This window comes from Coriobacteriia bacterium, from assembly GCA_041658765.1.
In the GTDB taxonomy this organism is placed as follows: Bacteria; Actinomycetota; Coriobacteriia; order Anaerosomatales; family JBAZZO01; genus JBAZZO01.
The window spans coordinates 1-57,143 of sequence record JBAZZO010000009.1 but is presented as its reverse complement, the minus strand read 5'-3'; the positions used below and the strand labels follow the sequence as shown (position 1 = coordinate 57,143).

The following is a 57,143-nucleotide window of genomic DNA, read 5'->3' as shown; positions in this document are numbered from 1 at the left end:
CGGTCAGCGGGGAGAGGGGGATCGTGTACCAGGACAACGAGATCGTCAACCTGTTGCTCGTGTGGATCCTGGCCCCGGTGATAGGGCTGTTCGCCCATCGGGCGAGGATGCCCGGCAGGCACTTGTTCTTCTGGGCCTACGCCGCGATGGCCTGCGCGTACACGACGACGGTCATCGAAGGTCCCGTTCTGCCCGATCTCTTCGATCTGCTCGAGCACGTGTCTCTGGCCGTGGCTGGAGTGTTGTTCGCCATCGGCTGCCACCGCCTCATGTCGGCGGCCCGTCACCCCGAGGAGTCGAGATGAACGCGGTCGTCCTCGCGAACGTCGTCTCCACGGTGGCGTTCGGGGTCGCTCTCGGCGTGGTGCTCGTCGCTCCTTCGCGCAAGACCGGGCTCGTGAGCCCGACGTCGAAGACCTTCCTCGCCTTGGCGATGGGTCTCTACCTGTTCGTAGGCATCTCGAACCTGCTCGAGCACACCGGGGTCATCGCGTTCTTCGACCGGTTCGAGGACTATGCCGAGCTGCTCTTCCTCCCGCTGTTCGCGTACTTCGTCCATTCGATGGCCGAGACCCGCCGCTTCGAGGGCATCGCGCGAGACCAGCGCGCGCTTCGGCAGAGCCACGAACTGACGATGAGCATCGTCGAGACGAGTCCCGCCGGGATCATGGTCGTCGACCCGGCCGGTCGCGTGACTTTCGCCAACGACCGCGCTCGCTCTGTCCTCCGGCTCGCCGACGACCCGGACTCCGTGTGGCTTCGCACGCCGGGGTGGACGGTCCGTCCGGCGGGCATCCCCGATGTGGAGGAGCACCCGGACCTGCGGATCGTCGCATCGGGAGTCGCTGTGTCCGATGTGCCGATCGAGGTGATATGGCCCGACGGGCGTCTGACGCGGCTCGCGGTGAGCGTCGCGCCGTTGGCGGACGACGCGGAGGTGCTGGGGGGTAGCGTGGTGGCCTTCCTGGAGACCGGGAGCGGATTCAGGGAGTGACGCGCGTTCCCGAGCGTCCGGTCCGTGCGAGGAAGGCGTCGAGGACGGATCCGAGCGTCGGATCGCCATGGTCCTCGACGAGGTAGCCGACCCTCACGTGCGGAGTGTCGATGCGGATGAGGTGCGAGAGGTCGATCGGGGTGGCGACGACGACGATGTCGCACGGTGTCGCTGCGACGGTGCGCTCGAGGTCCGTCAACTGTGCGGCGGAGTAGCCCATCGCGGGCAGTACGTCGGTGAGGTGCGGGTACGCTTCGAAGACGCCTCGCAGGGAGCCGACCGCGTACGGACGGGGGTCGACCAGCGTCGCCCCACTCTCGCGCGCGGCGAGCGCGCCGGCCCCGTACGCCATCCCCCCGTGGGTGAGCGTCGGACCGTCCTCTATGACCAGCACGCGCTTCCCGTTCAGGTCCGGTCCGTCCTCGACGGTGATGCGGGAGTCGGTCAGGACGACCGTGGCAGTCGGGTTGAAGAGAGCGGCGGTGTCACGAAGCGCCTCGACGTCGGCGGGACGTGCAGAATCGACCTTGTTGATGACGAGGACGTCGGCGCGCAGGAAGTTCGCCTCGCCGGGGTGGTAGAGGCGCTCGTGTCCGGGCCGGTGCGGGTCGATCGCGACGATCTCGAGGTCGGGCCGCACGAACGGAAGATCGTTGTTGCCGCCGTCCCAGACGATCACGTCGGCCTCGGCCTGCGCCGCCTTCACGATCGCCTCGTAATCGACCCCGGCAAAGACCGTGATGCCCGCCTCGATGAGGTGTTCGTACTCCTCCCGCTCCTCGATGGTGCAGCCGTAGGCGTCGAGGTCGGCGAGGCTGCCGTAGCGCTCGACGCGCATGAGGGAGAGCTCGCGGTACGGCATCGGATGGCGGATGTCGACAGCGGTCAGTCCACGCTCGCGCAACAGGTCGCATACGCGGCGGCTGATGCCGCTCTTGCCCACACCCGTGCGCACGGCGCAGACGGAGATGACGGGTACGTCCGCGGCGATCATGGTCCGATCCGCGCCTAGGAGCACGAAGTCCGCGCCTTCCGCGAGCACGAGCGAGGCGCGATGCATCACCTCGATGTGGCTCATGTCGGAGTACGCGAAGACCACGCGCGAGACATGCTCGTCGCGGATGAGGCGCACGAGGTCGTCCTCTGGGAGCACAGGGATGCCCTCGGGGTAGAGCGGTCCGGCGAGATCGGCGGGGAAGCGCCGGCCGTCGATACCCGGGATCTGCGTCGCCGTGAAGGCCACCACCTCGGTGGAGGGGTCGTCGCGATAGACGGTCTGGAAGTCGTGGAAGTCGCGTCCGGCCGCTCCCATTATCACGGTCCTGATACGCTGCACTTGGGCTCCTAGGTAGCCGCTTTAAATCGATGTATGCATTCTATCCTCTACAACTTGCAGTCAGCGAACGCCGGGCCGGGCGCGCGCTAGAATGGCCGCAGCCGACGAGAGGAGTCCGGATGAAGGTCGTCGCTTTCAGCGGGAGCGCACGCAAGGACGGGAACACAGCGCTTCTCGTGCGAGCCGTCTTCGAGCCGCTGGAGGAACGGGGCATCGCCTGCGAACTCGTCCAGTTGGCCGGCAAGAAGTGCGGAGGCTGCACCGCCTGCCTCAAGTGCCGGGAGATGAAGGACCGGCGCTGCCACGGCCGCGATGACGCGATCAACGAGTGCGTCGTGAAGATGGACGAGGCCGACGGCGTCATCATCGCCACCCCCACGTATTTCGCCGACGTCAGCTCCGAGACCAAGGCGCTCATCGACCGCTGCGGCTACGTCGCGATGTCGAACGGGGCGATGCTGCGCCGCAAGGTCGGTGCGGCCGTGGTGGCCGTTCGCCGCGGCGGCGCGATCCACGCGTTCGACACGATCAACCACTTCTTCCTCATCAACCAGATGGTCGTCCCGGGCTCTTCGTACTGGAACGTCGGCATCGGCCGCGACAAGGGAGAGGTCTCCGGCGACGAGGAGGGGCTGCGGACGATGCGCGTCCTGGGCGAGAACATGGCCTGGGCCCTCGAGCGACTCCACGGCTGAGGCGCACGCGGGCTAGAGCGCGAAATCGGCTCCGCTGATGCCTTGGATGTTCGCGAGGACCGCGACGATGTTCCAGATGGTGAAGAACGACGTCCCCAAGAGGATGGCGACCGTCAGCAGCGACCAGCGGCGCAGGTTGTGCACGGCGTGGAGCGTGCGCTGGTGGAGCATCCGGTGTTCGGGGTTCTGTTCGAAGAGCAGCTTGAGCGCCCGAGCGTTCCTCGATGCGAAGATGGCGAGGAGGAGGCTCGCGATCCCCATGCCCCCCGTGAGTAACGCCCACGCCATGTTCAACACCGAGGCGGTCAGGACACGGCCCCCGGCGACGAGCGTGCCCAGCGCGAAAGTCACGGCGAGGTAGGCGAACGGGATGAGGATCGCGTATCCGCCCAGGTCGAGGAGACGACTGCCGAAGTGCAGGTATCCACGCATGACCACGAGGTCCTCGGCGCTCAGCGGGTCGGTGTCCGACGCGGGCGTCAGCTCCCGGAAGATGGAGCGCATCCGCAGCAGCGCGATGGAGAACGCCAGGGCGGAGGCGACATACACGACAGCGAAGGCGATATAGGAGTAGACATAGGTGGTCGCGCCGATACCACCCACTTCTTGTCTGCTCCTTTCCGGCGCACAAAAATGCGCCCCTGGTCCCCTCGGCACGGTCGGCCTTGTCGCCGACCTGCCGCCGCCAGATGCGTGTCCACACATGTTAGCGGGAGGTCCCCTTCGCGGACTACCCCATTGTGCGCCCCGTCACGGTCGAGTGCGGACCGGTACTCGCTTCGTCGGGGGGTCCCGGTCTCGCGAAGTGGATCGAAGCGCTCGCGGGGCGTTCTGAAGGCCCCCTACGGGCGTCCGGCCGTGACGACCTCGTGGTAGGGCAGGACGTCGTGGTGCTCGACTCCGGCGAATCCGGCCGCGACCACGTCCGTCTCGATGTCGGAGAGCGCGACACGCGCCTCCACGGGAGGGCCGTGGGGCGTCTTCTCCTTCTTCCAGTCGACGGCGAGAAGCCGTCCACCCGGCTGCAGGAGCCGGAAGGCCTCGCGCAGCACCGCAACGGGGTGGTCGAGCTCGTGGTGGAGGTTCACGAGGAAGACGCCGTCCGCGATGCCGTCGGGCAGCGGGACCGACGTCTCGCCGCAGAGCACGGGGACGACCCGCTCGAGAGTGGTCCGGGAGAGGCGCTCGCGCATGCGCGAGACCATCTCGGGCGCGATGTCGGCGGCGTAGACGGTCGCGCCGGGCGCGAAGGCGGAGATGGCGGCGGAGATGAGGCCGGTGCCGGCGCCGATCTCCACTAGGACGCGAGCGTCGAGAAGGGCGAACGCCGCCCACATGACGTCGGGGCGAAGGTCGTCGAGGCGCTCGGGGTCGTCGAGTCTGTCCATCATCGCTAGATCGAACCGATGCGCGCTCACGTCGCTCCTGCCTGAAAGCCGGTCGTCGGGCGTGTCGGTACGGGCTATGCTAGCAGGGTCCGTGCCGCATCGGACGGATGTCCCTGGAAGGAGCTACAAGGTGGTGTCGGTACGTTCGCGTATGTTAATGGTCGCCGTGCTCGTCGCGATGGCGTTGTTCTGGTCCGGCAGCCTCGCGGCGGCCGTGCCGGGACCGGACGACGCGCTGCCCGGCGTGCCTCTGCCCGCCGGGTCGACGGTCGTCGTGACGGGCACGCTGGATGCGCGCGTCGATCGTCACGACGTCCACTCCGTACCGCTGCTCACCGGGCAGCAGATCATCGTCTCCCTCACCGGGGCCGCGCGCACCGACTTCGACATCTACCTGCATTCGCCCGACACGACGAACCTCGCTTCCAGCTACGGTGTGGCCCTCTCGAACGGGACCTCCACCTCGGCCGAGGCGCTCTACTTCTACGTGGAGAACCCCGCGAAGGCGGGCGTGTACTCGATCGACGTCTACGCGTTCTCGGGCCGGGGCGCCTACACGCTCACCGTCAGCGTCGGCCCGTACAGGTCGGCTTCGGCGCTGCACCTTGTCTCCCCCTCGACGGCAGCCACCAATGTCGTGACCGGGGGGAACGCCACCGTCTTCGCGGGCACGCTGGACGACGAGTTCGGCCCGGCGCAGGGGTTGCCGGTGCGCCTCTTCCGCTCGACGGACTCCGGCAGGCACTGGTACGTGATCGAGGGGCGTCTCTCCGATGACGAAGGAGCGTTCTCCTTCAGGACCGTGCCCGACCGCGCCGCGATCTACAACCTCATCGCGCCCGGCGTGATCTCCTCGCCGACGGTCGCGGTGACGGTGAGGCCCTACATCGCGGGGCCGTACGCCCCGTCGGTCGTCGTCGCCGGGCGCCGCTTCCGCGTGAACGGCTATCTGAAGCCGCTGCACCCGATCGGCAGCCGGATCGTGAGTCTGCGTTTCTACCGATGGACCGGACGCTGGACCTACTCGCGCACGGTGCCGACGATGATCGCCCCCTACGCGGACGCGACGCGGAGCCTGTTCCAGATCGATGTCACGCTCGCCTCGCGGGGATTGTGGCGCATCGTCGCGTCGAGTCCGGCCGACGGCCTGCACCTCGCCACGACGAGCGGGGCTCTCGACATCAACTGCAGGTAAGGCGGGCGGTCAAGCGTCTAGGATCCGGACGCGTTCGAACCGTCCGTGGGCCTTCGCGTCGGCCGAGTACAAGGTTGCGTTCAGCAACGACGCCAGTCCCGCCGAGAACGCGTCATACAGCGAGCATTCGAGCCGATAGCGCTGCTGTGCGGCGGCGCCGACCAGGCGCTCGCCGAGCGGGACCACCGCCAGGCTGAAGTGTTCCAGGTCGGTCCAGACCCGCATGACGTCCTCTGGCGCCCGGTCGCGCGCGCAGACCGCCATCACCTCGTACATGAAGAGGGTGTCGACCGCGATGATCGCCTCGCCGTCGATGTGGCGACGGAGAAGTCTGCGCGCCTCGCTCGAGCCGGGCTCGTCCCGGAACCACTTCACGCCCGCGGACGCGTCGAGCACGCAGACCTCGGGGTCCGCGGTCATCGCGCGTGCGACGTGCCGCGCAGGGACCGGAGGATCTCCAGGCTCGAAGGCTCGTCCGCGCAGGCCGGGTCTTTCGCACGCTCGTCGGCGAAACGCAGCATGTCTTCGAACGCGGCGTTCGCGCCGGCGAGGTAGTGCTCGCGCTCCGCGCGGCTCTTATGACGGGTCAGGTAGTCGGCGGCGGCCTCTTGGATGACGGAACTCCGGCTCACGCCGGCCAGGGCGGCGTATTCGTCGACCCCTTCGAGGATCAGGTCCGAGATCGCGACGGCGACCTTCTTCTTGACCATCGCCCACACCTTTCTGTTCATACCGTTCGGTATGACCGATGATATCGACGCGGCGGAGGCGGTGTCAACTCGCGTCGCCTGTGTCATAGTCGGATGGGGAGATACCACTATCGGGAGGCATCGACATGGCTGACGAAGCACACAGCCTTGCTGTGTTCATAGACTTCGAGAACCTCGCGCTCGGCTTCGAGCGCGACGGCAACGGCGGCGGCAGGACGCCGCGGCGCAAGAAGGGCGATCCGGGGATGCTCGACGTGGCCGCGATCCTCGAGCGGCTCGTGGAGAAGGGCAAGGTCATCATCAAGCGCGCCTACGCCGACTGGGGCCGCTTCGAGAAGTACCGCGTGATCATGCACGACTCCGGCATCCAGATGATGGAGATCCCCGAGCGCGGCAAGACCGGCAAGAACCACGCCGACATCCAGCTCGTCGTCGACGCGATGGACCTGTGCTGGAGCAAGGAGCACGTCGACACGTTCGTGATCGTCTCCGGCGACTCCGACTTCACGCCTCTCGTGGCGAAGCTCAAAGAGAACGGCAAGTCCGTCATCGGCCTCGGTATGAAGGAGTCGACGAGCGACCTGCTGGCCGCGAGTTGCGACGAGTTCATCTTCTACGAGGACCTCGGGAAGGGCCCGGCCGCGCCGTCCGTCACCGCCGAGGCGATACCGAAGACGCAGCGTCCCGCGATGCGGCTTCTGGTCGATTCGATCCAGGCGCTGCAGCGCGAGAACAAGGACGTCATGTACTCCTCGCTGATCAAGGACACCATGAAGCGCAAGCAGCCGGCCTTCTCCGAGTCGAGCTACGGTTACCGCACGTTCTCGGCGCTGCTCGAGGACGCCGAGAAGCTCGGCCTCGTGAGCCTGCGCGTCGACCAGCGCTCCGGCACCTACGTCGTCGCCGGGTTCACGGACAAGAAGTAGGCGGCGCGGTGGGGGTCGTCGACGAGTTCCAGGCGCTGCCGCGCGCCCGCAAGGTCTGGGCGATAGCCGGGTTCGCGCTGCTTGCCGTCGCATTCGCCGTCGTCGTCTACTTCGGGTCGAGTCCGCCGCCTAAGCTCACGTCGGCTCACAAGGGTTGGGACGCCATGACGTGCACCGGGCGCGGTTGCCACGACGCGAAGGCGAAGTCCCACTACGGTCGCGACCCGAAGAAGTGTCCGTCCTGCCACGGGCCGAACAGCTGAGTCCCCCGGGGAGCGGCATGGGAGCCCGGACACACCCCTTCTTCGCGACGGCGCCCAAGGGGCTCGAGCACGTCCTCGCCGAAGAGCTCTCCGCGCTCGGCGCCGATGACGTCCGCGAGGCGCGCGCTGGAGCGTCGTTCGCCGGGACGCTGGACATCGCGTACCGCGCCTGCCTGTGGTCCCGAGTCGCGAGCCGCGTCCTTCTCCCGCTGGTGACCTTCCCGGCGCCGACGCCCGAGGCGGTCTACGAGGGTGTGCGGGAGCTGTCGTGGGAGGACCACCTTCACGTCGACGGCACGCTCGCCGTCGACGCCACGAGTCTGCGTTCGGCTCTCACGCACACGCGCTACGCCGCGCAGGTGGTCAAGGACGCCGTCGTCGACCGGTTCCGCGACAGCTGCGGGACGCGTCCGAGCGTCGACCTCGCGCGACCGGACGTGCGGATCTCTCTCCACCTCCAGGACGACATGGCGACGGTCTCGATCGACCTCGCGGGGGAGGCGCTGCACAGGCGCGGCTACCGCGAGCCGGGGGTCCAGATAGGCGCTCCTCTGAAGGAGACGCTCGCCGCCGGGATCCTCGTGCGCGCGGGCTGGCCGGAGGTCGCCGCGCGCGGCGGGGCGCTCGTCGACCCCGTGTGCGGGTCGGGGACTCTGCTGATCGAGGGCGCGTGGATGGCGGGGGACGTCGCGCCGGGACTGCTCCGCGACCGGTGGGGCTTCTCCGGCTGGCTCGGGCACGACGTCGCGGCCTGGGAGGCGATCGTCGACGAAGCGCGCGAGCGCAGGGAAGCCGGGTCGCGGTCGATCCCGGTCGTCGCGGGCTCCGACGCTGATGCCCGCGCGGTGGACATCGCCCGCGCCTGTGTGAGACGCGCGGGACTCGAGGGCGTGGTCGCCGTCGCGGTCGGCGACGCCGCCGCGCTCGAGCCTCCCGAGGGCGCGCTCCCGGGACTCGTCGTCGCCAACCCGCCGTATGGCGAGAGGCTCGGCGACGAGCGCGACGCCGAGGCGCTCTACGCCACGCTCGGCGAGAGGTTCAAGCGCCACTTCCCGGGCTGGCGCGCCGCCGTGCTGCTGGGCGACCCCACGCTCGGCGGCCGATTCGGCATGCGGCCCGAGCGCACCGGCACCCTCTACAACGGCGCGCTCCGTTGCACGCTGCTGACCTTCGAGATACACATGGCGGAGGCGGAGGCCAGGAGCGGCTCCCCCTCCCCAGCCCTCTCCGACGGCGCGGAGATGTTCGCGAACCGCATCCGCAAGAACGTGAAGCGCCTGGGCAAGTGGGCGCGCAAGGAGGGCGTGACCTGCTGGCGCGTGTACGACGCCGACATGCCCGAGTACGCGCTCGCGATCGACCGCTACGAGACGGTGGCGCCCGAGGGCGGCGAGGAGACCGAGGTCTGGCTCCTCGTGGCGGAGTACGAAGCTCCGGCCACGATCGATCCCGTCTCCGCGGCGCGCCGCCTCGACGAAGCGCTCTCGGCGCTGCCCGGCGTCCTCGATGTGCCTCGCGAGCGAGTGGTCCTCAAGCGGAGGCGCCGCCAGCGCGGCGCGTCGCAGTACGAGGTTCGTGGCGTCCACACCGTGCGCGAAGTGAGCGAAGGCGGACTGCGCTTCCTCGTCGACATGACCGGCTACCTCGACGTAGGGCTCTTCCTCGACCATCGCCCGGTGCGCGCTCTCGTTCGCGACATGGCGCGCGGGAAGCGCTTCCTCAACCTCTTCGCGTACACGGGCGCGGCGAGTGTCTGCGCGGCGGCCGGTGGAGCCGTGTCGACGCTCTCGGTCGACCTCTCGAAGACGTACCTCGAACGAGCCCGGCGCAACCTCGCGCGCAACGGCTTCGGCGAGCCCGGGCATCGCACCCTCGCCGCGGACTGCGTGACCTGGCTGGAGACTGCCTCGCGCGACGCGGCGGCCGCTGGAGGCCGGTTCGGGCTCATCCTCCTCGACCCGCCGACGTTCTCGAACAGCAAGCGCATGCCGGGCGGTTCGCTCGACATCCAACGTGACCATGCGGGACTCGTCATCGCGGCGGCGTCCCTGCTCGAGAACGACGGCGTGCTCGTCTTCTCGACGAATGGTCGTCGCTTCCGCCTCGACACGGACGCTCTCGCGAGCGCGGGCCTGAGCTTGGAGGACGTCTCCGCGGCGATGCTGCCGCCGGACTTCGCGCGCGATCCGAAGGCGCACGCGTGCTTCCTGATCCGGAGACCGGTGCTCTAGGGCATGCGTCTTGCTGTTACGATGGGACCGAAGCCACACCATGCCTGGAGGAAGCCCGTGCGTTCCCGCGCGCCCATCGTCTTCGCGCTCGTGCTGGCGCTCGTCGCGCTGATGGTGCCGTTCTCGTCGGCGGCAGCCGGCGCTGTGCCGCAGGCGTCGCTCGCAGGCTCGACCGTCGTGGTGGTACCCGACCGCTCGACGCCGACCGCGACGGTCGCGGCCGCTGTTCGTGCCGCCGGTGCGACCGTCGTCGAGACGGGAACGGCCGCGAGGTTGCTCGTCGCGAAGCCGCCGGCGGGTACGAGTGCCTCCGAACTCGCGGCCCAGCTGGGCGACGCCGCAGGCGTGGCACTCGCGCAGGTCAACCGTCGCTACGTCGCCGCCTTCTTCCCGAACGACCCCGCTTTCCCGCAGCAGTGGGGACTGACGAAGGTCGGCGCGACGCGGGCGTGGGACACCACGACCGGGGATCCGGCCGTCGTCGTCGCGGTGCTCGACTCGGGCGTCGACCTGACCCATCCCGACCTCGTGGACCGGCTCGTCCCCGGATACGACTTCATGGATCACGACACGGTGCCGCAGGACGACTTCGGCCACGGGACGCACGTCGCGGGGATCATCGCCGCGACGACGGACAACGGGGTCGGTGTCGCCGGCGTCGCGCCCACCGTCAAGATCATGCCGCTGCGCGTGCTGCGCTACGACCGGCTCACCGATCAGGCGGTCGGTGATACCTTCGCGCTGGCTCAGGCGATCCGCTACGCGGCGGATCACGGCGCAGACGTCATCAACATGAGCCTCGGCGGAGACCACAGCGTGGACGATCCCGTGCGGGGTGCTGTCCAGTACGCGCTCAGCCGACAGGTCGTGCTCGTCGCGGCTGCCGGCAACGAGGGAGCACAGTCGGTGCTCTATCCCGCCAGCGAGTACGGCGTCCTCGGCATCGGCTCGAGCAGCTCGGCTGACGTGGTCTCCTCGTATTCGAACCATGGCTCCGGGGTGGATCTGGTCGCCCCAGGCGAGAGTATCTACTCGACCAACTGGACCTTGGCGTCGGGAAGCACGTACGGGATCAAGTTCGGGACGTCGATGGCGACGCCGTTCGTCTCGGGCGCCGCTGCCCTCGTGCGGTCCGTGCGACCGGACTCGTCCTCGGCGGAGGTCCGGGACGAACTGTGCCGCTCGGCTCTCGATCTCGGCGATCCAGGTTGGGACCCCGCCTATGGATGGGGCAGGCTGCAGGTCCCCGAGTCGCTCACCGCCACGGTGCCACGTGACGCCTACGAGTCCGACGACTCCCTCGCGGAGGCGAAGCCTCAGGTAGCGGGTACCGTCGCGCAGCACACGAGCGCACCCATCGGGGAGACCGATGCGGTCTCGTTCGAGGCTTCCGCAGGGCATCGCTATCACGTGTGGACCGAGGTGTTCGGCGGCGCCGACACCGTCCTCACACTTCTGGCCGGCGACCGCACGACCGTCCTCTCCGGTTCGGACGACGTGGACGTCGGCGTCGACCGTTCTTCCTCGATCACGTGGACCGCACCCGCCGACGGCGTCTACTACCTGCTGAACGTCGACGACTTCGAGGCGGGCGGGTCTTATGCCGTACACGTCGACGACCTAGGGCTGGTCGTGTCCGTCGGCACCACGCTGACACTCTCGGTCTCGAGCGCGGCGCCGTCGTACGCCGCGTACGTCACGCTCTCGGGGACGCTCCACGACACGTCCGGGACGGCCCTCGCGGCGATGCCCGTGCGGGTGGAGTCGTCGGCCGACCGCGTCAGGTGGTCGACGGTGACGACGCTGCAGACGTCCTCGATCGGCGGCTACTTCTCGACGCGGGTCAGGCCGTCGTCCCGCACCTGGTATCGCGCCGTGTTCGCTGGGAGCGACGTCTTCCTCACCGGTACCAGCGTGGCGGTCGCCGTCACGCCGAAGGTCTCACTCACGACCCCGGTCGCTCCGTCGACGCCCAGGCACGGCGTCCTGTTCCGCGCCTACACCGACCTGCGCCCGGCCGTTCCCGCCAGGGCGAGGAGCGCGGTCCGGCTCTACTGGTACCGCTACCAGAGCGGTCATTGGGTCTTGCGCAAGACCGTGTGGGCGTACGGCACGAACTCGAGCGGTGTCGCGCGTTGCGCCGTCTACGTCTCGCTCCCGTACACGGGGACGTGGCGCGTGAGGGCCTACTTCACCGGCGCGGCGTACACGTCCACGTGGTCGTCGTACCGGTACGTCTCCGCACGCTGACGTGACGCTTCCCGAGCACACGGTCCGCGTCAGCCTCAGGGCGCGACGCGTGCGACTCAAGGTGACCTCCCGCGAGGGGCTCGTGGTCGTCGTGCCGCCGCGCTTCCCGCTCTCCCGCGTGCCCGCCGTCCTCGCCGAGCAAGGCCCGTGGATCGAGCGCGCTCTGGCGCGAGTGGCGGAGCGGCGCACCGTGTTCACGGCTCAGGTCGCGGACGTGCTCCCCGTCGAGGTGGAGTTCGCCGCGACTGGCGAGCGTTGGGAGGTCGCGTACGCGCCCTCGGCCGCCCGCGACGTACGTGTCCGCGAGCGCGACGGGAGGATCGTCGTCTCGGGTGCCGTCGACGATGCCCAGGCGTGCCTCGACGCTCTCGCGAGGTGGCTGCAGCGGGCGGCCGGGCCCCGACTGCGGGATGCGGTGGGGACGGCGTCGGCGGACAGCGGGATGTCGTGCGCGGCCGTGCGCGTGCGCGGTCAGCGCGGGCGGTGGGGGAGTTGTTCCGCCGCCGGGACGGTCACCCTCAACCGCGCGCTGCTCTTCCTTCCCGCGCCGCTCGTGCGCCACGTCGTCCTCCACGAACTCGCGCACACCGCGCGGCTCGACCACTCGCCCGCGTTCCACGCACTGCTGTGCGCGCACGACCTGCACGCGCGTCGACACGCGCGCGAGTTGCGGCGCGGCTGGGAGCACGTGCCCGCCTGGGCGCAGCGCGGCCGCGCGGGGTGAGCCGCTCCTAGAGCGCCCAGCGCCCCGAGAGGGCCTCGCGCGTGCGGGTGATGCCGCGCCGGGTCTCGGCTAGCGCCGCCTCCGCGCGCTGACCGGACCCTTCGTGCGCGTCCTCGGTGAGGCGGGTCGCGCCCGGTACCCTCCCGTGGACGGCGGCTTCGGCGAGCCAGACCCCGGGCAGCTCCTGCGGCAGGCCGACATCGGCGATACGGGCCATCGCCGCGGCCCAAGCGCGCGGCACGATGTCGAGGACGCCGTATCCGCCGCCGCCGAGCGCGGCGAGCCGGCCGGCGCAGGCGGAATCGGCGAGCGCGACGATGCGACCGACGAGCGAGAGGTATCCCGGCAGCGTCATCGAGAGGTGCGTGAGCGGGTCGGCGTGGTGCGCGTCGCATCCCAGTTGCGCGACGATGACGTCGGGCGAGAAGGCGCCGACGACCGGCTCGACGATCTCGTCGAAGACGGCGGCGTAGCACGCGTCGTCCGCGAAGGGGGGCAGCCCCACGTTGACGGCGCTGCCGCGGGCCTTCTCGCCGCCGGTCTCGCTGGCGTCGCCTGTCCCCGGGAAGAGGTAGGCTCCCGACTCGTGGATCGAGACGGTGATGACGCGCGGGTCGTCCCAGAACGCCTCCTGCACGCCGTCGCCGTGGTGGGCGTCGATGTCGAGATACGCGACGCGGAGCGCTGGATCGCGCCGGAGCGCGGCCGCGATCGCGACGGCGGGGTCGTTGTAGACGCAGAAGCCCGCCGCCCTCCCGGCGTGCGCATGGTGGAGGCCTCCCGCGACGGCGAAGGATCTCGTCGCGCCGCCGCCGAGCACGGTCTCGAGCGCGACGATCGAGCCGCCCGCGACGAGCGCCGCCGCTTCGTCCATGCCGCGGAAGGCGGGGTCGTCCGCGTCTCCGACGCCGCGGCGCGGCTCGAAACCGGCGGGGTCGGCGGCGGCCTCGCGCACCGCTTCCAGGTACGCGTCCTCGTGGACCGCGGCGAGCTCGTCACGGCTCGCGGGACGGGGCGCCACGACCGCGACCGGCCCCTCGGGTCCGAGCAGCGAGTACGCGCGCATGAGCGCAACCGCGAGCGTCACGCGGACCGGAGCGAGGGGGTGTCCGGCCCCGAAGTCGTAGCGTGCCGTCTCCGGCGACCACACGAGGGTCGCGGTGGTCCGCGTCTCTTCCATGGACCGATTGTCGCGTCTCGGCTCCGTGCCGTACACTATGGCTTCGAACTTTCCGCACCCCGGTCACCGGGTAGGCCTGACGCCGTCCGCGATGCGGGTAGTGCAAGGTCCGATAGGAGGAACGCTTCCGTGGAATCGACCATCGCGTACAACATGCCGGTAGAGAGCAAGCTCGGTCACGCGACCGTCCGCATCGACGACACGACGTTGCGTGACGGCGAGCAGACCGCCGGCGTCGTCTTCGCCAACAAGGAGAAGATCCGCATCGCGCGACTTCTCGACGAGATCGGCGTCGACCAGATCGAGGCGGGCATCCCGACGATGGGCGGCGACGAGCGCGCGGTCATCGAGGAGATCGCCCACCTCGGTTTGCGCGCGTCCGTCCTCGGATGGAACCCCGCGAACAAGGACGCCATCTCCACGTCCCTCGATTGCGGCGTGGATGCCATCGCGATCTCGCTCGCGACATCCGACATACACATCGAGACGAAGCTCCAGAAGGACCGCCCGTGGGTCATCAAGACCATCCGCGACTGCGTGGCCCACGCGAAGTCGATCAAGCCCGACGTCTACATCTCGGTAAACGCCGAGGATGCGTCCCGCACGGAGATCGGCTTCCTTTGTGACTACGCGAGAGCCGCGAAGGAGGAGGGCGCCGACCGCCTGCGCTTCTGCGACACCATCGGGGTGATGGAGCCGTTCCGCACGTACTCGCTCATCAAGCACGTGCGCGAGGAGACCGGCATCGAGATCGAGATGCACACGCACAACGACTTCGGCATGGCCGTCGCGAACGCTCTCGCAGGCATCCACGGCGGCGCGACGTGGGTCAACACGACGGTCGGAGGCCTCGGCGAGCGGGCGGGCAACGCCGCGCTCGAGGAGGTCATCATGTCGCTCAAGTACATCGAGGACCTCGAGCTGCCGTTCGACACGAAGCGCTTCCGCGAGCTCGGCGAGTACGTCGCGGCCGCCGCCGGGCGCACGGTCCCCGTCTGGAAGTCGATCATCGGGACGGGCATGTTCGCCCACGAGAGCGGCATCCACGCGGACGGCGTCATCAAGAACCCGAAGACGTACGAGGTCTTCAGCCCCGACGAGGTCGGGCTCGTGCGGCAGATCGTCGTCGGCAAGCACTCCGGTTCGAAGGCGATCCTGCTCAAGTTCTCCGAGTACGGTCTCGAGCTGACACCCGAGGAGGCGGCCGATATGCTGACCCGGGTGCGCCAGATGGCCGTCGAGCTCAAGCGGTCGCTCTTCGACAAGGAGCTCATCTACATCTACAAGGACATGCAGGCGGAGAAGGCGAAGGCCGCGAAGGCGGCGAAGGCCTGAGCTCCTTTCGAGAGGGCGTGGTCGTCATCCCCGGTAAGACCATCGCCGAGAAGATATTCTCGGCACACTCCGGCACGGACGTTCGCGCGGGCGACATAGTCGTCGCGGACGTCGACTTCGTCATGGGGCAGGACGGCACGTCCCCGCTCGCCATCCGAGCGCTCGAGCGGATGGGCGTCGAGCGCGTCTTCGACCCAGAGAAGGTCGCCCTCGTCATCGACCACAGCTCGCCGAGCCCGCTCGAAGGCGTGAGCGCGCTCCACACGATCATGCGCGACTTCGGCAAGAGGACCGGCGCGAAGGTCTACGACATCGGGTGCGGCGTCTGCCACCAGCTGATCCCGGAGCAGGGGCACGTCGTGCCGGGCGACCTCATGGTCGGCTGCGACAGCCACACCTGCACCTACGGCGCGCTCAACGTCTTCTCCACGGGCGTCGGCTCGACCGACGGCGCCGCGGCGATGGCCGCGGGCAAGCTGTGGTTCAAGGTGCCGGAGACGATGCGCTTCACGGTCACGGGCGCTCTTCCGGATGGCGTGTTCAGCAAGGACCTCATCCTGCACATCGCCGGTCTCATCGGCGCCGACGGCGCGACGTACAAGGCTCTGGAGTTCGACGGCCCGGTCATCGACGCGCTCTCCGTCGAGGCCCGCATGACCATCTCCAACATGGCGATCGAGGTCGGCGCGAAGGCGGGCCTCATGCGCGCCGACGCGAAGACGCTCGCCTGGTACGAGGGCCGCTCTCCGCGCTCCCTGCGTCCGGTCGACCCGGACGCGGACGCCGTCTACGTCTCCACGATCGCGATCGACGCGTCGGCGCTCACGCCGATGATCGCGAAGCCGCACAGCGTCGACGATGCCGTCGCGATCGGCGAGGTCGAGGGTACTGAGATCCAGCAGGGATTCCTCGGCACGTGCACGAACGGGCGTCTCGAGGACCTCGCCATCGCCGCGCGGATCCTCGCCGGGAAGCGGGTCCATCCCGACGTGCGCTTCATCGTCGCCCCGGCGAGCCGGCAGGTCTACCTCGACGCGATGGAGGCGGGGCACATCCGCACACTCGTGGAGGCGGGCGCCGCGGTCGTCACGCCCGGGTGCGGGCCGTGCGTCGGCACTCACAACGGCGTGCCGTCCGACGGCGAGAACGTCATCTCGACGGCGAACCGCAACTTCAAGGGCCGCATGGGCAACAGCAACGCCTTCGTCTACCTGGGCAGCCCGGCCACCGTGGCCGCTTCCGTCATCGAGGGCCGTATCACCGACCCGCGCAAGCACTTCGCTGGAGGGGACGCCCGATGACGCTTTCCGCCCGCGCGTTCAAGTTCGGCGACGACGTCAACACCGACTACATCATCTCGGGCAAGTACAAGTTCAAGTCCGCCGACATGGAGGCCATGGCGGTCCATGCCATGGAGGAGCTCGACCCCGAGTACCACGCCAAGGTCAAGCCGGACGGTGGCTTCCTCGTGGCGGGCTCGAACTTCGGGATGGGCTCGAGCCGGGAGCAGGCGCCGCTCGTGCTCATCCACTCCAACACGAAGGCGGTGCTCGCCAAGAGCTTCGCTCGCATCTTCTATCGCAACGCCATCAACACCGGCCTGCCGGTCGTGGAGTGCGACACCGACCTCATCGACCACGGGGACGAGCTCGAGCTCGACCTGGCGTCGGGGGTGGTGCGCGACGTGACGAAGGGGATCGACATCCCGTTCCCGCCGCTGCCGCCGGTCATGGCGCAGCTGCTCGCCGACGGCGGGCTCGTCGAGCACTTCAAGAAGCACGGCGGTTTCGGGTTGTAGTCGTCCGGATCCGGCGGCGACCGACGCCGCTCACTCGGTGTTGTCGGCGTTATCGACGTACCAGATGACGGCTGCGAGCCCGACCGCGAAGGTCGCGAACGCTATCGCCCACGATGCGGGCACGAGGGGGCGCACCTCGATCGGCGGCCCGAGCACGATGCCGGCGGCGCCGACGGGCATCGCCCACGGGAACCATCGCTCCCATCCTGCGAAGGCGAGCGACATCCCCGCGGTCGCCATCACGCCCGAGAAGATCATCGGCTGCAGGTAGCCCTCGCCGAGCATTGCTAACAGCGCGACGATGGGGAGCGTGAGGAAGATCAGCAGTGCGACCGTCAGACTGTCGGTGAGGCAGGTGCCCACGTGCGCCCACGCGAACCCCTTCAGGCCGAGGATCGCCGCGTAAGCCACTTGGACGGCCACGGCCAGCAGCGTCAGCAGGAGTACCCACACGGCGAGCAGCGTCACCTTCGCGACCACGAAGTACTCCCGCCGGATAGGGAGCGTGAGCATGTGCTTCGCGGTCCCTTCGGAATACTCCCGTCCGAACAGGTACGCGGCCACGAGGCCGAAGAGCATGACGCCTTCGTAGTTGGCGAGCAGTCCGGGGCCGACCTGTAGGAAGTACGCGGACGTCGTGCGCTCGAAGCCGCCCTCGACCGACACGAGAGAGAGCACGATCGACGAGGGAGCCAAGACCACGGTCAACGCCGTCCACAGCGGCATGGTCGACCGCTTGAGCTTCAGCGCTTCGGCTTTGAGCGCACGAAGCATCGTCTATCCCTACCGTGCCGCATCCACGCGGTCCGCCCGCCACATCACCAGGGCGAGCCCTGCGGCGAAGCACACCGCGGCGACCGCCCATGAGCCGGCGACGAGTGGGGACGGTGGCACCGGCATCCACGACGCTCCGATGAAGTTCACCGGCATGCTCCACGGGAAGTAGCTCGACAGGTCGCTGGTCTGCACGAGCGCCATGCCCGTCATGTTCATCGCGACGCAGAACAGCATCGGGGGCAGGTAGCCCCTCCCGAGCAGGGCGAACCATGCGACCAACGGCATCGTGAGGTAGACGAGGAGCGCTACCGTGAGGGTGTCGGCGAGGCTCTTCGCCACGTGCGCCCACGCGAACCCATCCGCACCGATCAGTGCTACGACGCCGACGTGAAGCACAGAGGAGAGCAGCGTGAGACCGAGAGCCCACACGGCGAGCACCGTCATCTTCGCCACCACGAAGTACTCCCGCCGCACCGGCAGTGTGAGCATGGTGCCCGCGGTGCCCTCCCGGGACTCCCGCCCGAACAGATAGGCGGCGGCGAGCCCGAACAGGTACAGCCCCCAGGCCCCGGAGATCCCCTGCGCGCCGAAGCGCAGGAAGTTCTCCCACGTCGGCGCGTACATGCCCGTCGCGAGCGCCTTGCCGAAGCCTCCGCCGGCTGAGGCCATCTTAGCGACGGTGGCCGGGTCCTTCATCACCGGCATCAGGGCCAGGTTGATCGCCTCGTAGCCGAGCACCGCCAGAGCGGTCCACAGGGGCATGCGCGAGTGCTTGAGCTTCCCGAACTCGGCCGCCAGCGCGCGCATCATCGCCGCCACCCCCGCTTCCCCCTGTGTGCCGGCTGCGGCGGTTCCTCGGTGTCGGAACCGCCCGTGAGCTTAACGAAGTGGTCCTCGAGGTTCTCCTCGGACATGCGCATGGCGGAGATCCCGACGCCTGCCTCAACGAGCGCGCGATTGAACTCGTCGGAGCGCTCGAACTCCCGGTAGACTCGCACCGCGCCCTCCTCGCGCACGGCGAAGTCCGTCACGCCGCACCTCTCCTCGAGCACCCAGGCGGCGCGCTTCGCGTCGGTGACCGTGAACTCGAGGAACTCGCGGTTGCGCTGCCGCAGCTCGTCGTAGCCGATCTCCTCGATCAGGCGCCCCCCGTGGATGATGCCGATGCGGGTGGCGAGTTGCTGGACCTCGGAGAGGATGTGGCTCGAAAGGAACACGGTGATGCCCCGCTCGGAAGCGAGCTGCTTGAGGATGTTGCGGATGTCGGCGATGCCGACCGGGTCGAGCCCGTTGGTCGGCTCGTCGAGGATGAGGATCTCGGGCTTGTGAAGGAGCGCGCGGCCGAGTCCCAGGCGCTGCTTGTTGCCGAGAGAGAGTGTGCCCGCCCGTCTGTCGAGGTACTGGCCGAGGTCGCACATCTCGATGACCTCGTCGACCCAGTGCGTGCGCCGAAGACCGAGCAGGTCGCGCTGCATGTCGAGGTTCTCGCGCACGGTCAGGTTCCCGTAGGCTCCGGGTGTCTCCACCATCGACCCGATCCGCTCGAAGGCGCGCACGGTGTTGGGCCGCATCCGGATGCCGAGGATCTCGACGAAGCCCGCGTCGGGCTTCGCGAGCGCGAGCATCATGCGGATCGTGGTCGTCTTGCCCGCACCGTTCCGGCCGAGGAACGCGTAGACCTCTCCTCGGTGGACCGTGAGCGCGAGGCCGTCGACCGCCAGGACATCCCTGTAGCGCTTGGTCAGTCCCTCGGTGCGGATGACGATTTCGCCGCTGCCGCCGTTCCCGTTCATCGGCGTTCACCTTCCTCCCGCTCTCATGATGCAGCAGGCGCCTGAAGGAGGTCTTGCGTGAACCTTACGATCCGCTGAACTCGCTCCTCGGCGCCTTCGGGAACGTGAGCGTGAAGGCGACACCTCCCTCGGAGGTGTTCTCCGCGACGACGGTCGCTCCCATGCGTTCGGCGAGCTCGCGCGCGATCGACAGGCCGAGGCCGGCACCGCCCCCGGTGCCGGTAGCGCCGCGCTCGAACAGGTGGCTCGCGTCTTCGGGGAGCCGCGGGCCGTCGTTGCCGACGCGCACGACGTGGTCGGCGTCGAGGCTCAGCATCGCGACCGAGAACGCGGTCATGCCTTCGCCGTGCCGGACGCCGTTCGCGACGAGGTTCGACAGGATCCGGGTCACGGCTGAGGGGTCCGCCTCGACGAAGCAGGGATCCTCGGGTATGTCGACGTCCACGCGCACGCCCATGCCGACGAGCTGCGGCTCGAACCCGAGCACGGAGCGGCGCACGGCCTCGGCGAGGTCGAGTCGCGAGCGCTTCAGCGTGAGGTCGCCCGCATCGAGACGCGCCTCGTAGAAGAGGTCGTCGGTGAGCTGCGCGAGTTCGTCGGCTTTCGCGCCGATGACGGCGAGGTAGCGGTCGGGCTCGTCGCCGAGGCCGCGCTGCAGCGCGTCCACGTAGCCGGCGATCGACGTGATCGGCGTGCGCAGGTCGTGCGAGACGTTGGCGAGCAGCAGCCGCCGCGACGCGTCGCAGGAGGATGCGGCCTCGCGCTCGACCTGGATCGCGTCGGCCAGCCGGTTGACGTCCTCGGCCATACACGCGGCCTCGTCGCCTCCGGGCAGGATGATCCGATGAGCGAGGTTGCCGGCGGCCAGCTCAGCGATGCCTTCGGAGACACGCCGCATGCGCGCGCGTGTCCGCAGTAGCCCGACCGCCAGTCCGGCCGAGAAGGCCGCGACGAGCGCCGCAGCGATCGCCAGCAAGAGCGGCCACGTCATCTCGCAGTGCCCTCCTCTAACCGGTACCCGATGCCCCAGACGGTCGTGATGAGGGCGGGGTCCTCGGGATGCTCCTCGATCTTCGTGCGCAGGCGCCGCACATGCACCTGCACGGTGGCGAGGTCACCGAACGCGTCCTCGCCCCATACGCCCTCGTAGATCTGCGCTTTCGTGTACACGCGCCCAGGGTTCTCGGCGAGAAGGCGCAGGATGTCGAACTCCTTCGCGGTCAGCTCGACCTCGACACCGCAGACCGTCGCGCGATGACGGGCGAGGTCCATCCGGACCGGTCCGACCTCGATCGTCTCGCCCGAGGAGCCGTTCGGAGTGCTCGCCGCCTCGTAGCGGCGGAGGTGCGCCTTGACGCGGGCGACGAGCTCGATCGGGCTGAACGGTTTCGTGACGTAATCGTCGGCGCCGACTCCGAGACCGACCGCCTTGTCGATGTCGGAGTCTCGAGCGGAGAGCATCACGATCGGGATGTCGGAGCGGTCCCGCAGGCGACGGGCGAGTTCGATGCCGTCCATGTCGGGAAGCATGACGTCGAGCACGGCGAGGACACATGGGTGCTCGTCCAATGCCCGGAGGGCGCTCGCGGCATCGGCGGCCGCGACCACCTCGTACCCCTCGGCCTCGAGGTTGAGCCTCACCACCTCGAGAATGGCCGGTTCGTCGTCGACCACGATGATGCGGCCCCTCACGGAAGTCCCCCTCCATCGCCCGCCTGCTCCATGGTCGCACAGAAGGAGCATGCTCTGGCGGACCCCCGTTCCGCTTTTCGCGCGAGACGTGCTATACTGCCCTCAGGCGGGCCGTAGGGGCTCGTATGGATTGCGACGTGACACACCGCATTCTGGCGGCAGTCACGTCGTTTTGTTTTGCCCCGTTGGGGCGAGAGGATGGGTTTGAATGGCAGAAGGCAAGGTCAAGTGGTTCAACGCTGACAAGGGTTACGGCTTCATCGAGCGGGATGGTGGCGACGACCTGTTCGTCCACTTCTCCGAGATCCAGAGCGAGGGCTTCAAGAGCCTCGACGAGGGTCAGGCCGTCTCCTTCACGGAGGCCACAGGCCAGAACGGCAAGCAGCAGGCCACGGCAGTGCGCGCGATCTAGTCGCAGGCCAGGACTTCCGAGAGCCGGGCGATCCTTCGGGATCGTCCGGCTCTTCCTTTCGGGGGCGCGGTATACTCGGCGGGAGGGGTGAGGCGGATGGCCCAGGCGAGGCGGCGCGTCCCGGTGTCGGCGGGTGTGCCAGGAAGACCCAGGTATCCGATGCCGGGATACGTGCAGGAGGCGCTCGATCGGGAAGGTCTCGCCGGAGCTTATCTGGAAAGGCCGCCCTATCAGCGCAACGACTACATCGGCTGGATCACGCGCGCGAGACGCGAAGAGACGCGGCAGGGCCGTCTCCGGCAGATGCTGGCCGAGCTCGAACGAGGTGACCTGTACATGAACATGCCGTATCGCCCCCGCAGGGCGAAGCGCGAGAAGTGAGTGAGGACTTGTACACCCGTCCCAGGTTTGTGGAACACTTCTAGAGAGCATGGGGATCCGCTTCCCCGGACACATCGGACGGTCGCTCGCGCGACCGGAGGGAGGGTACACGTCGTGGCCAAGGCTGTGACCAAGTCCGCGAAACAGGCCCCCGAGGTGGACAAGGCCGAGGTCGCGCGTCTTGCCGTCGAGGATCCCGCGTCGCTCGCTTCGCTGATCGCCCTCCTCGCTCAGGAGGAGCGTCACGAACGCATCCGCGCCGCAGGGGCGGTACACGAGGTCGCACTGATCGCTCCCGCCGTCCTCAAGCCCCACGTCGCCGAGCTCATCGACGCCCTGGAACGTCCCGAGCCGCAGACTCGCTGGGAGGTCCTGGGCGCGCTCGAGGCGCTCGTGCCCTTCGACCCGCGCGGGGTGGAGAAGGCGGTCGCGTCGGCGAGTCTCGCGCTCCACGACGCTTCGTCCGGCGTCGTGCGCGCCGCCGGTTTCCGCATGCTCGCCGCCCTGGGAGCGACGACCGCGAACCGCGCCGGCAAGGTGTGGCCCTTGCTCGACGAGGCGCTCCGCTGCTACCACGGCGATCCGGAGTACCCCGCGATGCTCGGCGGCCTCGTCCTGCTGTGCGAAGGGGCGGCATCACCCGAGATAAAGCGTGCCGCCGCCTCGGTGGTCGAAGCGGACGCCAACCATCCGCGATCGCTCGTCCGCCGGCGGGCTCAGCGCGTGGTGCTGCTCGCCCATCGCGCCTCGGGGTAGGTCCCTACCGTCTGGCGAGGCGCCGCCGCGTCGTCGTACACTCGCATGACGCGACGGCACACGACGGAGGCAGGCAGCGTTGGCGAAGCACACCATCACACTCATCCCCGGCGACGGCATCGGACCGGAGATCACGCACGCCATGCGGCGTGTGGTCGAGGCTACCGGCGTGGATATCACGTGGGAGCCGGTCGAAGCCGGTGCCGATGTCATGGAGAAGTACGGCACGCCTCTTCCCGAGCACGTGCTCGAGTCGATCCGGCGCAACAAGGTAGCCATCAAGGGGCCGATAACGACGCCCGTCGGCAGCGGCTTCCGCAGCGTGAACGTCGCACTGCGCAAGGAGCTGGACCTGTACGTCTGCCTGCGTCCCTCCTTCTCGATACCGGGCACCGGGGCGCGCTACGACGATATCGACATCGTGATCGTTCGCGAGAACACCGAGGACCTCTACGCGGGCATCGAGTTCGAGCAGGGGAGTGCCGCCGCCGCCGAGCTCATCGCGTGGGTCGCCGAGCAGGGCGCCGGAACGATCCGCCCGGACTCCGGCATCTCGCTCAAGCCCATCTCGGTGACCGCCTCGCGCCGGATCGTGGAGTACGCCTTCGAGTACGCCATCTCCAACGGGCGCAAGAAGGTCTCGGCCATCCATAAGGCGAACATCCTGAAGCACTCCGACGGGCTGTTCCTGAAGGTCGCGCGGGAGGTCGCCGCGGGATACGCGGACAGCGGCATCGAGTTCGAGGACTACATCGTCGACGCGACGTGCATGCAGCTCGTGCTCCAGCCGAAGCGCTGGGACGTCCTGGTGCTGCCCAACCTCTACGGCGACATCGTCTCCGATCTCGCCGCGGGCCTCATCGGCGGGCTCGGCATCGCCCCGGGCGCGAACATCGGCTCCGAGTGCGCGGTGTTCGAGCCGGTCCACGGTTCGGCGCCCAAGTACACAGGCCAGGACGTCGCCAACCCGACGGCCGAGATCCTCTCCGCCGTCCTCATGCTGAGGCATCTCGGCGAGAAGGACGCCGCGGACCGTGTGCTCTGTGCCGTGAGGACCGTGCTCGCGGCTGGGACGTCGGTCACGTACGACATCAAGCGCACCAACACGGGGAGCACCGCAGGAAGCATCGGCACTTCCGCGTACGCCGATGCCGTGATCGCGGCACTTTAGAGGTAACGCGCGGACGAGAGGACGAAGTGGAAGAGGACGAGAGCCGAGGGGCGCTCGACGGGGCACCCGAACTGCGGCCCGTGCCGCAGCGGCGGCTCGGCGCTCTCGCCATCGCCGGCCTGAGTCTGGCCGTGGTGAGCGTCCTCGGGATCGTCGTAGCGTCGGTGCTCTTCGCCGCGGACGCCCGCCGTGGAGGTCCGCGGCCGTCGGCCGAACCGACTCCCGGAGCGTACATCCCGGCCACCGCGACCACGAGCACGCCCGCCTCCGGCTCGTCTGCATCGAGTCCGTCCGCGCTCCCGACCGTTCCCGGGGCGGCCGCTTCGACGGTGGCGGCGGTGCCGCGAGTCGCGTTCCGCCGGTCCGGCGCGCTGTGGGTCGCCGACGAGGACGGCAGGCATATCCGTGTCGTGCGGCGCTCCTCGGACGGGCCCTTCGCGATATCCCCGGACGGCGCCGCCATCGCGTTCGTCGACGGACAGGGCGGCCCGCTCGTCATCGTCGACGTGATGACCGGGCTGTCCCGGACACTCGGCCGGGCCCGGCCGGACCGCCCCGTCTGGGCGCCGGACGGCGCGAGCGTCGTCTTCAGCTCCCCGGACGGACCCACGATCACGCGCGTGCGCAGGGACGGCACGGGCTCGACCGTCTTGGGTGTCGGCTCGGCGCCGGCGCTCTCGCCCGACGGGAACGTTCTCGTCGCGCTCGCGACGGATGACGCGGTCCTCGTCTCGATCGGTGGTTCCGTCTCCCGTATCCTGCACGCGCCCGGCGCCGCTATGGACGTCGCGGTCTCGAACACGCGGATCTTCGTCGCCAACGAGCCTTCGGCCGAAGGCTCGACGCCCGCCGGCGTCTGGTCGCTCGCGCTCGACGGCACGGACGCGCGCAGGCTCGTCGGTCCTCCCGCGGACCCTGCCGCTTACGCCTACGCCAGCCTCTGCCGTTCGCCCGACGGCGCCAGGATCTCGTTCGCCGCGGTCGGAGACGATGGGTACTCGCGTGTGATGGTCGTGCGCGCCGACGGGACCGGGCTGCGTACCGTCTCGCTGCGCCGCGACGGCTACCCGCTGTGCTGGTCGTCGGACGGCTCGCGGCTCTACTTCATCGAGGGCAACGCGTTCCAAGGACAGCGGACGGACCTCTTGAGCTGCGCTCCCGACGGCACGGGCGTGCGGCTCGTCGTTCCGCAAGCGGGACTCTGACGCGCGTTTGCCTCGTCCATCCAGCAGGGGTATACTCCGCTCTCAACATCCATAGAGTGAGTGGCGTCGACGGGGAGTAGTAGAGGCCAATCCCTTCCACAGAGAGCCGGGGACGGTGGGAACCCGGCATGGGATGCTTCGAATCTGGCCCCCGAGCCACCCGGAAGAACGTACCGGCAAGCCCCATCGCGGACGACCTCCGCGGGGAGCCGGGACCAGTAGGCCGGGTCGGTGGCATCCGTTACCTGCCGTACGAGTGGACGCGCTTTTTCGGGCGCGTCAAGCGGGGTGGTACCGCGGGAGCAGTCGTTCTCGTCCCTGGGAGGGGCGAAGCGCGCACCGCGGTCCTTTCGTCTCTCCCCGCCACCAAAGATCGACACCGCATCCGCTCGTGCGGCGCGAAGCGGCGGCCCCGGCCCGTGAGGAGGGCATATGGAGCTGCGCAGCGACCGCATGAAGACGGGCCTGGCCAAGGCACCACACCGTAGCCTGCTCAAGGCCGACGGTCTTATCGACGAGGAGATAGCCCGGCCGCTCGTCGCCGTCGTCTCCTCGGCCAACGAGGTCATCCCGGGCCACCTGCAACTCGACGCCATCGCCGACGCCGTGAAGACCGGCGTGCGCATCGCGGGCGGAACGCCGCTCGAGCTGTCCACGATCGGCATCTGCGACGGCATCGCGATGAACCACGAGGGCATGCGCTACTCGCTGCCGAGCCGCGAGGTGATCGCGGATTCGGTCGAGCTCGCCGTCGCGGCTCACGCGTTCGATGCGGTGGTCCTCATCCCGAACTGCGACAAGGTGGTTCCCGGGATGCTGATGGCCGCCGCTCGCCTCGACCTGCCGACGGTCGTCGTCTCCGGCGGCCCGATGCTCGCCGGGCGCTTCCGCGGGAGGGACGTCGATCTCGACACGGTCTTCACCGCTGTCGGCAAGGTGCGCGCGGGCGAGATGAGCGAACTGGACATGGCGGAACTCGAGGACGCGGCCTGCCCGACGTGCGGGAGCTGCGCCGGTCTCTTCACCGCGAACTCGATGAACTGCCTGACCGAGGCGATCGGCATGGGGCTGCCGGGCAACGGCACGGTCCCCGCGGTCTACTCCGAGAGGATCCGGCTCGCGAAGCGGGCCGGCATGGCCGTGATGCGGCTGCTCGAGAGGGGTGTCACGGCCCGCTCGATCATGACCGCCGACGCGGTGCGCAACGCGATGACGCTCGACATGGCGTTCGGCGGGTCGAGCAACACGGTGCTCCACCTCACGGCGATAGCTAGCGAGGCGGGCTGTCCGGTCACGCTCGACGACTGGTCCGCCGTGAGCGCCGCGACGCCGAACCTCGTGCGCGTCTCCCCTGCGAGCGAGTACCACATGCAGGACCTGTACGCGGTCGGCGGCGTTCCCGCCATCCTGCGCGAGCTCGACCGTGCCGGGCTCGTGCGCCGGGGCGCGATGACGGTCACCGGAGACGACATCGGCAGGACCGCGGCCGCGGCCCCCGCTGCGGACGGGGCGGTCATCCGCACGCTGGAAGACCCGTATTATCCCGAGGGTGGTCTGCGCGTGCTGCGCGGCAACCTTGCGCCCGCCGGCGCCGTCATCAAGCAGTCGGCCGTCGGTCCCGAGATGCGACGGCACACCGGTCCGGCGCGCGTATTCGATTCCGAGGACGCGGCTGTCGAGGCGATCCTCGGCAAGCGCATCGTCGAGGGTGACGTCGTCGTCATCCGATACGAAGGTCCGAAGGGCGGCCCCGGTATGCGCGAGATGCTCACGCCGACGGCGGCCATCTCCGGCATGGGGCTCTCGTCGTCGGTCGCGCTCGTGACGGACGGACGGTTCTCCGGCGCCACGAAGGGGCCGGCCGTCGGTCACGTCTGCCCGGAAGCGGCCGATGGCGGCCCGATCGCGCTGGTCGAGGAGGGTGACGACATCACCATCGACATCGACGCGGGTACGATCACCCTCGAGGTCACGGAGGAGCGTCTGGCGATGCGCCGGCGCGATTGGACGGCGCCGGAGCCCAGCGTCACGTCGGGCTATCTGGCGCGCTACGCGCGTACGGTCGGAAGCGCCGATGAAGGGGCGGTGGTGTCATGAGGATGACGGGCGCGCAGGCCCTGGTCCGCTCGCTGGAGCAGGAGGGGGTCGAGGTCCTCTTCGGGTACCCGGGAGGCGTTGCGCTGCCGATCTTCGACGCGCTCTACGACTCGAAGGCTATCCGCAGTGTCCTGCCGCGGCACGAGCAGGGCGCGATACACGCCGCCGACGGCTACGCGCGCGTCACCGGGTCGCCGGGTGTGGGCATCGTGACGAGCGGTCCCGGCGCGACGAACACGGTCACCGGCATCGCGAACGCGTACATGGACTCCATCCCGCTCGTGGTCATCACCGCGCAGGTGGCGACGCACGTCATCGGCACGGACGCCTTCCAGGAGTCCGACATCACGGGGATCACGATCCCCGTCACCAAGCACAACTACCTCGTCAAGGATCCCGCGGACCTGCCCGACGTGATCGCGGAGGCGTTCCACATCGCCACGACGGGACGTCCGGGCCCCGTGTTGGTCGACCTCCCGGTCGACGTGAGCAAGGGCGAGCTGTCGTACCACCATCCCGAGTCCGTGAACCTGCCGGGCTTCAAGCCGACGTACAAGGGCCACGCGAAGCAGATCAAGCAGGCCGCCCAGCTCATCGCGAGAGCGCGCAAGCCGCTTCTCTACGCCGGCGGGGGCGTGCTCTCCTCCGAGGGATGGAAGGAGCTCAAGGAGCTCGCCGAGCTCATGCAGCTCCCCGTCGTCACCACGCTCATGGGCAAGGGCGTCTTCCCTGAGGATCATCACCTCTTCGTAGGGATGCCCGGCATGCACGGGGGCAAGTACACGAACTACGCCATCACGGAGACCGACCTGCTCATCGCAGTCGGCGTGCGCTTCGACGACCGCGTGACCGGCAAGCTCGCGACGTTCGCGACGAAGGCCAAGGTCATCCACGTCGACATCGACCCGGCCGAGATCGGCAAGAACCGTCCCGTCGACGTGCCGATCGTCGGCGACGCGCGCAACGTGCTCGCCGCGATAGTCGCGGAGTTGCGCAAGATGGGCGCCGAGCCGAGGACCGAGGCGTGGATGCGCCTCATCGACGACTGGCGCGCGCGCTACCCGTTCCACTACCACCCGTCCGACGAGCTCGTCATGCCCGAGCTCGTGGTCGAGCGCGTGCGCGAGCTGACGAAGGACCGGCCGACCGTGGTGTGCACGGAGGTCGGGCAGAACCAGATGTGGGCATGTCAGTACATGCGGATCCGCGAACCGCGGACCTGGGTCTCCTCTGGAGGCCTCGGCACGATGGGCTTCGGCTTGCCGGCGGCGATCGGTGCGCAGTTGGGGCGGCCCGGCTACCTCGTCGTCGACATCGCGGGCGACGGCTCGATCCAGATGAACAGCCAGGAGATGGCGACAGCGTCCATCGAGAAGTTGCCGGTGAAGGTTGTGCTGCTCAACAACGGGTTCCTCGGGATGGTCCGCCAGTGGCAGGAACTCTTCTACGACCGCCGCTACGCCTCCTCGGTCCTGCCGGACTGCCCGGACTTCGTGAAGCTCGCCGAGGCGTACGGGTGGCACGGGAGCCGGGTCACGGACCCCGGCGGGATCGACGCCGCGCTCGTCGCGGCGTTCGACCATGACGGTCCGGCGCTGGTGGACTTCCGCGTCACGCCGGAGGAGTGCGTCTACCCGATGGTCGCTCCAGGGGGCTCCATCGACGAGATGCTGGGCGGGATACCCGGCGGTCCCGTCTCGGAGATGCTCGACGGCGAGCTGCTAGAGGAGGTGTGGGAGTAGATGAAGCACACACTCTCCGTGCTGGTGGAGAACAAGCCCGGCGTGCTCACACGGGTCACGTCGCTGTTCTCCCGGCGCGGGTTCAACATCGACTCGCTCGCGGTCGGCGTCACGGAGGACCCGTCGCTCTCGCGCATCACGCTCGTGGTGAGCGCGGAGGACACTCCGCTCGAGCAGATCACGAAGCAGCTGCACAAGCTGATCAACGTCATCAAGATCCAGGACCTCGATCCGAAGGACATGATCGATCGGGAACTCGTTCTCTACAAGGTGAACGCGCCTCCCGATCGCCGTCACGAGGTCATCGAGATAGCCAACGTCTTCAGGGCGAAGATCGTCGATGTAGGGCGCAACACCCTGACCATCGAGGCCACGGGCGCGGGAGACAAGCTCTTCGCGATGGAGGACCTCTTGCGGGCATACGGCATCAAGGAGCTCGCGCGCACGGGGCGGATCGCCCTGTCGCGCGGAGCCAGGGACGCGTGAGGGCCGGCACTGCCGGTCACGGGATACGAGGAGGGTCAAGAGCATGGCGAACGTCTACTACGAGAAGGACTGCGACCTGTCGCTCATCAAGGGCCGCAAGATAGCGGTCATCGGGTTCGGGAGTCAGGGGCACGCGCACGCTCTGAACCTGCACGACTCCGGTTGCGACGTCCGGGTCGGCCTCCGTGCCGGGTCGGCTTCGTGGGAGAAGGTCAAGGAGGGCGGGCTCAAGGTCATGACGCCGCGAGAGGCCGCGGCCGAGGCCGACATAGTGATGATGCTCGTGCCGGACGAACTCGCGAGCCACGTTTACTACTCGGAGATCCACGAGTCGATGACGCCCGGCAAGGTGCTTGCGTGGGCGCACGGCTTCAACGTGCACTTCGGCCAGGTCGAGGCGCCGGAGGGTGTCGACGTGGTCATGATCGCGCCGAAGGGTCCGGGACACATGGTCCGTCGCGTCTTCACCGAGGGCAGCGGCGTGCCGTGCCTCATCGCGGTGCACCAGGACGCCTCCGGGAAGGCGAAGGACATCGCGCTCGCGTGGGCGCTCGGCATCGGCGGCGCTCGTGCGGCCGTCATCGAGACCACCTTCGCGGAGGAGACCGAGACCGACCTCTTCGGCGAGCAAGCGGTGCTCTGCGGCGGCGCGACGCATCTGGTCGAGGCCGGTTTCGAGACGCTCGTCGAGGCGGGCTACCAGCCCGAGATCGCCTACTTCGAGTGTCTCCACGAGCTGAAGCTCATCGTCGACCTCATGTACGAGGGCGGCATGGCCAAGATGCGCCACTCCATCAGCAACACAGCCGAGTACGGCGACTACGCCACCGGACCCCGCATCGTGACCGAGGAGACGCGCGAGGAGATGCGCCGCGTGCTCGCCGAGATCCAGAGCGGCGAGTTCGCGCGCGACTGGATCCTCGAGAACAAGGCCGGCCAGCCGCACTTCAAGGCGATGCGCCGCATCCACGCCCAGACGTACATCGAAGAGGTCGGCGGGCAGTTGCGTGGCATGTTCAGCTGGATACCGAAGGACTAGGAGAGACACCGTGCAGAAGAAGTACCTGATGACGCCGGGTCCGACCCCGGTACCGGCCGAGGTCCTGCTCGCGCAGGCCCGGCCGATGATCCACCATCGCACGCCGGACTTCTCGGCTGCGCTCATGGAGGCCGTCGAAGGGCTCAAGTACGTCTTCGAGACCGAGAACGACGTGCTCGTCATGGCGTGCTCGGGAACGGGTGCTATGGAGTCCGCCTTCGCGAACTGCTTCTGCGCCGGCGACACCGTCGTGGTCGCCCGCAACGGCAAGTTCGGAGACCGCATGGCGCAGCTCGCCAAGGTCTACGGGCTCAACGTCGTCGACCTGCGCTACGAGTGGACGACGGCCGTCGATCCGACGGACATCGCGACCGCGCTCGTGGAGAATCCTGCCGTTCGCGGCGTCGTCGTCGTACAGTCCGAGACGTCGTCGGGCGTGCTCAACGACGTCGAGGCGATCGGCGCGATCGTCGCCGAGTACCCCGACTGCGTCTTCATCGTCGACTCGATCACCGGCATCGGCGCCGTGCCGTGCCGCACCGACGCGTGGAAGCTCGATGTCGTGATGACCGGCTCGCAGAAGGGCCTCATGCTCCCGCCCGGGCTGGCCGCGTTGTCGGTCTCCGAGAAGGCCTGGCGCGCCTACGAGCGTTCCACCCTGCCGAAGTTCTACTTCGACTGGATGCGCTACAAGAAGAACCTCGAGAAGGAGACGACGCCGTTCACGCCGCCGGTCTCGCTCGTCATCGGACTCGTCGAGGCCGTGCGCATGATGCGCGAGGAGACACTGGAAGGCGTGATCGCCCGCCATGCCCGTCTCGCAGAGGCGACCCGCCGCGGCTGCGAGGCGCTGGGGCTCGCCCTGTTCGCGCCCGAGGGAGGCCGCGGCTCCGCCGTCACGCCGGTCTGGGTGCCCGACGGCGTCGACGGCAAGAAGATCGTCTCGATCATGAAGAACAAGTACGGTGTCACGATCGCCGGCGGTCAGGACGACTATGCCGGGCGCATCTTCCGGGTGGGGCATCTGGGCTACTTCGGGGAGTTCGACATCATCACCACGCTCGCGGCACTCGAGATGACCCTCTCCGAGATGGGGTATGCGTTCGAGCGCGGTGCGGGCATCAAGGCCGCCGAATCCGTATTCATGGGGGAGTAGAAGATGCTCAAGGTCCTGGTATCCGAGACGCTCGCGGACGCGGGCATCGAGAAGCTCAAGGCCCACTTCGAGGTCGACGTCAAGACGGGCCTGACGCCCGAGGAACTCATCGCGACGATCCCGGCCTACGACGCGCTCATCGTGCGCTCGGCGACCAAGGTGACGCGTGATGTCATCGAGGCGGGCGCGAAGCTGAAGATCGTCGGTCGCGCCGGAGTGGGCGTCGACAACGTCGACGTCGAAGCCGCGACCGAGCGAGGTGTCGTCGTCTGCAACGCCCCGACGAGCAACATCGTCTCGGCGGCGGAGCACACCATCGCGCTCATGCTCGCGAGCGCCCGCAAGATCCCGCAGGCCAACGCATCGATGCACGCCGGCAAGTGGGAGCGCAGCAAGTTCACGGGCGCGGAGGTGTACGAGAAGACGCTCGGCATCGTCGGCCTCGGCCGCATCGGCGCTCTCGTCGCCGAGCGCGCGAAGGGTCTCGGGATGCACGTGGTCGCCTTCGACCCGTACGTCTCCGAGGAGCGTGGCGCTCAGATGGGCATCGAGATGGTCGTCACACTCGACGCGTTGCTCGCGCGCGCCGACTTCATCACGGTCCACCTGCCGAAGACGAAAGAGACCATCGGCATGTTCGGTGCGAAGCAGTTCGCGAAGATGAAGGACGGCGTGCGGCTGGTGAACACGGCGCGCGGCGGCATCTACCAGAACGAGGCGCTCGTCGAGGCGCTCGCCTCCGGCAAGGTCGCGTCGGCGGGCATCGACGTCTACGAGGTCGAGCCCTGTACGGAGTCGGCCCTGCACGGAGTCGCGAACGTCATCCTCACGCCGCACCTCGGCGCGTCGACGGACGAGGCGCAGGACCGCGCGGGCGTCCAGATCGCGGAGCTGGTCGCGGCGGGGCTCATGGGAGAGTTCGTCTCGACCGCCGTGAACATCGTGCCGGTCGCTCCGGAACTCATGGACGCGCTGAAGCCGTGGTTCGGCATCGCCGAGTCGCTCGGCCGCATGGTCGAGCAGGTCGTGCGCGGGCACGTGTCCGAGCTAGAGGTCCGCTTCCTCGGCGGGATCGCCGCGCTCGATACGCGCATCCTGAAGACCGCCGTGCTCAAGGGTCTGCTCTCGATGGTGACGCCGGAAGCGGTGAACTTCGTCAACGCGAACCACTACGCGGAGCAGCGCGGCATCAAGGTCACCGAGACGAAGCAGGGCGAGAGCAAGGACTACGTCAACCTGATCGAGGTGCGCGCGATAACCGAGGACGGCCCGGTCGCGATCGGGGCGACGCTCATCGGGAAGCGCAACGAGCCGCGTCTCGTGAGCCTCTACGACTTCGACCTCGACATGGCGCCGAGCAAGTTCATGGCGTTCTTCCGCTACGCCGACCGGCCGGGGATGATCGGCAAGGTCGGGACGATCCTTGGAGCGAACAAGATCAACATCGCGTCGATGCAGGTAGGTCGAACCAAGCGTGGCGGTGTCGCCCTCATGGGCATCAACGTCGACACCCCCGTCGGTCCCGGCCTGCTCGAGGAGATCGTGGGCGAGGCCGGTATCGAGGGCGTCTGGAGCGTGGAACTGTAGGAGAGCGGTCCCTGAGAAGGGCACGCCGGTATCTCGGAGGGAGGCGCGCGACGTGGAAGACAGGGTAAGGATCTTCGACACGACCCTGCGCGACGGCGAGCAATCGCCGGGCGCGAGCATGAACACGGCCGAGAAGCTGGAGATCGCAAGGCAGCTCGTGCGCCTAGGCGTCGACATCATCGAGGCCGGGTTCCCGATCTCGAGCCCCGGCGACTTCGAGAGCGTCGTTCGGATCGGGTCCGAGGTGGGGGACGCGTGCGTCGTGTGCGCGCTCTCCCGCGCCGTAGGGCAGGACATCGAGACGGCGGCACAGGCGCTCGCGAACGCGAAGCGGCCGCGCATCCACACCGGCATCGGCGTCTCCGGCAGCCACCTGCGAGACAAGCTCCGCATCGGCGAGGACGAGGCCCTCGAGCGCGCGGTCGCGGCCGTCAAGCTCGCCCGCTCCTTCGTCGGCGACGTCGAGTTCTACGCGGAGGACGCCGGGCGCGCCGAGCCCGCCTTCCTCTACCGCATGATCGAGGCGGTGATCGCTGCGGGTGCGACGACGGTGAACATCCCGGACACGACCGGCTACACGTACCCGGAGGAGTTCGGGTCCCTCGTGGGCGGCCTCTTCGAGCACGTCGCGGGTATCGAAGACGTCGTCGTGTCGGTGCATTGCCACAACGACCTCGGCATGGCCACCGCCAACGCGCTCGCGGGCGTGCGCAACGGCGCCCGGCAGATCGAATGCACGGTCAACGGCATCGGCGAACGCGCCGGGAACACCTCGCTCGAGGAGGTGGTGATGGCGCTGCGTCAGCGCGCGCAGTACTTCGGCGTCGACACCTCCATCCGGACCCGCGAGATCATGCGGGCCTCCCGGCTCGTCACCACCATCACGGGCATCCGCGTGCAGCCGAACAAGGCGATCGTCGGAGCGAACGCGTTCGCGCACAGCAGCGGCATCCATCAGGACGGAGTGCTCAAGGAGCGTTCCACCTACGAGATCATCGATCCGGCGGATGTCGGCGCCGGCGGCTCTTCGATCGTGCTCACCGCCAGGAGTGGCCGTCACGCTCTCAAGCATCGTCTCGAGGAGTTGGGCTTCGAACTCCACGACGACGAGTTCGAGCGCGTCTACGCGTCCTTCCTCGAGCTGGCGGACAAGAAGAAGGAGATCTACGACGAGGACCTCGAGGCGCTGGTCGGCGAGAGCGAGCGCACGCTCGACGAGGTCTTCCACCTCGAGCAGGTGCACTTCATGGGCGGCGACCCGGGCATCCCGACGGCGACGGTCGAGCTCGTCACGCGCGACGGCGAGCATGTCATCGATTCGAGCCAGGGTACGGGTCCGGTCGACGCCGTGTACAAGGCGATCAACCGTGTCGTCAAGGTGCCCAACGACCTGTCGGAGTTCAGCGTCCAGGCGGTGACTCGCGGCATCGACGCGCTCGGCGAGGTCACGATCCGTATCACGAGCGAGGACGGTCGCGTCTTCACCGGCCGCGGCGCGCACTCCGACATCATCGTCGCGTCGGCCAAGGCGTACATGAACGCCCTCAACCGGCTGCTCGTCTCCGTCCGCCCGACGGTCTCCGAGGAGGTGTGACGCCATGTCTCGCCCGATGACCATCACGGAGAAGCTGCTCGCGTCGCACGCGGGACTGCCGGAGGTCGTGCCCGGGCAGCTCGTGGAGTGCCGGCTCGACCTCGTGCTCGCGAACGACGTGACGGCTCCGATAGCGATACGGGAGTTCCGGCGCATCGGCGTCGAGAGCGTCTGGGATCCGACGCGGGTCGCGCTCGTGCCCGACCACTACGTGCCGAACAAGGACATCAAGTCGGCCGAGCAGGCGAAGATCGTCCGCGATTTCGCGCGCGAGCAGGGCATCACGCACTACTGGGAGGTCGGGTGCATGGGGGTGGAGCACGCGCTCCTGCCCGAGCAGGGCGTGGTCGTCCCCGGCGACGTCGTCATAGGGGCGGACAGCCATACGTGCACGTACGGTGCGCTCGGGGCGTTCGCGACCGGCGTGGGGAGCACCGACGCGGCCGCGGGCATGGCGACCGGCGAGGCGTGGTTCAAGGTGCCGGCCTCGATCCTCTTCCGCGTGACAGGACATCTCGCAGAGTGGGTGTCCGGTAAGGACCTCGTGCTCCACGTCATCGGCACGATCGGCGTCGACGGAGCGCTCTATCAGTCGATGGAGTTCACCGGGGACACGATCGCGCGCATGGGGATGGACGACCGCTTCACCATCTGCAACATGGCGATCGAGGCCGGCGGCAAGAACGGTGTGATCGCCTTCGACGAGCACACGCGGGCGTACGTCGACTGCCGCGCCGAGCGCGCGTACGAGATAGCCCACTCCGATCCCGACGCGGCGTACGCCGCAGTGATCGACATCGACGCCGCGGCCATCGAGCCGACCGTGGCCTTCCCGCATCTTCCGAGCAACACGCGTCCCGTGCGGGAGGCTCGCGAAGTGACCGTCGACCAGGTCGTCATCGGCTCGTGCACCAACGGCCGCATCGAGGACATGCGCATCGCGGCGAGCGTCCTGAAGGGCCGCAAGGTCCATCGCGACGTGCGGCTCATCGTCATCCCCGCGACCCAGCAGGTGTATCGCGACTGCATGACGGAAGGCCTGCTCGACGTCTTCATCGACTCCGGCGCGGCTGTCTCGACGCCGACGTGCGGGCCGTGCCTCGGCGGGCACATGGGCGTCCTCGCCGCCGGCGAGCGTGCGCTGTCCACCACGAACCGCAACTTCGTCGGACGCATGGGAGACCCGCGCAGCGAGGTCTACCTCGCGTCCCCGGCCGTGGCGGCAGCGACCGCCGTCGCCGGTCACATCGCCCTGCCGACGGACCTGGAGTAGGGAGGCGCCATGCGATTCGAGGGCACCGCGCACCGTTACGGCCGCGACGTCGACACCGACGTGATCATCCCCGCGCGCTACCTGAACACGTCCGATCCCGCCGAGCTGGCGAAGCACTGCATGGAGGACCTCGACCCCGGGTTCACCGCGAAGGTCGCTCCCGGCGATCTCCTCGTCGCGGACGAGAACTTCGGGTGCGGGTCGAGCCGGGAGCACGCTCCGATCGCCATCAAGGCCGCGGGTGTGAGCGTCGTGGTCGCGAAGAGCTTCGCTCGCATCTTCTACCGCAACGCCATCAACACGGGCCTTCCCATCCTCGAGTGCCCGGAGGCCGTAGACGGCATCCGCGACGGGGACCGGGTCGCGGTCGACGCCGACACCGGCACGGTCACGGACCTCACGACGGGCGAGTCGTGGCAGGCGCGACCGTTCCCGCCCTTCGTGAAGGCGATCATCGAGCGAGGCGGGCTCATCGAGGCGACGCGGGAGAAGATCGCGGGGCGGTAGGGCGGAAGCGGGGCGCCGCCGGCCGGCGTTGTGCCCATGCTAGACTGGCCGTTCACGACAAGGGGCCCTCTTGGGGCGAAGAAGACGGAGGTCGATGTGGCGCGGTATCGGATAGCGGTCCTGCCGGGTGACGGCATCGGGCCGGACATAGTCGCTCAGGCGGTCAAGGTCCTGGACGCGGTCGGCTCGAAGTGCGGTCACACCTTCGAGTACGAAGAGGCGCTCATCGGTGGCGCCGCGATAGACGCGACCGGCGATCCGCTGCCCGAAGCGACCCTGGAGGTCTGCCGCGATCGCGACGCCGTGCTCCTCGGCGCCATCGGCGGGCCGAAGTGGGACACCACCGATCCCGGCGGAGTCCGGCCGGAGCAGGGGCTCCTGGGCATCCGGAAGGCGATGGGGCTGTACGCGAACCTGCGGCCGGTGAAGATATTCGATGCGCTCATCGACAGTTCCACCGTCAAGCCCGACGTCATCCGCGGCGTGGACATCATGATCGTGCGCGAGCTCACGGGCGGGATCTACTTCGGCAAGCGCGAGCGGGTCGGCGACATGGCGTACGACACCGAGCAGTATCACGCCTACGAGATCGAGCGCATCGTGCGCAAGGCCTGCGAGCTGGCGCGGGTGCGGAAGACGTCCAACGTGTGCTCCGTCGACAAGGCGAACGTCCTCGAGGCGTCGCGCCTGTGGCGCGAGGTCGCGCACAGGACGGCCGCGGACTACCCCGATGTCGAGCTGTGGGACCTGCTGGTCGACAACTGCGCCATGCAGCTGGTGAAGAACCCGCGGCAGTTCGACGTGGTCGTGACCTCGAACATGTTCGGCGACATCCTCTCCGACGAGGCGTCCATGCTCTCCGGGTCGCTCGGCATGCTGGCATCGGCCTCGCTCGGCGACGGGCCGGGTCTCTATGAGCCGAGCCACGGCAGCGCACCGAAGTACACCGGCATGGACGTCGTGAACCCCACCGCCACGGTGCTCTCGGGAGCCCTGATGCTGCGCTACTCCTTCGCGCTGGAGGCTGAGGCCGCGTCGATCGAAGGGGCGGTCGAGAGTGTGCTCGCCGACGGCTATCGCACGAAGGACATCATGCAGGAGGGCAAGGAGCTCGTCGGCACCGCCCGCATGGGGGACCTGATCGCCGAGCGGGTCTAGCAGCACGTCCACCGTCGCGTACACTGTTACGACACCAAGAGGGTGAGTGGAAGGGGATGGCCATGGGACTCGAGGCGGTCGACAAGATCTGGATGGACGGGAAGCTCGTCGATTGGGCCGACGCCAAGGTCCACGTCCTCACCCACGCGCTCCACTACGGCTCCGGCGTCTTCGAGGGCATCCGCTGCTACGCGACGCCCGACGGGCCGGCGGTCTTCCGTCTCATCGACCACATCGAGAGGCTCCAGCGCTCGGCGAAGATGATCCGCATGGACCTCGGGTACTCCGTCGGCGAGCTCGTCGACGCGACGAAGGAGACCATCCGTGCGAACGGCCTCGAGCAGTGCTACATCCGGCCGATCGCGTTCCGGGGGTACGGAGTGATGGGACTCGATCCGATGCCCGCTCCCGTGAGCGTGACTATCGCGGTCTGGCCGTGGGACACCTATCTCGGCGAGGATGCCCTGGCGCACGGCGTCGACGTGGGGATCTCCTCGTGGCGGCAGCGCGGCAGCAACTCGATGCCTCCGCAGATCAAGTCGACCGGGAACTACCTGAACTCGTCTCTCGCGCGCATCGAGGCGAACGAGCACGGCTACGCCGAGGCGATCATGCTCAACGAGGAGGGGAAGGTCTGCGAGGGCACCGGCGAGAACCTCTTCGTCATCCGCGACGGTATCATCGTCACGCCCCCGATCTCGGACGGCATCCTCGACGGCATCACGCGCGACTCCATCATGCAGATCGCCGTCGACATGGACTACGACGTCATGGAGGGCTCGCTAGTCCGGACCGACCTCTACCAGGCGGACGAGATGTTCATGACGGGTTCGGCCGCCGAGGTCGTCCCGGTCCGTTCGGTCGACCATCGCGTCATCGGCGACCCCGGTCCGATCACCCTCGAGCTGCAGAAGACGTTCTTCGACGTCGTGCGCGGCGGGAATCCCGAGTACGAGGACTGGCTCGACCGGCTGTAGGGCGAGAGGCTTCCCCATGGAAGGGCGCGGCACGCGGGTCACCATCTACGACACGACGTTGCGCGACGGCACGCAGCGGGAGGGCCTGTCGCTGTCCGTGGAGGACAAGTTGCGCATCACCGCGCGCCTCGACGACCTCGGCGTCGACTACGTCGAAGGAGGGTTCCCGGGCGCCAACCCCAAGGACGACGAGTACTTCGCTCGCGTCGGGTCGCTCGGGCTCTCGCACGCGATCGTGACCGCCTTCGGGGCGACGTGCCGCAAGAGCACCGCCCCCGGGGACGACCCGGGACTCGCCGCGCTGCTCGGGGCGGGCACCTCGGCGGTATGCGTCTTCGGCAAGGCGTGGGACGTTCACGTCACCGAGACGCTCAAGACGACCCTCGACGAGAACCTGCGGATGGTCGGCGAGACCGTCGGCTTCCTGAAGGCGGCGGGGAAGACGGTCTTCTTCGACGCGGAGCACTTCTTCGACGGCTACCGCGCCGACGCCGGATACGCGCTCGCCGTCTGCCGCGCCGCCGCCGACGCGGGTGCGGACGCGGTGGTGCTCTGCGACACGAACGGGGGGATGCTCCCGCACGTGGTGGCGAGCGTGACGCGCGCCGTCGCGGGGGCGCTCGCGACGCCCCTGGGTATCCACACGCACGACGACGGCGGCTGCGCGGTCGCGAACTCGCTGCTCGCGGTCGAAGCCGGCTGCACGCAGGTGCAGGGGACCATCAACGGCTACGGAGAGCGGGCCGGGAACGCGGACCTGACGGCGATCCTGCCGGCACTCGCTCTCAAGATGGGGAGGGGATGCGTCACCTCCGAGCAGTTGAAGCTCCTCACCGAGGTGAGCCACTTCGTCGCCGAGACCGCGAACCTCTCGCCCTACCCGCACCAGCCCTACGTGGGCGTGAGCGCCTTCGCTCACAAGGGAGGCGTGCACGCGTCGGGCTCACAGCGCCTGCGAGAAGCCTACGAGCACGTCGATCCCTCGGCGGTGGGCAACCTCGCCCGGGTCGTCGTGAGCGAACTCGCGGGCCGGGCGAGCATCACCGTCAAGGCGCGCGAGATGGGCCTCGACCTCGATGGCGACCCGGTGACCGTGAACAGCGTGCTCGACGCCATCAAGGAGAAGGAGCATCGCGGCTACTCCTTCGAGGCCGCCGACGCCAGCCTCGAGATCATGCTTCGCAAGGCGCTCGGGACGTACGAGCCCTTCTTCCGCCTAGAGAGCTTCCGTTGCCTCATGGAGCAGCGCGAGGACGGCCGAGTGATGACCGAGGCGACCGTCAAGATCCACGTCGGCGGCGATCGCCACATCGCCACCGCGGAGGGCAACGGCCCGGTCAACGCGCTCGACAAGGCACTGCGCATCGCGATCGGCAACTCCTACCCGCACCTGGGCGAGATCGAGCTCACCGACTTCAAGGTCCGCGTGCTGGACGAGAAGAAGGGCACCGGCGCGGTGACGCGCGTGCTCATCGAGTCCGCCGACGGCGCGAAGAGCTGGGGCACGGTCGGCGTGTCGGAGAACATCATCGAGGCGTCGTGGGAGGCGCTCGTCGACGCCGTCGAGTACGGTCTGGCCCACCCACGTGGCGGGGAACCGTCCTGAGGACCTTCCCACCGGCGTGCAGGGAGTCCGATGCTTACGGAGAATGAACGCAAAGAGGGGCGGATCCCGGGGGGACACCGATGAGAGTCGTTCGTATCTTCACCGACGAGGACGTGAGATACGGTCTCGCCGACGAGTCCGACATCACGCTCATCTCGGACGAGCCCTTCGCCGCGTGGGAGCCGGAAGGCGTCGTCCCGCTGCACCAGGCGAAGCTGCTCGCGCCGGCGATCCCGACGAAGATCGTGTGCGTCGGCATCAACTACCGCGGCCACGCCAAGGAGATGGGGCACAAGATCCCCGACGAGCCCGTCATCTTCCTCAAGCCGCCTACGGCCATCAACGGCCCGTACGGTGAGATACACATGCCCGACGGCGTCGAGTCGATCGACTACGAGGGGGAGCTCGCCGTTATCATCGGGCGCCGGACCCACAAGGTCGCGGCCGAAGAGGCGCTCGCACACGTGCTCGGGTACTGCTGCGCGAACGACGTGACCGCGCGCGAGCTCCAGCGCAAGGACGGGCAGTGGACGCGGGCGAAGGGCTTCGACGGCTTCTGCCCGCTCGGTCCCTGGGTCGAGACCGACGTCGAACCGGCCGAACTCGTCGTCCAGACGTACCTCAACGGCGAGCTGCGGCAGTCGTCGCCGACCTCGGACATGATCTTCGACGTCCCCACGTTGGTCAGCCACATCAGCCACGTCATGACGCTGCTCCCCGGTGACGTGGTCCTCACGGGGACCCCGAAGGGCGTCGGGCCGATGGTCCGCGGGGACGTGATCGAGGTCCGCATCGAGGGTATCGGGGGACTCGCGAACAAGGTCGTCTAAAGACCCTCCGGTGGGTGGTACCATGGCGATGTCGCTCGACCGCCCCCGCCGCTGGAAGCGAGGTTCCGCGCATGTGTCCCGACCGATTGAGGACCGCTGAGGTCGACACATTGCTCGCGGCGCTGTCCGGCCTCGACGACCCCGACCAGACCTGGGCCTTCCTCCAGGACCTGTGCACCGTCCGCGAGATCCAAGAGATGGCGCAACGGCTCGCCGTGGCGCGCATGCTCGCCGCCGGTGAGCACTACACGCGCGTGCGCGAGGTCACAGGAGCTTCGACGACGACCATCAGCCGGGTGAACCGGTGTCTGAACTACGGCGCCGACGGATACTCGGCCGCTCTGCGGGTCGTAGGGGAGGGCGGGCGCTAGCGCGACATGCCCGGCTTCGTCCACCTGCACACGCACTCGGAGTACTCGCTGCTCGACGGCCACGCCAAGGTCGACGGGCTCGTCTCGCGTGCCCTCGAGCTGGGGATGGGCTCGCTCGCGCTCACCGACCACGGCGTCATGTTCGGCGCGGCGCAGTTCCACCGGGCCGCGAGCGCGGCGGGCGTCAAACCGATCGTCGGTTGCGAGATCTACTTCACGCCCGAGTCGCGCCACCGTCGCGAGGGTAAGCCCCGTCTCTACCACCTCGTGCTGCTCGCCAAGGACATCACCGGCTACAGGAACCTCATGCAGCTCGTCTCGGCCTCGCATGTGGACGGCTTCTACTATAAGCCTCAAGTGGACCTCGAGCTTCTGGAGCGGTTCAAAGGGGGACTCATCGCGACGTCCGCGTGCATGTCGGGCATCGTGAGCAAGTCGCTCGAGCACGGCGACGAGGCCGAGGCGCGCCGCTGGGCCCAGACGTTCTCCAAGCTCTTCGGCGAGGAGGGGTTCTACCTCGAGCTGCAGGACCAGGGCATCGTCGCCGACAACGGCGTGACGCAGGCGCAGCTCAACCGCGGGCTCGCGTCCATCGCCTCCGAACTAGGTCTCGGCACGGTCGGGACGAACGACATCCACTACGTCAAGGCCGAGGACGCCGAGGCGCACGACATGCTCGTGTGCATCCAGACCGGTTCGACGCTCACGGACGTCGGGAGGATGCGCTTCTCCTCCGACCAGTTCTACATGAAGTCGCCCGAAGAGATGGCGTCCGCGCTCGCCGGATATCCCGAGGCTCTCGCCAACACCGCCGAGATCGCGGCGCGCTGCGACGTGGAGATCGAGTTCGACCGGATCATCCTCCCGGTCTTCGAGACGCCTGCGGGGCGGACCGAGGACGAGTACCTGCGCGAGGAATGCGTCGAAGGACTGAAGCGCCGCTACGGAGACCCGCTCCCCGGCGAGGTCGTCGAGCGTCTCGAGACCGAACTCGAGGTGATCACGGGCAAGGGGCTGTCGGCGTACTTCCTCATAGTCGCGGACTTCGTGGGCTGGGCGAAAGAGCACGGCATCGGCGTCGGTCCGGGCCGAGGGTCGGCCGCCGGTTCGATCATCTCCTACGCGCTGGGCATCACGTCGCTCGACCCGCTCGAGCACGGACTACTCTTCGAGCGGTTCCTCAACCCCGAGCGGACCGAGATGCCCGACATCGACATCGACTTCGACGACGAACGCCGCGGCGAGGTGATCGAGTACGTGCGCGCCAAGTACGGCGCCGACAAGGTCGCGCAGATCGTCACGTTCAACACGATGAAGGCCCGCGCGGCCGTGCGCGACGCCGGACGCGTCCTCGGCTACCCCTACGGCGTGCCGGACAAGGTGGCCAAGCAGATCCTCGAGGACCCGAAGGCGACCATCGCGAGCTCGCTGAAGGGGAACGCCGACCTGCGCGCGGAGTACGAGGCGGGGGGCGACACGAAGCGCATCATCGACGCAGCGCAGGCCCTCGAGAACATCGTGCGCGGGGAGGGGGTCCACGCGGCCGCAGTCGTCATCTGCCGCGATGCGCTCTCGGGCTACACCCCGCTCAAGCGCGACACGAAGGGCGAGTCGATCATCACCCAGTACGAGGGGAAGATCATCGCCGAACTCGGTCTGCTGAAGATGGACTTCCTCGGGCTGCGCACGCTCACCGTCATCGCGAAGGCGGTCGGCTCCATCCGCGGGCACCACGGCGTCGACATCGACATCGAGCGCCTGCCGATGGACGACGCCGACACCTTCGCGCTGCTGAAGCGGGCCGACACGGACGGCGTCTTCCAGGTCGAGTCGCCCGGCATGAAGCGCGTGCTGCTGAACCTGAAGCCGACCGTCTTCGCCGACATCGTGGCGGTGGTCGCGCTCTTCCGCCCGGGCCCGATGGACTCCATCGACGACTTCGTCGCGCGCAAGCACGGCCGTGCACAGGTGACGTTCTACGACGACCGCATCAAGCACATCCTCGAGGAGACGTACGGCGCGATCGTCTACCAGGAGCAGGCGATGCGCATCACGATGGAGATGGCCGGCTTCTCGGCGGCGAAGGCGGAGAAGCTGCGCAAGGGCATGGGCAAGAAGATCATGGCCATCGTCGACGCCCTCAAGCCCGAGTTCGTGGAGGGCGCCGTCTCGCGCGGATACGACCGCCGGCTCGCGGAGAAGGTCTGGGCGGACATCCAGAAGTTCGGCGAGTACGCCTTCAACAAGAGTCACGCCGCCGCCTACGGTCTCATCGCGTACCAGACCGCGTACCTCAAGGCGCACTATCCGTTCGAGTACATGGCCGCGGTCCTCACCTCGCACTCGGGGAAGTCCGAGAGCGTGACGAAGTACGTCGCGGCGTGCAACAGGGCGGGCATGCAGGTGCTCCCGCCGGACGTGAACACGTCGGGCAAGGACTTCACCGCGGTCGGCGAGACCATCCGCTTCGGCCTCGGCGCGGTGCGCAACGTCGGGGAGGGCGCCGTCGACGCGATCGTCGCGGCGCGCGAGGCGGGCGGTCCCTTCACGTCTCTGCACGACTTCTGCGCCCGCGTCGACATGCGCTTCCTCAACAAGCGCGCCATCGACGCGCTCGTGAAGGCGGGGGCATTCGACTCGACCGGGTACACGCGCAAGCAGCTCGCGGAGTCGCTCGACGAGTGCGTCGACGGTGCGACTCGCCGCCAGAAGGACGCGGCGAGCGACCAGACGAGCCTCTTCGACCTCGACGTCGACCACGGCTATGCCGACGAGGTCCCCTCTCCCGACGGGATCGAGTGGGAGAAGCGCATGAAGCTCGCCTTCGAGAAGGAGGCGCTCGGCATCTACGTCTCGGACCACCCGTTGCGCGAGATCGCGGATGCGCTGAAGGCCGCGCGTTCCTTGAGCCTCGGCGACTCAGAGGAGTTCAAGGACGGGACGACGGGGTGGTTCGCGGGCATAGTCACCAGCAGCGCCGCGGTGCCGACGAAGTCGGGCAAGGTGCGTGGAGATATCGTCCTCGAGGACCTCGAGGGCTCGATGAACGGGGTGCTCTTCCCGCAGGTCTTCGAGAAGTGCCGCGACCTGGTCGAGGTCGATGCGATCGTGCGTGTGAAGGCGAGGGTCGAGGCGTCGGACCGCGGCCGCAAGCTGCTCGTGCAGGAGGTGCAGGCGTTCGACGGGGGAAGGTTCGAGCGGCCGCCTCTCGTGGTGAGGATGGACGCCGCCGTGCTGGCCGACGGCGCCGCCGGGAGATTGAAGGACATCCTCGCGCGCCATCCGGGACCCGATGCGGTGCGGGTCAGGTTGTCGTCTCCCGAGGGCGTGAAGATGCTTGCGATGCCGGAAGGATTGCGGGTGGACGCCGGTCTCCCGGGGTTGCACGCCGAGTTGAAGGAACTGCTCGGTGACGGGGCCGTCGACGAGGGGTGAACCGGGGCTTGGCGAGGACCGTACCGCGTGGTATAGTCCACCACAGCAGCACTCTACCACGCTACCCTGATGGAGTGCATTTCTGAGCAGATGCGGCGAGGCGGGAACGGAGGACCACGCGTGCGGCCGGTGACACCGAGAGGGTTCCGTGACGTGCTCTTCGAGGAGGCGGCCGAGCGGTCGGCTCTCGTCGCTGCGATGGGCGATGCCCTCGCCGGATGGGGCTACCGTCTCGTCGAGACGCCGGTGGTCGAGGAGTACGCCACGCTGGAGTCCGGCGCGGGCGGCTCCCTCGAGGGCACCGCGTTCCGGTTGTTCGACGCCGACGGGCGACTGCTGGCGCTGCGTCCCGAGATGACCGTGCCGATCGCGCGTCTCGTGGCATCGAGACTCGCGGACGAACCGGGGCCTCAAAGGATCCGCTACACGGCCGACGTCTTTCGCGAGCACGAGTCGTTGCGGGGACAGGCGCGCCAGTTCACTCAGGTCGGGACGGAGCTCATCGGTGCGAGCGGCCCGGCCGCCGACGCCGAGGTCGTCACGGTGCTCGTCGACACGCTGGAGGCCGCAGGTCTTCCCGATTTCGAGGTGGCCATCGGCAGCGTCGCCGTCCTCCACGCACTGCTCGACGCGGCCGGGGGTGACGGGACATGGCGTGCGGCCGTCCTCGCGGCGGCTCACGAGCGGAACCTGGTCGAGATCGACCGCCTGTCACGCGACGGCGGTCTGGACGAAGATGTCGCGCGCGCTCTGCGCGAGGTGCCGCGGCTGCGTGGAGGCCGCGAGGCCCTCGACGCGTGCCGGGCGCTCGTGCGGGCGTGCGGACGGGCCGAGGCCGTCGACGAGCTTGCCGAGGTTTGGCGCCTGTTGGAGACCGCTGGGATCGCCGATCGCGTCACGGTCGACTTCGGAGTGATGCGCGGCTTCGACTACTACACGGGCCTCGTCGTCGAGGCGTACGCACCAGGGCTCGGCCTGCCGCTCGGCGGCGGCGGCCGCTACGACGGGGTGCTCGCCGGGTTCGGGGCGCCCGCTCCGGCCGCCGGCTTCGCCCTCGGCCTCGAGCGCGTCCACATCGCACTCGCGGAGCAAGGCGCCATCCTCGCCAGTGAAGGCCTCGACGCGGCGGTGGGCGGGTCCGACGCGGGAGCCGTTCTTGCCGCGGTGCGCGGCCTGCGCCGCGAAGGGAGGCGATGCGTCGCCGTGCCCGACCGGGACCGCGGCGAGGTCGCGCGCGAGGCGTCGCGGCTCGGCGCGCGCGAAGCGCTCTGGGCCGCCGACGACGGTCTCGAGCGCCTCGGACCCGACGGGGGCGCTCTATGATCGCGCGCCGGACGCGAGACGGGGACGGCGGCGGCACGAGGTTGCGCATGGCGCTGCCCAAGGGTTCTCTCTACGAGGAGTCCGTGCGCGTGCTCTCGTCCGCGGGCGTGGACGTGGAAGGCCTCGCGGATCCCGGCCGCACGCTCCTCGTGCGCTGCGCCGATGTCGATTTCGTCATCGCGCGTCCGACGGACATCCCCGTCTACGTCGCCTACGGCGGTGTCGACGTCGCCATCGCCGGCAAGGACGTTCTGCTCGAAGCGGGTCTCGACCTCGTCGAGATGGTCGACCTCGGTTTCGGCGCCTGCCGCTTCGTCGTCGCGGAACGTGCCTCGAGCGCGGGCGAGGCCGACGAGCACTATCGCCGTCTCGGAGTCATGCGGGTGGCGACGAAGTACCCGCGTATCACCGAGACGTACTTCGCACATCGAGGCATCCAGGTGGAAGTCGTGAAGCTGCACGGTAACATGGAGATCGCTCCGCTCATCGGGCTGGCCGATCGGATCGTGGATATCACCGCCACGGGTCGCACGCTCGCCGAGAACGATCTCGTCGTCGTGGACGACGTGCTCGCCTCGACCGCCCGGTTCGTGGCGAACCCGGTGAGCCTCAAGACCCGCTGCGCGCGGGTGACCGAACTGGCCGACCGCCTTGCCGCGGTCGTGGGGCCCTGAAGGAGAGGATGGGACCGATGCTGCGCAGGATCGAGCTCTCTCGCGGGAAGCGGCTCGCCGAGGCCGGATGGGCGCGGACCGGCGGCATCGACGCCGAGGTGCTCGGTGCCGCGGCCCGCATCGTCGAGGACGTGCGGCAGCGGGGTGACGCGGCGCTGCTCGAATACACCGCCACGTTCGACAAGGCGCAGCTCACCGACGTGAGAGTGAGCGACGCCGAGGTCGAGGCCGCCGTCGCGTCCGTCGGCGAGCCCTTCCTCGCGGCGATCGCCACCGCCGCGGCGGCCATCGAGGACTTCCACCGGCGGCAGGTCCCGCAGTCGTGGTTCGCCGCGCAGGACGGTGGCGTCTTCCTCGGGCAGCAGGTCACCCCGTTGCGCCGTGTCGGCGTCTACGTCCCCGGCGGCCGGGCGTGCTACCCGTCGAGCGTGCTCATGAACGCCATACCCGCGTTCGTAGCCGGCGTCGAGGAGATCGCGATGGTCGTCCCTCCCAGGCCCGACGGGTCCGTCGACCCGTTCACGCTCGCGGCGGCCGCGGAGGCGGGTCTTACCGAGATATACAAGGTGGGCGGCGCGCAGGCCGTCGCCGCGCTCGCGTACGGGACGCGCAGTATCCCCGCCGTCGACAAGATCACCGGCCCCGGCAACGCCTACGTCACGGCGGCGAAGAAGCTCGTGATGGGCGACGTCGGGATCGACATGCTCGCGGGCCCGAGCGAGGTGCTGGTGCTGGCCGACGACACGGCCGAGCCGGCCTTCGTCGCGATCGACCTCATGGCGCAGGCCGAGCACGACCCTCGCGCCTCGACGTATCTCGTGACGACCGATCCGTCGCTGCCGGACGAGGTCGAGGCGGCACTCGACGCCCTGCTCGAGGACGCCGTGCGCGGCGACGTTATCCGCCTCTCTCTCACCGACCACGGGTTGATCGTCGTCTGCCCCGACCTCGACGTCGCGGTCGACGTGGCGAACGAGATAGCGCCGGAGCACCTCGAGGTGATGTGCGCGGAGCCCTTCGAGCTTCTCGGGTCGCTGCGTTGCGCCGGCGCGATCTTCCTCGGGCACTGGACGCCGGAGAGTGTGGGCGACTACGTCGCGGGTCCCAACCACGTCCTGCCGACCGGCGGTACCGCGCGATTCTCGGGCCCGCTCTCCGTCGACGATTTCGTGAAGAAGACGTCGGTGATCTCGTACTCGTACGACGCGCTCGCCTTCGACGCCGCGACCGTCGTCACGATCGCCGAGGCCGAGGGTCTCGACGCCCACGCACGCGCCGTCACGCTCAGGCTCGAGCTGGCCGCGGGCGACGAGGGGGATCAGTGATGGACCGCATCCGGGAAGCTCGTCCCGAACTCATCGAGCTCGTCGCATACGACGCGAAGGAGCGTCGCGCGGACGTGATGCTGCACGCTAACGAGAACCCGGTGAACCTCCCGGTCGAGCTCGTCGGGAAGATCGCCGACCGCGTCCGCGGGTTCCCGTTCAACCGCTATCCGGACCCGATGTCGAGCGACCTGCGCGGGATCATCGCCGAGGCCAACGGGCTCGATCCCGGGAACGTGCTCGTCGGCAACGGCGGGGACGAACTCATACTCGACGTCCTGCTGGCGTGGGGGGGACCGGGACGGACGCTCCTCGACATGCCGCCGACGTTCACCATGTACGGCATCGACGCGGAGGTCACCGGGACGACTCTCGTGCGCGTGCCGCGTCTCGAGGACTTCTCGGTCGACGGGCCGGCTGTGTTGGAGAGTATCTCGCGCGGCGACACCGACATAGTCGTCGTCGCCAATCCGAACAACCCGACGGGCAACCTGACGCCGGAGACGCTGCTCATCGACATATTAAAAGCAACGGACGCGCTCGTCCTGGTCGACGAGGCGTACTTCGAGTTCAGCAGGCACACGATGCGCCCGCACATGGGGCGTCACCGCAACCTCGTCATCCTCCGCACGTTCAGCAAGGCTTTCTCGCTGGCAGGGATGCGCGTGGGCTACCTGCTCGCGCACGACGAGGTCATCCACGAGCTCACGAAGGTCCGCCAGCCGTACTCGGTCGACCGCTTCTCGCAGATGGTCGCGGCCGTGGCGTACCGCGAGCGCGTCGTGTTCGAGTCCGGCATCCGCGACATCGTCCGCCAGCGCGACCTGATCATGCACGGGCTGTCGTCCTTGGACGGGGTGAGCGTCTTCCCGAGCGAGGCGAACTTCGTGATGTTCCGGGTGGCGCAGGCATCGGCGGTCTGGCGGGACCTGCTCCACAACCATTCCGTGCTCGTGCGCGACTTCTCGCGCACCCCAGGCCTCGAGGACTGCCTGCGGGTCACCGTGGGCACGGATGAGGAGTGCCGGCGGTTCCTCACCGCCATGCAGGAGACGCTTGCGTCGCGCAACGCCGCGGAGATCCTCGGCACGGACGCGCGACCCGACGGCAGGGGGTAGGAGAATGGGCAGGACGGGTGAGGTCAAGAGGAAGACCGGCGAGACGGACGTCATGGTCCGCATCGACCTCGACGGCAGCGGACAGACGAGCGTCGACACCGGCGTGCCCTTCTTCGACCACATGCTCGACGCCTTCGGGCGCCACGCTCTGGTCGATCTGACGGTCACGGCGCGCGGAGACCTCGCTGTCGACGCGCACCACACGGTCGAGGACGTCGGCATCTGCCTCGGGCACGCCGTGCGTGACGCGCTCGGAGACAAGCGCGGGATCCGCCGCTTCGGGGACGCCGCGGTGCCGATGGACGAAGCGCTGGTGCTCTGCGCGGTCGACGTCTCGGGGCGCGGACAGGTCGTCTGGGAGGTCGAACCGCCGCTCGAGATCATCGGCAGCTTCGACACCCAGCTGTTGAAGGAGTTCCTCATCGCGTTCGCGACAAACGCGGAGCTGACGCTGCACGCGCACGAGGTCGCGGGCGAGAACGCCCACCACATCGTGGAAGCCTCCTTCAAGGCGTTCGCGCGCGCTCTCGCCGAGGCCATCTCGATCGACCCGAGGGCCACCGGCGTGCCGTCGACGAAGGGCGCGCTGTGATCGCGATCGTCGACTACCGCATGGGGAACCTGCGCAGCGTCCAGAAGGGCTTCGAGCACGCGGGCGTCGCCGGGGTCGTCGTGACCGGCGATCCCGCGACGGTAGCCGCCGCCGACGGAGTCGTGCTCCCCGGTGTCGGCGCGTTCCGGGACGCCGCCGCGAACCTGAAGGCCTCCGGCATGCGCGAGGTCGTGCTCGACCGCGCCGGAACGGGCGTGCCGCTGCTCGGCATCTGCCTCGGCATGCAGCTGCTCGCAACGACCGGGCTCGAGGACGGGACTCACGAGGGGCTCGGTCTGGTGCCGGGCGAATGCCGGCGTCTGCCGGCGGGGGTCAAGATACCCCACATCGGCTGGAACACCCTCGAGTATCCGAAGGAGAGCCCGCTGTTCGAGGGCATCCCTCAAGGTTCGGCGTTCTACTTCGTGCACTCGTACCACCTAGTCCCCGACGACCCGGCGGCTGTGATCGCGACCACCGAGCACGGGACGACGTTCGCCGCCGCGGTCGCCGCTGGGAGCGTCTTCGCGGTGCAGTTCCATCCCGAGAAGTCCTCGGAGCTGGGACTTCGCCTGCTCGCGAACTTCGCCCGCATCGTCGAGGAGGGCCGGCCGTGATCGTGCTTCCCGCCATCGACCTTCTCGGGGGAAAGGTCGTCCGCCTCCGCCAGGGCCGCTACGACGACGTCACCATCTACAGCGACGACCCTGTCGAACAGGCCCGCAGGTTCGCCGACGCTGGGGCGCAGTGGCTGCACGTCGTCGACCTCGACGGGGCTCGGGACGGCGAGCCCGCGAATCTGCGCGCAGTCGAGGCGATCGCAGATGCCGTCGATATGAACGTCGAGTTCGGGGGCGGGATCCGCTCTATCGAGACGCTCAAGCGGGTGGTCGCGGCCGGTGTCCGTCGCGCGGTGCTCGGCACGGCGCTCGTCACCGACCCGGAGTTCGTCACGCTGGCGTGCGAGACGTTCCCCGGCATCGCCGGCGGCGTCGACGCCCGCGACGGCAAGGTCCGCATCGCGGGCTGGCGCGAGGGCACCGGGCAGGACGCGCTCGAGCTCGTCCGCGAGCTCGCGGGGCTCGGCGTGCGGCGCGTCGTCTACACCGATATCGCGGTCGACGGGATGCAGACGGGCATCGACGCGGATGCGTACGAGGACCTCGCGCGCGGCGCCGGGATCGCTGTCGTCGCCTCGGGCGGAGTGGCGACGCTCGACGACGTGAGGCGCCTGCGGGAGCAGGCCCCCTCCGTCGAGGGCGTCATCGTCGGCCGCGCGCTCTACGAGGCCGCCTTCACGCTCGAGGACGCGCTCGCGGCCGCGAGCGGGGAAGGATAGCGCGATGCTGATGAAGCGCGTCATCCCGTGTCTCGACGTCCACGAGGGCAGGGTCGTGAAAGGCGTCAACTTCGTCGACCTCAAGGACGCGGGCGATCCGGTCGAACTCGCGCGGTTCTACGACGCCGAAGGGGCCGACGAGCTCGTCTTCCTCGACATCACGGCGAGCCACGAGGAGCGCCCGACGATGCTCGAGGTCGCGCGGCGCACAGCGGAGGAGGTCTTCATCCCGTACACGGTCGGTGGAGGCATGCGCACCGCCGCCGACATCCGTGCGATGCTTTCGGCCGGCGCGGACAAGATCTCCATCAACTCCGCTGCGGTGCGCGATCCCGCGCTCATCACGCAAACTTCGGGCATCTACGGGTCGCAGTGCATCGTCGTCGCCATCGACGCGAAGCGCGTCGCGGGGGACGTCGAGCGCTGGGAGGTCTACGTGAACGGCGGCCGGATCGCGACGGGCATCGATGCCGTGGCCTGGGTCCGCGAGGCCGAGAAGCGCGGCTCCGGCGAGATCCTGCTCACGTCGATGGACCGCGACGGCACGAACGACGGCTTCGACCTCCCGCTCACCCGCGCCGTCGTGCGCGCGGTGAACGTGCCCGTCATCGCGTCGGGCGGCGCCGGGGAACTCGAGCACTTCGCCGAGGCCGTCATCGAGACCGGGTGCGACGCGGTGCTCGCCGCATCCACCCTGCACTACGGCAAGTTCCGCGTGCGCGACGTCAAGGCGCACATGGACGCGGCCGGCATCCCGGTGAGACTCTGATGAGCGAGGAGGCGACGATGGACGCCGATACCCTGAAGTACGACGACCGCGGGCTCATCCCGGCGGTCGTCCAGCAGTTCGACACGCTCGAGGTCCTCATGGTCGCGTGGATGAACGCGGAGTCGGTCCGCAGGACGTGCGAGACCGGCCGGACGTGGTTCTGGAGCCGCAGCCGAGGGCAGTTCTGGATGAAGGGCGAGACCTCGGGCCACGTCCAGGAGGTGCGCGAGGTCCGCTACGACTGCGACGCCGATACGCTGCTCGTCCTCGTCGACCAGACTGGCCCCGCCTGCCACACCGGCGAGCGGTCGTGCTTCTTCCGCAAGTTATGTTCGGCTGATGGCGCCTCGACGCCCGAGCCGGCGTCACCGGAGTCGATGCCGTCCTCTTAGGGCGAAGCGAGGAGGGGGAGGACATGGAAGACGCGAGCGGACCGCTCGGCGCGCCCGAGCCGCGCATAGTGCCGCACGTCGGCGAGGTGCTCGAAGGCGTCTTCGCCGTGCTCGAGCAGCGCCGCGAGGACGCCCCCGAGGGGTCGTACACGGCGAAGCTGCTGCTCGGGCCGCAGGACAAGCTCCTCAAGAAGATCGGGGAGGAGGCCTCCGAGGTCATCATCGCGGCTCGCGACCGGGACCCGGTGCAGTTGCGGTACGAGATCGGCGATCTCGTCTACCACCTGATGGTCGTCATGGTCCGCGAAGGGCTCACACTCGACGATCTCGCGGCCGAGCTCGACGGACGTCGGCGTCCCTGACGATGGACCTGCCCGCGGGGGTGCGAAAGGACCGCATCGAGCCGCTGTGGAGGCGCGTCGAGCGCAACCGCGTGAGGCTCGCCGTCCTCATCGGCTTCCTCTCGGCGTGCCTCGCCGCCGCCGCCGCGGTCGTGCTCGCCGCCGCCGCGTCGGTCCTCGTGCTGTTCACGCGGGACGTGCGCTGGATCGTGTGGATGTGGACGCACCTGCCGCTCGTGATGGCGGAGGGGGCGGCGCTCGCTGCCTTCGGCGGTGTGCTGCGGGCCTGGGCGGTCCTGCGCCGATCCGACCGGACCCTGCTGCGCCGCCTCGGCGCGAGCCGCTCTCCCACGGGGTCATGCCTGCCCACGAAGGGCGCCCTTAAGGACATGTCGCTCGCCGCGGGATTCGAGCACTCCCCGCCGCTGTACCTCCTTCCCGAAGACAGCGTGAACGCGTTCGCGGTCGGGACCTCGCACAAACGCGCAGCTGTCGGGGTCACCAGGGGGTTCCTCCGCGAGCTGTCCGTCGACGACCAGCGCGCCGTCTTCGCGAACCTCATGGCGAGGTTCGTCGCCGGCGACATCCTGTGGGCGAGCGCGCTGTCGGTGCTCATGAGCCCCGTGTGGGCGTTGCGCGAGCGCGATCTGCGCCGGGACGACCGCGAGATCATCGAGAGTGTGGAGTCGGTGCGGTCGCGCCGGCGCGAGACGGTCGAGAAGGCGCAGGAAGCCTCGACCGCGGACACGTTCGCCATCCTCTTCTACACGCCGGTGATCGTCGTCACGGAGCTCCTCACCGCTGGCCACCGGCATTCGGCGCAGGCGACGGCCGAGACCGCCGACGGCGAGGCGATGCTCCTGCTCAAGGACCCGCGCGCGATGTTGCGTGGCCTCGAGCGCGTGCTCGTCGCCGACAACTTCGTGGTGTCGGCGGGGGACGCGTACTCGCTGCTCTTCTTCTGTTGGGCGGGGTTCGGCTTCGCGCCCGAGGACGATCCGGAGATGCGACGCATCTCCCGGCTTCGCGAGGTGGTCGGGACCGAAGGTCTCGTGGAAGAGATACTCCCGGACATCAGCGAGTACCTCGCGCCCTCTCCACCGCGGTTGGAGCAGCGGCCGTGAGGGCGTTATCGGCATCGCGCTGGGCCGCCGTCGTGTGCGCGGTGTCGCTCGCTCTACTCGCGCTCGCGCCCGCCATCGCGGGCGCGGCCGGGCGGATGGACCGCGCGACGGGAGCGGTCGTGGCGATCACGGCGGGCTCCGAGCGTGTGGGCTCCGGTATCGTCGTCGGTCTCGACCTCGTGCTGACCGCCGCGCACGTCCTCGACGCGACGCACGGGCAGCCGGGAGGGGTTCTTGCGGACGGCGACCTCGAGACGTTCACCGTGATCGCGGTCGACAGGGTGCGCGACCTCGCGCTCCTCTCGGTGCACCTGCCCGCGGTGCGCCCAATCGTGTGGGGCTCGAGCGCCGGTCTGTCGAGGGGACAGGACGTCATCGCCCTGGGATTCCCGATCGGGCTGCGCGCGGTGACGCTCACCAAGGGCGTCGTGAGCTCGCCGCTGCAGACGGTCGAAGGCGCGAGGTACGTGCAGACGGACGCGGCGATCAACCCGGGGAACAGCGGCGGGGCGCTCGTCGACGCGAAAGGCAGGCTCATCGGCGTCGGAGTCGCGAAGATCGCGGACGTGAAGGTCGAGAGTGTGGGCTTCGCGGTGCCCGGAGACGAGGCGCTGACGTTCGTGCGGACGTCCGCGCCCAGCGTGCGGCTCGACGTGTCCTCGCGTTCCTCGGCGTCGGATCCGCTCGGTCTGCCGCTCGGAGTGTGGCTCGTCCTGGGGAGCCTCGCGATCCTCGTCGCGGCGCTCGTCGTCTTCGCGGTGCGCGTGCGGCGCATGCCCGCGGCGTCCGATCCCGACGCGCCCAACGGGGTCGTGTGGGCGCATCGGCGCACGTTCCGCGTCTCCGGTCCCGGCCGGGTGGAGACGGTGACGCTGCGGCTGCCGGCGGTCATCGGTCGCGCCAGGAACGCCGACATCCGCGTGGAGGAGGAGGGTATCGCGCCCTTCCAGGTGCGGCTCATGCTCGGGCCGGGAGCCGGGATCACGGCGCTCGACCTCACCGGCGCGGGAGGTCTCTACTGCGGCGACCGCTGCGTCGAGCGCGGCGTGCTGGAGCCGGGCGGGTCCATCAGGGTCGGGTTGACCGGCATCGAGCTCGTCTCGACGGCGATCCCGGGTCTGGAAGCGTGAACGCCGCGGGGGCATAGTAGGAGGCGGCTGCATCCGCAGTGCGGCAGGAAGAGGGGGAGACGATGCGTCCACGGGGTCTTGTCGCGCTATCGGTCGTCGCGGCGCTCATCGCGGTGCTTGCCCTACCCGCGATCGCGGGTAGCGCTCCCGCGGCTTCGAAGGGAGTCGCCGCGCGGGCGATCGACGACAGCCTTCCGGGTCTCGAGACGACCGCCACGCACATCACCGGCACCCTGGACGCGATGGGCGCGAACGACGACGACATCTACCGTGTCCATCTGGAGGCGGGTACGCGACTGACGGTCGTGCTCACCGCCGATCCCGGCACGGACTTCGGTGTCGAGTTGTACGAGCCCGACGCCGAGCAAATGGACTACTACTCGGTGATCGCGCAGACCGATAGGCGGGAGTATCCCGTTGCTTTCACTTACACGGTCTTGGAGTCCGGGGCATATTTCCTAGACGTGCACGCGAACAGCGGTTCCGGGGCGTACACGCTCGATTGGTCGGCACGTCCACTCCGGCCCGGCGAGTTCCTGCCGGGACGGGAGATGACCAGCCGAGACGTCACCGACACGCTCGACGTGGTGACCGCGACCGCATCGTACTGGCGGGTGCGGCTCGAGGTCGGCGAGGCGCTCGTGGTCACCGTCACGCCCGCCGTCGGCCTCGAGGTCTCCGCCGAGCTTTGGGATATTGGCGTCACGACAGATACGGTCACACATCCCGACTATGAGGACCTGCCCGTCGTCTCTGTGTCTATCGGAGGCGAGCAGGTGCTCAGGTCGGTCGCCACGACTGCGGGGGAGTATCTGCTGCGCGTTCGCGCACTCGACGGTACGGGCGAGTTCCGGATGCGCAGCGAGATCGGCCTAGCGCCAGAGAGGGATCGCATCCCGGGAGTGCCTCTGTCCGCTTCGCCGGTCACAGGGACCATGTCACCGCTCGACCACTACGACTATCTTTCGGTCCGGCTCCGGCGGGGCGAGCGGCTGTGGGGCGTTCTGTGGGGAATGTCGCAAGAGACGTTCGCATGGATGGTCGAGACCTCGATGACCGCTGAACAAGCGGTGAACTTCGATGGCGAGTTCTCGCCGGTCGCCTTGGCTTGGCCGCCGGTCGATGAGTGGAATCCCTACATGAACATCGTCACCGATCACTTCGAGCGCATCGCGAGCCGTGATGAGACGCTGACCGTGATCGTGTACGCACCGGCTGAGGCTACGTACGCGCTCGAGTACTCGATCCGCCCCGCCGAGCCGGACGACGCGTATCCCGGCGTGACGGCTACGTCCTCGCCGTCGGCGGGGACGCTCGATTGGCGCGACGACTCGCACGATGCTCTAGGGTTCGACCTCCGGGCCGGTGAATACGTCACCTTCACCGTCGACACCGACACTCGAGACGTCTTCATACCGGGATGTTTCGGACCGGATGACACGGACTCACTGAGTTGGGCCGACAGAACCCCGTTCCTCTTCGAGGACTATCGCGGGTTCGTCGCACAGCGCACCGGCCGGTACGTCATCGATATGCACGCCTTGGCCGGCCGCGGGCTCTACACGCTCGAGTGGCGGGTCGGCACCCCGCGCATCGTCCTCGGCCGGCTCCCGGGGCGGGTCGGGGTCGGGCGAAGGCTGACCGTCACCGGCAGGATGACCCCGTTCCACTAGGAGTCCCGGCCGGTGACGATCGACTGCGCGCGCCTCGAGAACGGACGTTGGGTCCGGCACCGCAGCGTGGGGGCGGCGAACACCGATCCCGGCGGTGAGGTCGAACAGCACGTCACTCCCTTCCGCGCTACGGTCGCACTGCCCCTGACCTGCGTTCCGCAGCTAATTGCCCTTCTGGGCCACGTCCGAGGATAAAAGTGCAGGTCAGGGGTTTGCGACCAGTCGGAAATCGCGAAATGTCATAGATACACGTTTCGTGAATTGCGGGTTGCA

The 57,143-nt window shown here is 68.7% G+C and carries 56 protein-coding genes; 45 read left to right on the top strand and 11 right to left on the bottom strand.

Features of this window, described 5'->3' with window-relative positions:
* Window positions 1-23: 23 nt before the first annotated feature.
* Entirely contained in the window at window positions 24-305 is a 282-nt protein-coding gene (locus tag WC971_06815) for a hypothetical protein (protein ID MFA5844524.1), read from the top strand.
* Window positions 302-994, top strand: coding sequence for a PAS domain-containing protein (locus WC971_06810; protein ID MFA5844523.1), 693 nt, complete (start codon window positions 302-304; stop codon window positions 992-994). The genes WC971_06815 and WC971_06810 overlap by 4 nt, the downstream gene beginning before the upstream one ends.
* Here the strand turns inward: WC971_06810 and WC971_06805 are convergent.
* The gene (locus tag WC971_06805; protein ID MFA5844522.1) at window positions 984-2,330 is read right to left on the bottom strand and encodes a cyclic 2,3-diphosphoglycerate synthase; all 1,347 of its coding nucleotides are present in this window, start codon (window positions 2,328-2,330) and stop codon (window positions 984-986) included. The two genes, WC971_06810 and WC971_06805, sit on opposite strands and share 11 nt — an antisense overlap.
* Before the next feature lie 119 nt (window positions 2,331-2,449).
* Between WC971_06805 and WC971_06800 the strand changes: the two genes are divergently transcribed.
* A complete protein-coding gene (locus WC971_06800; GenBank protein ID MFA5844521.1) occupies window positions 2,450-3,025 on the top strand; it encodes a flavodoxin family protein in 576 nt (191 codons plus the stop codon).
* 12 nt (window positions 3,026-3,037) lie between these two features.
* Here WC971_06800 and WC971_06795 read toward each other — a convergent pair whose 3' ends face one another.
* Entirely contained in the window at window positions 3,038-3,628 is a 591-nt protein-coding gene (locus tag WC971_06795) for a hypothetical protein (protein MFA5844520.1), read from the bottom strand.
* A gap of 239 nt (window positions 3,629-3,867) precedes the next feature.
* On the bottom strand, window positions 3,868-4,443 hold the full coding sequence (locus tag WC971_06790) for a class I SAM-dependent methyltransferase (protein ID MFA5844519.1): 576 nt from the start codon (window positions 4,441-4,443) through the stop codon (window positions 3,868-3,870).
* Window positions 4,444-4,564: 121 nt separating this feature from the next.
* Between WC971_06790 and WC971_06785 the strand changes: the two genes are divergently transcribed.
* Window positions 4,565-5,608 (top strand): hypothetical protein, encoded by a 1,044-nt coding sequence (locus WC971_06785; GenBank protein MFA5844518.1) that lies wholly within the window; start codon window positions 4,565-4,567, stop codon window positions 5,606-5,608.
* A 9-nt stretch (window positions 5,609-5,617) separates the two neighbouring features.
* Here WC971_06785 and WC971_06780 read toward each other — a convergent pair whose 3' ends face one another.
* Window positions 5,618-6,028, bottom strand: a complete 411-nt coding sequence (locus tag WC971_06780) for a type II toxin-antitoxin system VapC family toxin (protein MFA5844517.1) — start codon at window positions 6,026-6,028, stop codon at window positions 5,618-5,620.
* Window positions 6,025-6,339 (bottom strand): ribbon-helix-helix protein, CopG family, encoded by a 315-nt coding sequence (locus tag WC971_06775; protein MFA5844516.1) that lies wholly within the window; start codon window positions 6,337-6,339, stop codon window positions 6,025-6,027. Before WC971_06775 ends, WC971_06780 begins: the two co-directional genes overlap by 4 nt.
* Window positions 6,340-6,443: 104 nt before the next feature.
* Here WC971_06775 and WC971_06770 point away from each other — a divergent pair, with 104 nt between their 5' ends.
* Genes WC971_06770 through WC971_06750 form a run of 5 tightly spaced genes read left to right on the top strand, consistent with a single transcriptional unit; the run spans window position 6,444 to window position 12,712 of the window.
* Window positions 6,444-7,244 (top strand): NYN domain-containing protein, encoded by an 801-nt coding sequence (locus WC971_06770; protein MFA5844515.1) that lies wholly within the window; start codon window positions 6,444-6,446, stop codon window positions 7,242-7,244.
* A gap of 8 nt (window positions 7,245-7,252) precedes the next feature.
* Window positions 7,253-7,507 (top strand): hypothetical protein, encoded by a 255-nt coding sequence (locus WC971_06765; protein ID MFA5844514.1) that lies wholly within the window; start codon window positions 7,253-7,255, stop codon window positions 7,505-7,507.
* A gap of 17 nt (window positions 7,508-7,524) precedes the next feature.
* The gene (gene rlmKL, locus WC971_06760) at window positions 7,525-9,738 is read left to right on the top strand and encodes a bifunctional 23S rRNA (guanine(2069)-N(7))-methyltransferase RlmK/23S rRNA (guanine(2445)-N(2))-methyltransferase RlmL (GenBank protein MFA5844513.1); all 2,214 of its coding nucleotides are present in this window, start codon (window positions 7,525-7,527) and stop codon (window positions 9,736-9,738) included.
* A gap of 57 nt (window positions 9,739-9,795) precedes the next feature.
* Window positions 9,796-11,988: a S8 family serine peptidase gene (locus tag WC971_06755; protein MFA5844512.1), complete on the top strand. Its 2,193-nt coding sequence runs from the start codon at window positions 9,796-9,798 to the stop codon at window positions 11,986-11,988.
* 1 nt (window position 11,989) lies between these two features.
* Window positions 11,990-12,712 carry a YgjP-like metallopeptidase domain-containing protein gene (locus WC971_06750; protein ID MFA5844511.1) on the top strand — a complete coding sequence of 241 codons (723 nt, stop codon included), beginning with the start codon at window positions 11,990-11,992 and terminating at the stop codon, window positions 12,710-12,712.
* 7 nt (window positions 12,713-12,719) lie between these two features.
* Here WC971_06750 and WC971_06745 read toward each other — a convergent pair whose 3' ends face one another.
* Window positions 12,720-13,892, bottom strand: a complete 1,173-nt coding sequence (locus tag WC971_06745; GenBank protein ID MFA5844510.1) for an acetoin utilization protein AcuC — start codon at window positions 13,890-13,892, stop codon at window positions 12,720-12,722.
* Window positions 13,893-14,045: 153 nt separating this feature from the next.
* Between WC971_06745 and nifV the strand changes: the two genes are divergently transcribed.
* From nifV to WC971_06730, 3 genes are read left to right on the top strand one after another with little or no spacing between them, the layout of a single operon-like run.
* On the top strand, window positions 14,046-15,227 hold the full coding sequence (gene nifV / locus WC971_06740; protein MFA5844509.1) for a homocitrate synthase: 1,182 nt from the start codon (window positions 14,046-14,048) through the stop codon (window positions 15,225-15,227).
* A 17-nt stretch (window positions 15,228-15,244) separates the two neighbouring features.
* Window positions 15,245-16,528: a 3-isopropylmalate dehydratase large subunit gene (locus WC971_06735; GenBank protein ID MFA5844508.1), complete on the top strand. Its 1,284-nt coding sequence runs from the start codon at window positions 15,245-15,247 to the stop codon at window positions 16,526-16,528.
* Window positions 16,525-17,025, top strand: coding sequence for a 3-isopropylmalate dehydratase small subunit (locus tag WC971_06730; protein ID MFA5844507.1), 501 nt, complete (start codon window positions 16,525-16,527; stop codon window positions 17,023-17,025). Before WC971_06735 ends, WC971_06730 begins: the two co-directional genes overlap by 4 nt.
* Window positions 17,026-17,055: 30 nt before the next feature.
* Here the strand turns inward: WC971_06730 and WC971_06725 are convergent, their stop codons facing one another.
* The 5 genes from WC971_06725 to WC971_06705 form a co-directional block, all read right to left on the bottom strand.
* On the bottom strand, window positions 17,056-17,799 hold the full coding sequence (locus WC971_06725) for an ABC transporter permease (protein MFA5844506.1): 744 nt from the start codon (window positions 17,797-17,799) through the stop codon (window positions 17,056-17,058).
* Between the two features lie 9 nt (window positions 17,800-17,808).
* A complete protein-coding gene (locus WC971_06720) occupies window positions 17,809-18,612 on the bottom strand; it encodes an ABC transporter permease (protein MFA5844505.1) in 804 nt (267 codons plus the stop codon).
* Complete coding sequence (locus WC971_06715; GenBank protein MFA5844504.1) at window positions 18,609-19,595, bottom strand: ABC transporter ATP-binding protein; 987 nt, start codon at window positions 19,593-19,595, stop codon at window positions 18,609-18,611. Before WC971_06715 ends, WC971_06720 begins: the two co-directional genes overlap by 4 nt.
* Before the next feature lie 64 nt (window positions 19,596-19,659).
* Window positions 19,660-20,586, bottom strand: a complete 927-nt coding sequence (locus WC971_06710) for a HAMP domain-containing sensor histidine kinase (GenBank protein ID MFA5844503.1) — start codon at window positions 20,584-20,586, stop codon at window positions 19,660-19,662.
* A complete protein-coding gene (locus tag WC971_06705) occupies window positions 20,583-21,287 on the bottom strand; it encodes a response regulator transcription factor (protein ID MFA5844502.1) in 705 nt (234 codons plus the stop codon). Before WC971_06705 ends, WC971_06710 begins: the two co-directional genes overlap by 4 nt.
* Before the next feature lie 208 nt (window positions 21,288-21,495).
* Here WC971_06705 and WC971_06700 point away from each other — a divergent pair, with 208 nt between their 5' ends.
* The 33 genes from WC971_06700 (at window position 21,496) to WC971_06540 (ending at window position 56,870) form a co-directional block, all read left to right on the top strand.
* Window positions 21,496-21,699 (top strand): cold-shock protein, encoded by a 204-nt coding sequence (locus WC971_06700; GenBank protein MFA5844501.1) that lies wholly within the window; start codon window positions 21,496-21,498, stop codon window positions 21,697-21,699.
* 96 nt (window positions 21,700-21,795) lie between these two features.
* Complete coding sequence (locus WC971_06695; GenBank protein MFA5844500.1) at window positions 21,796-22,080, top strand: YdeI/OmpD-associated family protein; 285 nt, start codon at window positions 21,796-21,798, stop codon at window positions 22,078-22,080.
* Window positions 22,081-22,194: 114 nt separating this feature from the next.
* Window positions 22,195-22,836, top strand: a complete 642-nt coding sequence (locus tag WC971_06690) for a hypothetical protein (protein ID MFA5844499.1) — start codon at window positions 22,195-22,197, stop codon at window positions 22,834-22,836.
* Between the two features lie 79 nt (window positions 22,837-22,915).
* Window positions 22,916-24,007, top strand: a complete 1,092-nt coding sequence (locus WC971_06685) for an isocitrate/isopropylmalate dehydrogenase family protein (protein MFA5844498.1) — start codon at window positions 22,916-22,918, stop codon at window positions 24,005-24,007.
* A 26-nt stretch (window positions 24,008-24,033) separates the two neighbouring features.
* Window positions 24,034-25,212: a hypothetical protein gene (locus WC971_06680; protein MFA5844497.1), complete on the top strand. Its 1,179-nt coding sequence runs from the start codon at window positions 24,034-24,036 to the stop codon at window positions 25,210-25,212.
* A gap of 438 nt (window positions 25,213-25,650) precedes the next feature.
* On the top strand, window positions 25,651-27,309 hold the full coding sequence (ilvD, locus tag WC971_06675; protein ID MFA5844496.1) for a dihydroxy-acid dehydratase: 1,659 nt from the start codon (window positions 25,651-25,653) through the stop codon (window positions 27,307-27,309).
* On the top strand, window positions 27,306-29,051 hold the full coding sequence (ilvB, locus tag WC971_06670) for a biosynthetic-type acetolactate synthase large subunit (protein MFA5844495.1): 1,746 nt from the start codon (window positions 27,306-27,308) through the stop codon (window positions 29,049-29,051). The genes ilvD and ilvB overlap by 4 nt, the downstream gene beginning before the upstream one ends.
* Entirely contained in the window at window positions 29,052-29,537 is a 486-nt protein-coding gene (ilvN, locus tag WC971_06665; protein MFA5844494.1) for an acetolactate synthase small subunit, read from the top strand.
* Window positions 29,538-29,580: 43 nt separating this feature from the next.
* The gene (gene ilvC / locus WC971_06660; protein ID MFA5844493.1) at window positions 29,581-30,576 is read left to right on the top strand and encodes a ketol-acid reductoisomerase; all 996 of its coding nucleotides are present in this window, start codon (window positions 29,581-29,583) and stop codon (window positions 30,574-30,576) included.
* A gap of 10 nt (window positions 30,577-30,586) precedes the next feature.
* Window positions 30,587-31,732, top strand: coding sequence for an alanine--glyoxylate aminotransferase family protein (locus WC971_06655; protein MFA5844492.1), 1,146 nt, complete (start codon window positions 30,587-30,589; stop codon window positions 31,730-31,732).
* Between the two features lie 3 nt (window positions 31,733-31,735).
* Complete coding sequence (gene serA, locus WC971_06650; GenBank protein MFA5844491.1) at window positions 31,736-33,319, top strand: phosphoglycerate dehydrogenase; 1,584 nt, start codon at window positions 31,736-31,738, stop codon at window positions 33,317-33,319.
* 52 nt (window positions 33,320-33,371) lie between these two features.
* Window positions 33,372-34,913, top strand: coding sequence for a 2-isopropylmalate synthase (locus WC971_06645; protein MFA5844490.1), 1,542 nt, complete (start codon window positions 33,372-33,374; stop codon window positions 34,911-34,913).
* A 4-nt stretch (window positions 34,914-34,917) separates the two neighbouring features.
* On the top strand, window positions 34,918-36,186 hold the full coding sequence (gene leuC, locus WC971_06640; protein MFA5844489.1) for a 3-isopropylmalate dehydratase large subunit: 1,269 nt from the start codon (window positions 34,918-34,920) through the stop codon (window positions 36,184-36,186).
* Window positions 36,187-36,195: 9 nt separating this feature from the next.
* Complete coding sequence (locus tag WC971_06635) at window positions 36,196-36,693, top strand: 3-isopropylmalate dehydratase small subunit (GenBank protein MFA5844488.1); 498 nt, start codon at window positions 36,196-36,198, stop codon at window positions 36,691-36,693.
* Window positions 36,694-36,789: 96 nt separating this feature from the next.
* Entirely contained in the window at window positions 36,790-37,851 is a 1,062-nt protein-coding gene (gene leuB / locus WC971_06630; GenBank protein MFA5844487.1) for a 3-isopropylmalate dehydrogenase, read from the top strand.
* A 62-nt stretch (window positions 37,852-37,913) separates the two neighbouring features.
* Window positions 37,914-38,828: a branched-chain amino acid transaminase gene (locus WC971_06625; protein ID MFA5844486.1), complete on the top strand. Its 915-nt coding sequence runs from the start codon at window positions 37,914-37,916 to the stop codon at window positions 38,826-38,828.
* Window positions 38,829-38,844: 16 nt separating this feature from the next.
* Window positions 38,845-40,434, top strand: coding sequence for a citramalate synthase (gene cimA, locus WC971_06620; GenBank protein MFA5844485.1), 1,590 nt, complete (start codon window positions 38,845-38,847; stop codon window positions 40,432-40,434).
* An 80-nt stretch (window positions 40,435-40,514) separates the two neighbouring features.
* Window positions 40,515-41,264 carry a fumarylacetoacetate hydrolase family protein gene (locus tag WC971_06615; protein ID MFA5844484.1) on the top strand — a complete coding sequence of 250 codons (750 nt, stop codon included), beginning with the start codon at window positions 40,515-40,517 and terminating at the stop codon, window positions 41,262-41,264.
* A gap of 71 nt (window positions 41,265-41,335) precedes the next feature.
* Entirely contained in the window at window positions 41,336-41,635 is a 300-nt protein-coding gene (locus WC971_06610) for a YerC/YecD family TrpR-related protein (GenBank protein MFA5844483.1), read from the top strand.
* 6 nt (window positions 41,636-41,641) lie between these two features.
* Complete coding sequence (locus tag WC971_06605; protein MFA5844482.1) at window positions 41,642-45,070, top strand: DNA polymerase III subunit alpha; 3,429 nt, start codon at window positions 41,642-41,644, stop codon at window positions 45,068-45,070.
* 120 nt (window positions 45,071-45,190) lie between these two features.
* Window positions 45,191-46,393 (top strand): ATP phosphoribosyltransferase regulatory subunit, encoded by a 1,203-nt coding sequence (gene hisZ, locus WC971_06600; protein MFA5844481.1) that lies wholly within the window; start codon window positions 45,191-45,193, stop codon window positions 46,391-46,393.
* 47 nt (window positions 46,394-46,440) lie between these two features.
* Complete coding sequence (gene hisG / locus WC971_06595) at window positions 46,441-47,067, top strand: ATP phosphoribosyltransferase (protein ID MFA5844480.1); 627 nt, start codon at window positions 46,441-46,443, stop codon at window positions 47,065-47,067.
* Between the two features lie 8 nt (window positions 47,068-47,075).
* Window positions 47,076-48,392, top strand: coding sequence for a histidinol dehydrogenase (gene hisD / locus WC971_06590; protein ID MFA5844479.1), 1,317 nt, complete (start codon window positions 47,076-47,078; stop codon window positions 48,390-48,392).
* Entirely contained in the window at window positions 48,392-49,510 is a 1,119-nt protein-coding gene (gene hisC, locus WC971_06585; GenBank protein ID MFA5844478.1) for a histidinol-phosphate transaminase, read from the top strand. Before hisD ends, hisC begins: the two co-directional genes overlap by 1 nt.
* A 4-nt stretch (window positions 49,511-49,514) precedes the next feature.
* Window positions 49,515-50,102, top strand: a complete 588-nt coding sequence (hisB, locus tag WC971_06580) for an imidazoleglycerol-phosphate dehydratase HisB (protein MFA5844477.1) — start codon at window positions 49,515-49,517, stop codon at window positions 50,100-50,102.
* Window positions 50,099-50,719, top strand: coding sequence for an imidazole glycerol phosphate synthase subunit HisH (gene hisH / locus WC971_06575; GenBank protein MFA5844476.1), 621 nt, complete (start codon window positions 50,099-50,101; stop codon window positions 50,717-50,719). Before hisB ends, hisH begins: the two co-directional genes overlap by 4 nt.
* Window positions 50,716-51,441 (top strand): 1-(5-phosphoribosyl)-5-[(5-phosphoribosylamino)methylideneamino]imidazole-4-carboxamide isomerase, encoded by a 726-nt coding sequence (gene hisA / locus WC971_06570; GenBank protein MFA5844475.1) that lies wholly within the window; start codon window positions 50,716-50,718, stop codon window positions 51,439-51,441. Before hisH ends, hisA begins: the two co-directional genes overlap by 4 nt.
* A 4-nt stretch (window positions 51,442-51,445) precedes the next feature.
* A complete protein-coding gene (gene hisF, locus WC971_06565) occupies window positions 51,446-52,210 on the top strand; it encodes an imidazole glycerol phosphate synthase subunit HisF (GenBank protein MFA5844474.1) in 765 nt (254 codons plus the stop codon).
* Window positions 52,211-52,227: 17 nt separating this feature from the next.
* Window positions 52,228-52,602 (top strand): phosphoribosyl-AMP cyclohydrolase, encoded by a 375-nt coding sequence (hisI, locus tag WC971_06560; protein ID MFA5844473.1) that lies wholly within the window; start codon window positions 52,228-52,230, stop codon window positions 52,600-52,602.
* Between the two features lie 23 nt (window positions 52,603-52,625).
* Window positions 52,626-52,964 (top strand): phosphoribosyl-ATP diphosphatase, encoded by a 339-nt coding sequence (gene hisE / locus WC971_06555; protein MFA5844472.1) that lies wholly within the window; start codon window positions 52,626-52,628, stop codon window positions 52,962-52,964.
* A 2-nt stretch (window positions 52,965-52,966) separates the two neighbouring features.
* A complete protein-coding gene (locus tag WC971_06550) occupies window positions 52,967-54,067 on the top strand; it encodes a M48 family metalloprotease (protein MFA5844471.1) in 1,101 nt (366 codons plus the stop codon).
* Window positions 54,064-55,197, top strand: a complete 1,134-nt coding sequence (locus WC971_06545) for a trypsin-like peptidase domain-containing protein (protein MFA5844470.1) — start codon at window positions 54,064-54,066, stop codon at window positions 55,195-55,197. The genes WC971_06550 and WC971_06545 overlap by 4 nt, the downstream gene beginning before the upstream one ends.
* 62 nt (window positions 55,198-55,259) lie before the next feature.
* A complete protein-coding gene (locus WC971_06540) occupies window positions 55,260-56,870 on the top strand; it encodes a hypothetical protein (GenBank protein MFA5844469.1) in 1,611 nt (536 codons plus the stop codon).
* The last annotated feature ends 273 nt before the right edge of the window (window positions 56,871-57,143 follow it).

What these genes read in the sequence shown, in the direction of transcription:
- WC971_06810 (MFA5844523.1), top strand. Translation starts at nt 302, where the DNA reads ATGAACGCGGTCGTCCTCGCGAACGTCGTCTCCACGGTGGCGTTCGGG.
- WC971_06800 (MFA5844521.1), top strand. Translation starts at nt 2,450, where the DNA reads ATGAAGGTCGTCGCTTTCAGCGGGAGCGCACGCAAGGACGGGAACACA.
- WC971_06785 (MFA5844518.1), top strand. Translation starts at nt 4,565, where the DNA reads ATGTTAATGGTCGCCGTGCTCGTCGCGATGGCGTTGTTCTGGTCCGGC.
- WC971_06780 (MFA5844517.1), bottom strand. Translation starts at nt 6,028, where the DNA reads ATGACCGCGGACCCCGAGGTCTGCGTGCTCGACGCGTCCGCGGGCGTG.
- WC971_06775 (MFA5844516.1), bottom strand. Translation starts at nt 6,339, where the DNA reads ATGAACAGAAAGGTGTGGGCGATGGTCAAGAAGAAGGTCGCCGTCGCG.
- WC971_06770 (MFA5844515.1), top strand. Translation starts at nt 6,444, where the DNA reads ATGGCTGACGAAGCACACAGCCTTGCTGTGTTCATAGACTTCGAGAAC.
- rlmKL (MFA5844513.1), top strand. Translation starts at nt 7,525, where the DNA reads ATGGGAGCCCGGACACACCCCTTCTTCGCGACGGCGCCCAAGGGGCTC.
- WC971_06745 (MFA5844510.1), bottom strand. Translation starts at nt 13,892, where the DNA reads ATGGAAGAGACGCGGACCACCGCGACCCTCGTGTGGTCGCCGGAGACG.
- nifV (MFA5844509.1), top strand. Translation starts at nt 14,046, where the DNA reads ATGCCGGTAGAGAGCAAGCTCGGTCACGCGACCGTCCGCATCGACGAC.
- WC971_06730 (MFA5844507.1), top strand. Translation starts at nt 16,525, where the DNA reads ATGACGCTTTCCGCCCGCGCGTTCAAGTTCGGCGACGACGTCAACACC.
- WC971_06725 (MFA5844506.1), bottom strand. Translation starts at nt 17,799, where the DNA reads ATGCTTCGTGCGCTCAAAGCCGAAGCGCTGAAGCTCAAGCGGTCGACC.
- WC971_06720 (MFA5844505.1), bottom strand. Translation starts at nt 18,612, where the DNA reads ATGATGCGCGCGCTGGCGGCCGAGTTCGGGAAGCTCAAGCACTCGCGC.
- WC971_06715 (MFA5844504.1), bottom strand. Translation starts at nt 19,595, where the DNA reads ATGAACGGGAACGGCGGCAGCGGCGAAATCGTCATCCGCACCGAGGGA.
- WC971_06710 (MFA5844503.1), bottom strand. Translation starts at nt 20,586, where the DNA reads ATGACGTGGCCGCTCTTGCTGGCGATCGCTGCGGCGCTCGTCGCGGCC.
- WC971_06700 (MFA5844501.1), top strand. Translation starts at nt 21,496, where the DNA reads ATGGCAGAAGGCAAGGTCAAGTGGTTCAACGCTGACAAGGGTTACGGC.
- WC971_06695 (MFA5844500.1), top strand. Translation starts at nt 21,796, where the DNA reads ATGGCCCAGGCGAGGCGGCGCGTCCCGGTGTCGGCGGGTGTGCCAGGA.
- ilvB (MFA5844495.1), top strand. Translation starts at nt 27,306, where the DNA reads ATGAGGATGACGGGCGCGCAGGCCCTGGTCCGCTCGCTGGAGCAGGAG.
- ilvN (MFA5844494.1), top strand. Translation starts at nt 29,052, where the DNA reads ATGAAGCACACACTCTCCGTGCTGGTGGAGAACAAGCCCGGCGTGCTC.
- ilvC (MFA5844493.1), top strand. Translation starts at nt 29,581, where the DNA reads ATGGCGAACGTCTACTACGAGAAGGACTGCGACCTGTCGCTCATCAAG.
- serA (MFA5844491.1), top strand. Translation starts at nt 31,736, where the DNA reads ATGCTCAAGGTCCTGGTATCCGAGACGCTCGCGGACGCGGGCATCGAG.
- leuC (MFA5844489.1), top strand. Translation starts at nt 34,918, where the DNA reads ATGTCTCGCCCGATGACCATCACGGAGAAGCTGCTCGCGTCGCACGCG.
- WC971_06635 (MFA5844488.1), top strand. Translation starts at nt 36,196, where the DNA reads ATGCGATTCGAGGGCACCGCGCACCGTTACGGCCGCGACGTCGACACC.
- WC971_06625 (MFA5844486.1), top strand. Translation starts at nt 37,914, where the DNA reads ATGGGACTCGAGGCGGTCGACAAGATCTGGATGGACGGGAAGCTCGTC.
- cimA (MFA5844485.1), top strand. Translation starts at nt 38,845, where the DNA reads ATGGAAGGGCGCGGCACGCGGGTCACCATCTACGACACGACGTTGCGC.
- WC971_06615 (MFA5844484.1), top strand. Translation starts at nt 40,515, where the DNA reads ATGAGAGTCGTTCGTATCTTCACCGACGAGGACGTGAGATACGGTCTC.
- WC971_06610 (MFA5844483.1), top strand. Translation starts at nt 41,336, where the DNA reads ATGTGTCCCGACCGATTGAGGACCGCTGAGGTCGACACATTGCTCGCG.
- WC971_06605 (MFA5844482.1), top strand. Translation starts at nt 41,642, where the DNA reads ATGCCCGGCTTCGTCCACCTGCACACGCACTCGGAGTACTCGCTGCTC.
- hisG (MFA5844480.1), top strand. Translation starts at nt 46,441, where the DNA reads ATGGCGCTGCCCAAGGGTTCTCTCTACGAGGAGTCCGTGCGCGTGCTC.
- hisD (MFA5844479.1), top strand. Translation starts at nt 47,076, where the DNA reads ATGGGACCGATGCTGCGCAGGATCGAGCTCTCTCGCGGGAAGCGGCTC.
- hisC (MFA5844478.1), top strand. Translation starts at nt 48,392, where the DNA reads ATGGACCGCATCCGGGAAGCTCGTCCCGAACTCATCGAGCTCGTCGCA.
- hisB (MFA5844477.1), top strand. Translation starts at nt 49,515, where the DNA reads ATGGGCAGGACGGGTGAGGTCAAGAGGAAGACCGGCGAGACGGACGTC.
- hisF (MFA5844474.1), top strand. Translation starts at nt 51,446, where the DNA reads ATGCTGATGAAGCGCGTCATCCCGTGTCTCGACGTCCACGAGGGCAGG.
- hisI (MFA5844473.1), top strand. Translation starts at nt 52,228, where the DNA reads ATGGACGCCGATACCCTGAAGTACGACGACCGCGGGCTCATCCCGGCG.
- hisE (MFA5844472.1), top strand. Translation starts at nt 52,626, where the DNA reads ATGGAAGACGCGAGCGGACCGCTCGGCGCGCCCGAGCCGCGCATAGTG.
- WC971_06550 (MFA5844471.1), top strand. Translation starts at nt 52,967, where the DNA reads ATGGACCTGCCCGCGGGGGTGCGAAAGGACCGCATCGAGCCGCTGTGG.
- WC971_06540 (MFA5844469.1), top strand. Translation starts at nt 55,260, where the DNA reads ATGCGTCCACGGGGTCTTGTCGCGCTATCGGTCGTCGCGGCGCTCATC.